The 57,671-nt window shown below is 73.6% G+C and carries 44 protein-coding genes (2 of these 44 only partly in view); 25 read left to right on the forward strand and 19 right to left on the reverse strand.

Annotated elements, in window-relative coordinates:
* Together pepN (AVW11_RS06415) and AVW11_RS06420 are read left to right on the forward strand one after the other, a co-directional pair.
* Positions 1-2,085: the 3' portion of an aminopeptidase N gene (pepN, locus tag AVW11_RS06415; RefSeq protein WP_076043481.1), read on the forward strand. Its footprint begins 474 nt before the window's first position; only the last 2,085 of its 2,559 coding nucleotides appear in the window; its start codon lies beyond the left edge, outside the window; the stop codon is at positions 2,083-2,085.
* Positions 2,086-2,329: 244 nt separating this feature from the next.
* Complete coding sequence (locus AVW11_RS06420; protein ID WP_030840706.1) at positions 2,330-3,292, forward strand: hypothetical protein; 963 nt, start codon at positions 2,330-2,332, stop codon at positions 3,290-3,292.
* On the opposite strand, the gene AVW11_RS06425 is transcribed toward AVW11_RS06420, so the two are convergent.
* Positions 3,268-4,155 (reverse strand): pyridoxamine 5'-phosphate oxidase family protein, encoded by an 888-nt coding sequence (locus tag AVW11_RS06425; RefSeq protein ID WP_030840703.1) that lies wholly within the window; start codon positions 4,153-4,155, stop codon positions 3,268-3,270. The two genes, AVW11_RS06420 and AVW11_RS06425, sit on opposite strands and share 25 nt — an antisense overlap.
* The gene (locus tag AVW11_RS06430) at positions 4,155-4,613 is read right to left on the reverse strand and encodes a VOC family protein (protein ID WP_030840702.1); all 459 of its coding nucleotides are present in this window, start codon (positions 4,611-4,613) and stop codon (positions 4,155-4,157) included. The genes AVW11_RS06425 and AVW11_RS06430 overlap by 1 nt, the downstream gene beginning before the upstream one ends.
* Positions 4,614-4,735: 122 nt before the next feature.
* On the opposite strand from AVW11_RS06430, the gene AVW11_RS06435 reads away from it, so the two are divergent.
* The 3 genes from AVW11_RS06435 (at position 4,736) to AVW11_RS06445 (ending at position 10,317) form a co-directional block, all read left to right on the forward strand.
* Complete coding sequence (locus AVW11_RS06435; RefSeq protein ID WP_060177973.1) at positions 4,736-5,296, forward strand: CGNR zinc finger domain-containing protein; 561 nt, start codon at positions 4,736-4,738, stop codon at positions 5,294-5,296.
* Positions 5,297-5,569: 273 nt separating this feature from the next.
* On the forward strand, positions 5,570-8,893 hold the full coding sequence (locus AVW11_RS06440; RefSeq protein WP_060178126.1) for a S8 family serine peptidase: 3,324 nt from the start codon (positions 5,570-5,572) through the stop codon (positions 8,891-8,893).
* Between the two features lie 395 nt (positions 8,894-9,288).
* Positions 9,289-10,317: an aspartate-semialdehyde dehydrogenase gene (locus tag AVW11_RS06445; RefSeq protein WP_030840693.1), complete on the forward strand. Its 1,029-nt coding sequence runs from the start codon at positions 9,289-9,291 to the stop codon at positions 10,315-10,317.
* Between the two features lie 57 nt (positions 10,318-10,374).
* Here the strand turns inward: AVW11_RS06445 and AVW11_RS06450 are convergent, their stop codons facing one another.
* Positions 10,375-10,875: a DUF1203 domain-containing protein gene (locus AVW11_RS06450; RefSeq protein WP_060177972.1), complete on the reverse strand. Its 501-nt coding sequence runs from the start codon at positions 10,873-10,875 to the stop codon at positions 10,375-10,377.
* Between the two features lie 140 nt (positions 10,876-11,015).
* Here AVW11_RS06450 and pepN (AVW11_RS06455) point away from each other — a divergent pair, with 140 nt between their 5' ends.
* Positions 11,016-13,604, forward strand: coding sequence for an aminopeptidase N (pepN, locus tag AVW11_RS06455; protein WP_030840686.1), 2,589 nt, complete (start codon positions 11,016-11,018; stop codon positions 13,602-13,604).
* Positions 13,605-13,756: 152 nt separating this feature from the next.
* Here the strand turns inward: pepN (AVW11_RS06455) and AVW11_RS06460 are convergent, their stop codons facing one another.
* From AVW11_RS06460 to AVW11_RS06475, 4 genes are read right to left on the reverse strand one after another with little or no spacing between them, the layout of a single operon-like run.
* Positions 13,757-14,656, reverse strand: coding sequence for a LysR family transcriptional regulator (locus tag AVW11_RS06460; protein WP_030840683.1), 900 nt, complete (start codon positions 14,654-14,656; stop codon positions 13,757-13,759).
* A 10-nt stretch (positions 14,657-14,666) separates the two neighbouring features.
* Positions 14,667-15,587, reverse strand: a complete 921-nt coding sequence (locus AVW11_RS06465; RefSeq protein ID WP_060178125.1) for a DMT family transporter — start codon at positions 15,585-15,587, stop codon at positions 14,667-14,669.
* A 49-nt stretch (positions 15,588-15,636) separates the two neighbouring features.
* On the reverse strand, positions 15,637-16,569 hold the full coding sequence (locus AVW11_RS06470) for an EamA family transporter (protein ID WP_076043482.1): 933 nt from the start codon (positions 16,567-16,569) through the stop codon (positions 15,637-15,639).
* A 48-nt stretch (positions 16,570-16,617) separates the two neighbouring features.
* Positions 16,618-17,973, reverse strand: coding sequence for an MFS transporter (locus AVW11_RS06475; protein WP_076043483.1), 1,356 nt, complete (start codon positions 17,971-17,973; stop codon positions 16,618-16,620).
* Between the two features lie 108 nt (positions 17,974-18,081).
* Here AVW11_RS06475 and AVW11_RS06480 point away from each other — a divergent pair, with 108 nt between their 5' ends.
* Positions 18,082-18,573, forward strand: a complete 492-nt coding sequence (locus AVW11_RS06480; protein WP_030840670.1) for a MarR family winged helix-turn-helix transcriptional regulator — start codon at positions 18,082-18,084, stop codon at positions 18,571-18,573.
* A gap of 110 nt (positions 18,574-18,683) precedes the next feature.
* Here the strand turns inward: AVW11_RS06480 and AVW11_RS06485 are convergent, their stop codons facing one another.
* Both AVW11_RS06485 and AVW11_RS06490 read right to left on the reverse strand, forming a co-directional pair.
* Positions 18,684-18,926: a hypothetical protein gene (locus tag AVW11_RS06485; protein WP_030650150.1), complete on the reverse strand. Its 243-nt coding sequence runs from the start codon at positions 18,924-18,926 to the stop codon at positions 18,684-18,686.
* A gap of 20 nt (positions 18,927-18,946) precedes the next feature.
* Positions 18,947-20,941, reverse strand: coding sequence for a 4-alpha-glucanotransferase (locus AVW11_RS06490; RefSeq protein ID WP_060177969.1), 1,995 nt, complete (start codon positions 20,939-20,941; stop codon positions 18,947-18,949).
* 231 nt (positions 20,942-21,172) lie between these two features.
* Here AVW11_RS06490 and AVW11_RS06495 point away from each other — a divergent pair, with 231 nt between their 5' ends.
* The gene (locus tag AVW11_RS06495) at positions 21,173-24,190 is read left to right on the forward strand and encodes a glycoside hydrolase family 84 protein (RefSeq protein ID WP_060177968.1); all 3,018 of its coding nucleotides are present in this window, start codon (positions 21,173-21,175) and stop codon (positions 24,188-24,190) included.
* A 146-nt stretch (positions 24,191-24,336) separates the two neighbouring features.
* Here AVW11_RS06495 and AVW11_RS06500 read toward each other — a convergent pair whose 3' ends face one another.
* Positions 24,337-24,879, reverse strand: coding sequence for an HNH endonuclease (locus AVW11_RS06500; RefSeq protein WP_030840658.1), 543 nt, complete (start codon positions 24,877-24,879; stop codon positions 24,337-24,339).
* A 287-nt stretch (positions 24,880-25,166) separates the two neighbouring features.
* On the opposite strand from AVW11_RS06500, the gene AVW11_RS06505 reads away from it, so the two are divergent.
* The 14 genes from AVW11_RS06505 (at position 25,167) to AVW11_RS06570 (ending at position 44,472) form a co-directional block, all read left to right on the forward strand.
* Complete coding sequence (locus AVW11_RS06505; protein WP_225884757.1) at positions 25,167-26,249, forward strand: mechanosensitive ion channel family protein; 1,083 nt, start codon at positions 25,167-25,169, stop codon at positions 26,247-26,249.
* A 136-nt stretch (positions 26,250-26,385) separates the two neighbouring features.
* Positions 26,386-27,624, forward strand: coding sequence for an ROK family transcriptional regulator (locus tag AVW11_RS06510; RefSeq protein ID WP_030840651.1), 1,239 nt, complete (start codon positions 26,386-26,388; stop codon positions 27,622-27,624).
* 115 nt (positions 27,625-27,739) lie between these two features.
* Positions 27,740-29,080, forward strand: a complete 1,341-nt coding sequence (locus AVW11_RS06515) for an ABC transporter substrate-binding protein (protein WP_076043484.1) — start codon at positions 27,740-27,742, stop codon at positions 29,078-29,080.
* A gap of 3 nt (positions 29,081-29,083) precedes the next feature.
* Positions 29,084-30,028, forward strand: a complete 945-nt coding sequence (locus AVW11_RS06520) for a carbohydrate ABC transporter permease (protein ID WP_076043485.1) — start codon at positions 29,084-29,086, stop codon at positions 30,026-30,028.
* Positions 30,025-30,951: a carbohydrate ABC transporter permease gene (locus AVW11_RS06525; protein WP_060177965.1), complete on the forward strand. Its 927-nt coding sequence runs from the start codon at positions 30,025-30,027 to the stop codon at positions 30,949-30,951. The genes AVW11_RS06520 and AVW11_RS06525 overlap by 4 nt, the downstream gene beginning before the upstream one ends.
* A 13-nt stretch (positions 30,952-30,964) precedes the next feature.
* Positions 30,965-32,239 carry a 6-phospho-beta-glucosidase gene (locus tag AVW11_RS06530; RefSeq protein WP_030840643.1) on the forward strand — a complete coding sequence of 425 codons (1,275 nt, stop codon included), beginning with the start codon at positions 30,965-30,967 and terminating at the stop codon, positions 32,237-32,239.
* Entirely contained in the window at positions 32,230-33,228 is a 999-nt protein-coding gene (locus AVW11_RS06535; protein ID WP_030840639.1) for an N-acetylglucosamine kinase, read from the forward strand. Before AVW11_RS06530 ends, AVW11_RS06535 begins: the two co-directional genes overlap by 10 nt.
* A gap of 209 nt (positions 33,229-33,437) precedes the next feature.
* Positions 33,438-34,847: a hypothetical protein gene (locus AVW11_RS06540; protein ID WP_381785027.1), complete on the forward strand. Its 1,410-nt coding sequence runs from the start codon at positions 33,438-33,440 to the stop codon at positions 34,845-34,847.
* 152 nt (positions 34,848-34,999) lie between these two features.
* Complete coding sequence (locus AVW11_RS06545) at positions 35,000-35,947, forward strand: glutamate ABC transporter substrate-binding protein (protein WP_225885108.1); 948 nt, start codon at positions 35,000-35,002, stop codon at positions 35,945-35,947.
* A gap of 134 nt (positions 35,948-36,081) precedes the next feature.
* Positions 36,082-37,365 carry a hypothetical protein gene (locus AVW11_RS06550; RefSeq protein ID WP_037832490.1) on the forward strand — a complete coding sequence of 428 codons (1,284 nt, stop codon included), beginning with the start codon at positions 36,082-36,084 and terminating at the stop codon, positions 37,363-37,365.
* Positions 37,362-40,457 (forward strand): serine/threonine-protein kinase, encoded by a 3,096-nt coding sequence (locus tag AVW11_RS06555; protein WP_076043486.1) that lies wholly within the window; start codon positions 37,362-37,364, stop codon positions 40,455-40,457. The genes AVW11_RS06550 and AVW11_RS06555 overlap by 4 nt, the downstream gene beginning before the upstream one ends.
* 3 nt (positions 40,458-40,460) lie before the next feature.
* Complete coding sequence (locus AVW11_RS06560) at positions 40,461-42,083, forward strand: PP2C family protein-serine/threonine phosphatase (protein ID WP_076043501.1); 1,623 nt, start codon at positions 40,461-40,463, stop codon at positions 42,081-42,083.
* A 34-nt stretch (positions 42,084-42,117) separates the two neighbouring features.
* The gene (locus AVW11_RS06565; RefSeq protein ID WP_060180349.1) at positions 42,118-43,443 is read left to right on the forward strand and encodes a VWA domain-containing protein; all 1,326 of its coding nucleotides are present in this window, start codon (positions 42,118-42,120) and stop codon (positions 43,441-43,443) included.
* A 45-nt stretch (positions 43,444-43,488) separates the two neighbouring features.
* The gene (locus AVW11_RS06570; RefSeq protein WP_076043487.1) at positions 43,489-44,472 is read left to right on the forward strand and encodes an FHA domain-containing protein; all 984 of its coding nucleotides are present in this window, start codon (positions 43,489-43,491) and stop codon (positions 44,470-44,472) included.
* Here AVW11_RS06570 and AVW11_RS06575 read toward each other — a convergent pair whose 3' ends face one another.
* Positions 44,473-45,462: a methyltransferase domain-containing protein gene (locus AVW11_RS06575; RefSeq protein WP_076043488.1), complete on the reverse strand. Its 990-nt coding sequence runs from the start codon at positions 45,460-45,462 to the stop codon at positions 44,473-44,475.
* Positions 45,463-45,545: 83 nt separating this feature from the next.
* Between AVW11_RS06575 and AVW11_RS06580 the strand changes: the two genes are divergently transcribed.
* Positions 45,546-45,950 (forward strand): globin, encoded by a 405-nt coding sequence (locus AVW11_RS06580; RefSeq protein WP_030840599.1) that lies wholly within the window; start codon positions 45,546-45,548, stop codon positions 45,948-45,950.
* A gap of 65 nt (positions 45,951-46,015) precedes the next feature.
* Here AVW11_RS06580 and AVW11_RS06585 read toward each other — a convergent pair whose 3' ends face one another.
* Genes AVW11_RS06585 through ettA form a run of 3 tightly spaced genes read right to left on the reverse strand, consistent with a single transcriptional unit; the run spans position 46,016 to position 48,874 of the window.
* Entirely contained in the window at positions 46,016-46,741 is a 726-nt protein-coding gene (locus AVW11_RS06585; protein ID WP_076043489.1) for a DUF8010 domain-containing protein, read from the reverse strand.
* Positions 46,738-47,187 (reverse strand): acyl-CoA thioesterase, encoded by a 450-nt coding sequence (locus tag AVW11_RS06590; protein WP_030840593.1) that lies wholly within the window; start codon positions 47,185-47,187, stop codon positions 46,738-46,740. The genes AVW11_RS06585 and AVW11_RS06590 overlap by 4 nt, the downstream gene beginning before the upstream one ends.
* A 22-nt stretch (positions 47,188-47,209) precedes the next feature.
* Positions 47,210-48,874: an energy-dependent translational throttle protein EttA gene (gene ettA / locus AVW11_RS06595; RefSeq protein ID WP_030840590.1), complete on the reverse strand. Its 1,665-nt coding sequence runs from the start codon at positions 48,872-48,874 to the stop codon at positions 47,210-47,212.
* A gap of 390 nt (positions 48,875-49,264) precedes the next feature.
* Between ettA and AVW11_RS06600 the strand changes: the two genes are divergently transcribed.
* Positions 49,265-50,407: a hypothetical protein gene (locus AVW11_RS06600; RefSeq protein WP_143568815.1), complete on the forward strand. Its 1,143-nt coding sequence runs from the start codon at positions 49,265-49,267 to the stop codon at positions 50,405-50,407.
* 105 nt (positions 50,408-50,512) lie between these two features.
* Entirely contained in the window at positions 50,513-50,740 is a 228-nt protein-coding gene (locus AVW11_RS06605; RefSeq protein ID WP_060180354.1) for a hypothetical protein, read from the forward strand.
* Positions 50,741-50,803: 63 nt separating this feature from the next.
* On the opposite strand, the gene AVW11_RS06610 is transcribed toward AVW11_RS06605, so the two are convergent.
* The 5 genes from AVW11_RS06610 to AVW11_RS06630 form a co-directional block, all read right to left on the reverse strand.
* Positions 50,804-52,282: a bifunctional phosphatase PAP2/diacylglycerol kinase family protein gene (locus AVW11_RS06610; RefSeq protein ID WP_076043490.1), complete on the reverse strand. Its 1,479-nt coding sequence runs from the start codon at positions 52,280-52,282 to the stop codon at positions 50,804-50,806.
* Positions 52,283-52,365: 83 nt separating this feature from the next.
* Entirely contained in the window at positions 52,366-53,697 is a 1,332-nt protein-coding gene (locus AVW11_RS06615; RefSeq protein WP_420856368.1) for a TQXA domain-containing protein, read from the reverse strand.
* 68 nt (positions 53,698-53,765) lie between these two features.
* A complete protein-coding gene (locus tag AVW11_RS06620; RefSeq protein ID WP_381785009.1) occupies positions 53,766-54,233 on the reverse strand; it encodes a single-stranded DNA-binding protein in 468 nt (155 codons plus the stop codon).
* A 39-nt stretch (positions 54,234-54,272) separates the two neighbouring features.
* Positions 54,273-56,117 carry a GTPase gene (locus AVW11_RS06625; protein ID WP_060180356.1) on the reverse strand — a complete coding sequence of 615 codons (1,845 nt, stop codon included), beginning with the start codon at positions 56,115-56,117 and terminating at the stop codon, positions 54,273-54,275.
* Positions 56,118-56,121: 4 nt separating this feature from the next.
* A protein-coding gene (locus tag AVW11_RS06630; RefSeq protein WP_060180357.1) for a dynamin family protein crosses the window boundary here: on the reverse strand, positions 56,122-57,671 show its 3' portion. The gene runs 76 nt beyond the window's last position; only the last 1,550 of its 1,626 coding nucleotides appear in the window; its start codon lies beyond the right edge, outside the window; it ends in the stop codon at positions 56,122-56,124.

The raw sequence follows: 57,671 nt of genomic DNA on the forward strand, positions 1-57,671 counted from the left end.
GAGGTGACCGCGCCCGAGGGCTGGCAGGTGTGGAGCAACGGCGCCGAGGAGTCCCGCGAGGGGCAGACCCGCCGCTTCGCGCAGACCGCGCCGATCTCCACGTACATCACCTGCGTGGTGGCCGGTCCGTACCACTATGTGACGGACACCTACACCCGCGGGGACCTGACCATCCCGCTGGGCGCGATGTGCCGCAAGGGGCTCGCCAAGCACTTCGACGCGGACGACGTCTTCCTCGTCACCAAGCAGGGCTTCGACCTCTTCCACGAGATCTTCGACTACCCCTACCCCTTCGGGAAGTACGACCAGGCCTTCGTGCCGGAGTACAACCTGGGCGCCATGGAGAACCCGGGGATGGTGACCTTCCGGGAGGAGTACATCTTCCGCGGCAAGGTCACGCAGGCCTCGTACGAGCGGCGCGCGAACGTGATCCTCCACGAGATGGCGCACATGTGGTTCGGTGACCTGGTCACCATGAAGTGGTGGGACGACCTGTGGTTGAAGGAGTCCTTCGCGGACTTCATGGGCTCCTTCGGGCTCGTCGAGGCCACCCGCTTCGACCAGGCGTGGGTGACCTTCGCCAACAACCGCAAGGCGTGGGCCTACCGCGCCGACCAGCTGCCGTCCACGCACCCGATCACGGCCGACATCCGTGACCTGGAGGACGCGAAGCTGAACTTCGACGGCATCACCTACGCCAAGGGCGCGGCGGTGCTCAAGCAGCTGGTCGCCTACGTCGGCCGGGAGGCGTTCCTGGAGGGCGCCCGCCGCTACTTCAAGGCCAACGCGTACGGGAACACCACCCTCGACGACCTGCTGTCGGTGCTCGGCGAGGTGTCCGGACGGGACATGACCGAGTGGTCGCGGGCCTGGCTGCAGACGGCGGGCGTGAACGCGCTGACCCCGCTGGTGACCTACGACGCCGCGGGCCGGATCACCGAGCTCGCGGTCCTCCAGGAGGGCGACGAACTGCGCCCGCACCGGGTCGGCGTCGGCCTGTACCGGCTGGAGCCGGACGGCGCGCTGGTCCGCTACGCCCGGGCCGAGGCGGACGTCTCCGGCTCCCGCTCGGTGGTCGCGGAGCTGGCCGGGCAGGACCGGCCCGACCTGGTCCTGGTCAACGACGAGGACCTCACCTACTGCAAGATCCGCTTCGACGAGGGTTCGCTGGCCACGCTGCGCGCGCACCTGGGCGACCTGACGGATCCGCTGGCGCGGGCGCTGAGCTGGTCGGCGCTGTGGAACCTGACGCGGGACGGCCTGATGCCGGCGCGCGACTTCCTCTCGCTGGTGCTGGCGCACGCGGGCCGGGAGACGGACGTCGGCGTCCTGCAGCAGCTGCACGCGCAGGCGCAGGCCGCGGTCACCCACTACGCGGCGCCGGAGCGGCGCGAGCAGAGCGGCCGGGACCTGGCGGCGGGCGCGCTGCACGAACTGCGGGCGGCGCAGCCGGGGTCGGAGCACCAGCTGACCTGGGCGCGGTTCTTCGCGGCGTGCGCGGCGAGCGAGGGCGACTTCCAGCTGCTGCTGGGGCTGCTGGAGGGGTCGGCGCGGATCGACGGCCTGGACGTGGACCAGGAGCTGCGGTGGGACCTCCTGCTGCCGCTGGCCGCGCACGGGGCGGTGGACGAGGCCGTCCTCACCGCCGAACTGGCCCGCGACGACACGGCGTCGGGCAAGCGGCACCAGGTGCGGTGCCTGGCGGCGCGGCCCTCACAGGCGGTGAAGGACCAGGCGTGGGCGGCGGTCGTCGAGTCGGACGCGCTGTCGAACGCGCTGGTGGAGGCGACGATCGCGGGCATGCAGCAGTCCTCGCAGCGGGGCCTGCTGGCGGCCCACGCGGGGCGCTACTTCGAGGTGATCGAGCGGGTGTGGTCGGACCGGTCGATCCAGATCGCGATGGACATCGTCAAGGGCCTCTACCCCTCGCTCCAGGGTGACGCCGCGACGCTGGACGCCACCGACGCCTGGCTGGCCGGGCACGAGGACGCCGCCCCTGCGCTGCGCCGCCTGGTGCTTGAGTCCCGCGACGACCTGGCCCGGGCCCTGCGCGCGCAGGCCTGCGACGCCGCGGCGGGCAGCTGACCGGCGGCGCCGCTGCCGGGGGCCTCGGCCCCGGGCCCCGCGCCGCGAACGCCGGCGAGGCTGGATCTGCCGGCCCGTCCGGCGTTCGAGGACCGGTCCGGGGCCGAGGCCCCGGACCGGTCCCCCGTACGGGCGCACCCCATCGGCAGTCGAACGCCCGTACTTTAGCCCCAGCTTGTCCGGATTTGCCGACGGGCGTGTAACAGGGGTTAGCAAGGCCATGGCCTGAGGGAATCACCGCGTCATGAACCACAACGCACCCCTCCCCCTCGCCCACCTCACCGGCAACCGTCCCCGCGTGCTGACCCTCGCACAGCTGCGCGAGCACGGCGTGAGCGCCTCCGAGGCCGCCGAGCGGCCCTGGCAGCAGATCCTGCCCGGCGTGTTCCTGCTGCACGCCGGACCGGCGACCAGCGAGGAGCGACTGCACGCCGCGCTGCTGTACGCGGGACGGCGCGGCGCGGGCGAGGCCATGATCACCGGGCTGGCGGCGCTGGCCCTGTACCGCTTCGCCTCCGCGCCCCCGCTGCTCGCCCTCTCGCACATCGACGTCCTGGTGCCGGGCACCCGGCGGCTGCGGTCCACCGGCGACGTGCGGATCGTGCGCGCACACACCGCGCCCCGGTCCCAGGAGGTCACCGGGCTGCCCGTGGCGCCCGTCGCGCGGGCCGTCGCCGACGCCGTCGCCCAGCTCTCCGACGCCGGCACCGTGCGCCGGCTGCTGAGCGAGGCCGTCCGCAGCGGGCACTGCGAACCGGCCGCCGTCGTACGGGAGCTGACGGTGGCCCGGCTGCTGAACCGGGCGCACGTGGTGGACGCCGTCGAGTCCCTCCTCGCGGAGGGCCGGGCCATCGCCGAGGACCGGCTCTACCAGGTCGTACGCGGCTACGAACTCCCCGACCCCGTCTGGAACGCGGACCTGCGGATCCCCGGCGGCCCGCACCTCGGCGGGGTCGACGCGTACTGGCCCGAGCACGCCGTGGCCGTGGAGATCGACACGCGCGCCCCGCGCCAGGGGGAGGACGAGGAGTGGTCCGAGTGCGTGCGCAAGCGCGAGACCCTGGAGCGGCTCGGGGTGACCGTCGTCCACATCACCCCGCGCAAGCTCCGCGACTGGCCCGAGCAGCAGGCCGCGGTCATCCGGACCGCCCTGACGGCTTCCGGCGACCGCGAGCCCGCCGCCTACCTGGTGGTGCTCCCGAGGTGAGGGGAGAACTCCGGGGTGCTCCACAGCAGCCGCCCCGGATGCACGGCTTCCACCACCGACTCCACCCGGAAGAGGGTGCGGCGGCCGCCGTCGGGAGCGAACTCCGTCCGGGCCCGGCCGCTGAGCTGGAGGACGGACCCGTTCTCCCAGTCCGGGAAGAGCAGCCCGGCCCGCGGGTCGGCCGTCAGGTTCCCCAGGGTCAGGAACATCGCGTTCCCCGCATAGTCGGGCCAGGCCAGTTCGACCGGGGAGAGCACCTCCACGAAGCCGGGCAGGCCGCCGCGGTGGCTGGCGTCGACCCCGTCCGCCTCCGCCGTGGTGGCGATGAAGAAGGTGTCGGCGCCGCGTACGGCGCGCACCTGGCCGGGGGTGAGCGCGTCCCCGCGGCGCACCACACCGGCCCCCTCCGCGACCACCTCCAGCGGCTGCCGCTTCTGCAGGTACTTCGGGCAGTTGGCGAAGACCTGCTCGGCCTCGACGGCGAAGCCCCGCGCGGTCGCGGCGAGGGTTCCGTTCAGCCGCATCCGGCGCCGGGTGCGCGGGTCGAGCGCGATGGTCCCGACCCGGGTCCCGGCCGTGGCCAGTGCCTCGGCGAGCGGATCGCCCGCGGGCGGACCGCCGGCGACGGAGATCCGGCGCGGGCCGGTGGCCCGCACGAAGCCGGGCGGCCCGGTGAGCCACGAGGCCCACATCCGGCCGGCGCCGTCGGCGGCCCCGACGACCAGGTGCGGCTGGAGCTCCAGGAAGGCCGCGGCGACGTCGCGGATGCCCGTGCCGATCGAGCGGCCGACGTGCTCGGCAGGCCCACGCACGCCGACCCGTTCCTGCACCGCCAGCGACCCCCAGTGGTAGACGCTGCTCATTAGAAGAACCCGCAGGTCGGCGCCCCTGTGGTGGGGGCGGGGGCATCCTCGGCACCGGTCGGTACGGAGATCTCCAGGCGGGTGCCGTCGGGGTCGTGGAAGAAGATGCCGCCGGAGGCCGCGCCCTCGCCGTGCGCGACGACGCCCTCGTAGGCGAACGCGACGCCCAGGCCGCGCAGCCGCTCCTCGTAGGCGCGCACCTCCTCGACGGCGCCGGCCGAGAACGCCAGGTGGTGCAGCCCGGCCGCGGCCGGGGCGAAGGCGCCGTCCGCCTGCTGCCAGAGCGTGAGCACGAGCTCGCCGTCCCGGCCGAGGAAGGCGAAGCGGCGGTCCTCCTCCTTGCCCTCCCCCAGCACCTGGAAGTCGAGGGCGTCCCGGTAGAAGGCGAGCGAGCGCTCCAGGTCGGTGACGTTCAGGCCGACGTGCCCGGTGCGGAGCTTGCTGACGACGGTGGTCATGACGGGTCCTTCCCCAGTGGCCGATCAAGGATTTCTAACCTTCTAAATTCACTTTAAGGGTTAGGGCGGGGAGCGTCAACCGCTCACGTACTCTTGAGGGGTTAGCGAGCGAGGAGACAGACATGACGACGGCGGACCCACGGCCCCTGACCGGGGAGCCGATCGCCCTCGACCTGCTGAACACCCGCTGGGTACAGGAGGGCGAGCCCGTCGACCTCTTCGCCGGCGCGTTCGGCCTGAGCCGGGTCGAAGGGCTCGCGGTCTGGCTGGAGTCCACCGGGCTGGCGGACCGGTTCCGGGCCGACGCCCCGACCCTGGTCCACCTGATGACCGCGCGCGAGGCGCTGGCCCGCGCGGTGGCGGACCCGGCCGACGAGAGCGCCCGGGCACTGGTCGACGCCGTGCTGGAGCACGGCCGCATCCGCGCCACGCTGACCGCCGAAGGGCCGGGCGAGCGCGCCGAGTTCGCCGACCCGGCCTGGGGGCCGGCCTGGACCGCCGCCCGCGACTACCTGGACCTGCTGGGCTCCGCGCCCGACCGGATCCGCAAGTGCGCCTCGGAGACCTGCGTCCTGCACTTCCACGACACCTCGCGCAACGGGACGCGGCGCTGGTGCTCGATGTCCGCCTGCGGAAACCGGGCGAAAGCCTCCCGCCACTACGCGCGCACGCGCGAGCGCTGATCGCTCGAAATCTGTCACACCCGAACCGGCGGATACCCCCGCCCCGGTATCGACTTGGGGCCACCAAGTCGATAAATCAACTCTTCAGCCCCTGTGGTTCGCACCACTGTGCCCTGATACGGCCTCACTGGCGGAAACACCGCACTGGCGAGTGTCCGCCACGGTAGGTCTCGGTCGATGACATCCCTCCCCAAAGAGCGGTCGGTTGCGCAAAGCTGACCGGTCATCCGGCACCGAAATCCGGACCGTATCTTTCACTTACCAGGGATGCTGATGACCCTCGAATCCCCCAGCTCCATACCCGGGGCCAGACGCGCCGTGCGCGTCGCGGCCGCGGCAGGCCTGGTCGCCGCCCTTGTGGCGGGCGGCGCCGTGCCCGCGTTCGCGGCGACCGGCGCCGACACCCCGGGCACCTCGCCGGCGGTCAAGTCCGCCGACCAGAAGCTCGGTTCGGCCGACGTCGAGCTCCTCCAGGAGGCCAAGGCCAAGGGTGACGCGAACGTCACCGTCATGGTCGCGACCGCCCCCGGCCAGACCAAGCAGGTCGCCGACCAGCTGGACTCCGTCCAGGGCGCCTCGGTCGGCCGGACCTACGACAACCTCGGCTACGTGCGCGCCACGCTGCCGACCGGTCAGGCGGAGGCCGCGCTGAAGGCGGCCGCCAAGCTGTCCTCGGTCCACGGCATCGACCTGCGCCACGAGATCCAGCTGCCGGACCCGCGGCCGGACGCCGGCCGGGAGACCGGCACGGTCAAGAAGACCGCGGCCGAGACGTACGCCGCGCCGGACAAGAACACCCCGGCGAAGAACCCGTACAACCCCTCCTTCGAGACGGGCGCGGTCGACTTCGTCGCGCAGAACCCGCAGGCCGACGGCCGCGGCGTGACCATCGGCATCATGGACTCGGGTGTCGACCTCGGCCACCCGGCCCTGCAGAAGACCACCACCGGCGAGCGCAAGATCGTCGACTGGGTGACGGCCACCGACCCGATCACCGACAACGACGGGACCTGGCGCGCCCAGATCACCCCGGTCACCTCCGCCGGCGGCTCCTTCACCGCCGGCGGCCAGAGCTGGAAGGCGCCCGAGGGCAGCTTCCAGTGGAGCCGGTTCAGCGAGTCGATCACCGCCACCGGCGACATGGCGGGCGACGTCAACCGGGACGGGGACACCACCGACCGGTTCGGCATGCTGTACGACGCCGCCGCCGGCACCGTCCGCGTGGACACCGACCAGGACGGCGACTTCACGAACAACGAGCCGATGAAGCCGTACAAGGACGGCTACCAGATCGGCTACTTCGGCACGGACAACCCGGCGACCGAGGTCGCCGAGCGCATCCCGTTCGTGATCGAGATCCGCAAGGACGTCCCGATGGACCCGCTCGGCGGGGACTGGGTCGGCAAGAAGGCCGACTTCGTCAACATCGGCATCATCGAGTCCGAGCACGGCACGCACGTCGCCGGCATCACCGCCGCCAACAGCCTCTTCGGCGGCCAGATGAACGGCGAGGCGCCCGGCGCCAAGCTCGTCTCCTCGCGTGCCTGCTCCTGGTCCGGCGGCTGCACCAACATCGCGCTGACCGAGGGCATGATCGACCTCGTCGTCAACCGCGGCGTGGACATCGTCAACATGTCGATCGGCGGCCTGCCGGCCCTCAACGACGGCAACAACGCGCGCGCCGAGCTCTACCGCAACCTCGTCGACACCTACGGCGTCCAGCTGGTCATCTCGGCCGGCAACTCCGGCCCGGGTGTGAACACGATCGGCGACCCGGCCCTCGCGGACAAGGTCATCTCCGTGGGCGCCTCGGTCTCCAAGGAGACGTGGGCCGCCAACTACGGCTCCGGCGTGAGCACGAAGTACAACATGTTCCCCTTCTCCTCGCGCGGCCCGCGTGAGGACGGCGGCTTCACGCCGACCATCAGCGCCCCCGGCGCGGCCATCAACACCATCCAGACCTGGCTGCCCGGCGCGCCGGTGAAGGAGGCCGGCTACAGCCTGCCGGCCGGCTACGGCATGCTCCAGGGCACCTCGATGGCCTCGCCGCAGGCGGCGGGCGCGAGCGCCCTGCTGATCTCGGCCGCGAAGCAGCAGAACATCAAGCTGACCCCGGCCTCCCTGCGGGTCGCGCTCACCAGCTCCGCCAAGAAGATCGACAACGTCCCCGCGCACGCGCAGGGCTCGGGTCTGATCGACGTGAACGGCGCCTGGGAGTCCATCCAGCGTGACGCGAAGGCCAACGAGTTCACCGTCAAGGCGCCGGTCGACACCGCGATCGACCAGTTCCTGAAGACCCCGGGCTTCGGCACCGGCCTGTACGACCGCGAGGGCGGCCTCAAGGTCGGCCAGAAGAAGGTCTACAACGTCGTCGTCACCCGCACCACGGGCGTCAAGTACGGCACGCGGCACGACCTGAGCTGGCGCAACAACGACGGCACCTTCAAGGTCGTCGGCGGCTACGACTACGTCACCCTGCCGCTGAACAAGCCCGTCACCATCAAGGTCGAGGCCAACGCCAAGACGGCCGGCGTCCACAGCGGCATCCTGCAGCTGGACGACGAGACGACCGAGGGCATCGACAAGCAGATCCTGACGACCGTCGTGGCTTCCGCCCCCCTGGCCGCGCCGGCGTTCTCCCTGTCGCAGTCCTCCACCGTGCAGCGCAACTCGCACAAGTCGTACTTCGTGACCGTGCCGCCGGGCGCCAAGAGCCTGGAGGTCGCGCTCAGCGGTCTCGCGGCGGGCGCCCAGACGCGCTTCATCGCGATCCACCCCTACGGCGTGCCGGTCGACCCGACGGCCACGACCAACTGCTACCCGAACTACGACAACCCGGCCAACACCTGCCGCCCCGACCTGCGCTCGTACCCCGAGCCGACGCCGGGCGTCTGGGAGATCGAGGTCGAGGCCCGCCGTACGTCTGCGGTCCTGGACAACCCGTTCAAGCTGGACGTCTCCGTGCTCGGCGCGACCTTCGACCCCGCGGTCAAGGTCCTGCCCGAGGTGAAGCAGGGCACCCCGGCCCCGGTCCAGTGGAGCGTCAAGAACGCCGGCGCGGCCATCACCGGCGGCAAGCTCAAGGGCGGCCCGCTCGGCTCCGCGAAGGTCGCCAAGCCGACCATCGCCGACGGTGAGACCCACACCACCGAGATCGCGGTGCCCGCGGGCACCTCCCGCCTCGACGTCGCGATCGGCAAGGTGTCCGACACCGCCGCCGACCTCGACCTCGAGGTCTACAAGGACGGCATCAAGGTCGGCTCCGCCGCCGACGGCGACTCCGAGGAGGCCGTGAGCCTGAAGAACCCGGCCGCGGGCACCTACACCGTCAAGGTGATCGGCTACGCGGTCCCGTCCGGCTCCACCACGTACGACTACCGCGACGTGTTCTTCTCGGCCGCCCTGGGCTCCGTCCAGGTCGACGAGGCCGCCGCGGTGGACCTCGCCACCGGCGCCACCGCGCAGGTCTCGGCGAACGTCCTGGTCACCAGCGCGGCCCCCGAGGGCCGCCAGTTCTTCGGCCAGGTCGAGCTGCTCAACGCCCGCGGCACCGCCGCCGGCACCGGCAGCGTGCAGATCGAGAAGGTCCTCCCGTAGCACCTTCCGCAGGAAGACCCGAGGGGGCGGCGCTCTGACGAGCACCGCCCCCTCGGGCCGTTCCCCGGCCGGCGCCACCGGCCGCGCGAGCGGCGGGGACCGGCTCCGACGGCTGTTGCGGCGAATGGCGCACACAGTGGATCTTCCCGGGGTATGTTGCGATCAGCAGTCGATCATGTCCGCACAGCGGACACGGCAGACCGGACGCCAACCGGCCCCGACCAGGCAAAACGGTCGTTCCGGAGCCGTGAGGCACGGCCGCCATGCACTCGTCATGGGTGTTCGCATTCAGAACACCGTCCGTTCCTCGGACAATAAATTGGACAAGGCGCGTGGGGTCGAACGCATGATGGCTCCACGCGCGCCCGCGTCGTATCGGAGCAGAAGGAGTCACCGTGAGGGTCGGAATCGTCGGAGCCACCGGACAGGTCGGCGCAGTCATGCGCAGCATCCTCGCCGAGCGCAAGTTCCCGGTGGACGAGCTGCGCCTGTTCGCCTCGGCCCGGTCCGCCGGCTCGACGATCGAGTGGGAGGGCCGCGAGATCACCATCGAGGACGCCTCTGCCGCCGACTACTCCGGCCTGGACATCGTGCTCTTCTCCGCGGGCGGCGCCACCTCGAAGGCCCTCGCCGAGAAGGTCGCCTCGCAGGGCGCCGTCGTCATCGACAACTCCTCCGCCTGGCGCAAGGACCCCGAGGTCCCCCTCGTCGTCTCCGAGGTCAACCCGCACGCGATCAAGAACCGCCCCAAGGGCATCATCGCGAACCCGAACTGCACCACCATGGCCGCGATGCCGGTGCTGCGCCCGCTCCACGACGAGGCCGGCCTGACCTCGCTCGTCGCCACCACCTACCAGGCCGTCTCCGGCTCCGGCCTGGCCGGTGTCGCCGAGCTCGACGGCCAGGTCAAGGCCGTCTCCGAGGGCGCGACCGCGCTGGTCCACGACGGCGGCGCCGTCGACTTCCCCGAGCCGGGCGTCTACAAGCGTCCGATCGCCTTCAACGTGCTCCCGCTCGCGGGCTCGATCGTCGACGACGGCTCCTTCGAGACCGACGAGGAGCAGAAGCTCCGCAACGAGTCCCGCAAGATCCTCGAGATCCCGGAGCTCAAGGTCTCCGGCACCTGCGTGCGCGTGCCGGTCTTCTCCGGGCACTCCCTCCAGATCAACGCCCGCTTCGACCGCCCGATCAGCGTGGAGCGCGCCTACGAGCTGCTGAAGGACGCCGCGGGCGTGGAGCTCTCCGAGATCCCGACCCCGCTCCAGGCCGCCGGCAAGGACGCCTCGTACGTGGGCCGCATCCGCGTCGACGAGACGGTGGACAACGGCCTGGCGCTGTTCGTGTCGAACGACAACCTCCGCAAGGGCGCCGCGCTGAACGCGGTCCAGATCGCGGAGCTCGTGGCCGAGGAACTGCGCGGCTGACCCGCACCGGGCACGGAGGAAGGGCGGGCGCCGTGCGGCGCCCGCCCTTCCTCCGTGTCAGGGCCGGCGCACCTCGAACTGGAAGCAGCCGTACTCGACGAAGCGCAGGTGCACGAGGGCCACCCCAGGATCGGCGAAGGCCTCGGCCAGGGCCCCGTCGATCACCCCCTCGGGATCCTCCCCGAGGTCCAGGACCCGCCCGCCGAGGATGTGCCCGCGGGCGTCGTAGCGCCGGGCGGTGCGCTGCACCCCGGCCCGGGCGAACGGGTACCCGCCGCCCTCCGCGGGCCCCCCGCACGCCTCGGCGTGGACGAAGACGGGCCCCTGCTCGTCGTAGGCGCCCGGATCGGCTCCGGTCGACGCCGCCCAGCGGCGCAGCGGCGCGTACGAGACGAGCGCGATCCGCTCCCCCGCCGTACTGGTGCGCAGGCAGCACCGCAGCGGTGCCCCGCCCTCCCCGTCGGTGTACGGGACGGGGGCCCGTCCCGCGTCGTCGCGCACGCGGAGCTCCTCGAGCACCGCCTCCTCGATGGGCCTCGCCCGGTATCTGGTGGTCATGCCCGTCAGCGTGCCGGGGCGGGGCTTGCCTGTCCGGCAGGTTTGCGACCTCGCGTTCGCCCGTGGGTTACTCCGAGGCGGTGCCCGTCGCCCCCATGGAAGGATGTCGGGGCAACGTCACCATCGAAGGAGATGACCGCGTGCCAGGCACGAACCTCACCCGTGAAGAGGCGCAGCAGCGTGCGAAGCTGCTCACCGTCGACTCCTACGAGATCGAACTCGATCTCAGCGGTGCGCAGGAGGGCGGTACCTACCCGTCCGTGACCACCGTGCGCTTCCAGTCGGCCGAGGCCGGGGCGGAGACCTTCATCGACCTGGTCGCCCCGGCGGTGCACGAGGTCGTCCTCAACGGCAAGTCGCTCGACGTGGCGGCTGTCTTCCGCGACTCGCGGATCGCCCTGGCGCACCTCGCGGCCGGGGCCAACGAGCTGCGGGTCGTCGCGGACTGCGCGTACACCAACACCGGTGAGGGCCTCCACCGCTTCGTCGACCCGGTCGACCAGCAGGCCTACCTCTACACCCAGTTCGAGGTGCCGGACGCGCGGCGGGTCTTCGCCAGCTTCGAGCAGCCCGACCTGAAGGCCACGTTCCAGTTCACCGTGACGGCCCCCGAGGGCTGGACGGTCATCTCGAACTCCCCGACGCCGGCGCCCGCGGACGTCAAGGACAACGTCTGGCGTTTCGAGCCGACCCCGCGCATCTCCTCGTACATCACGGCGCTGATCGTCGGCCCGTACCACGCGGTGCACAGCTCCTACGAGGGCAAGGACGGCCAGTCCGTGCCGCTCGGCATCTACTGCCGTCCCTCGCTCGCCGAGTTCCTCGACGCGGACGCGATCTTCGACGTGACCCGGCAGGGCTTCGACTGGTTCCAGGAGAAGTTCGCCTACGACTACCCGTTCGCCAAGTACGACCAGCTCTTCGTGCCGGAGTTCAACGCGGGCGCGATGGAGAACGCGGGTGCGGTCACCATCCGCGACCAGTACGTCTTCCGCTCGAAGGTGACGGACGCGGCGTACGAGGTGCGCGCGGAGACCATCCTCCACGAGCTCGCCCACATGTGGTTCGGCGACCTCGTCACCATGGAGTGGTGGAACGACCTGTGGCTGAACGAGTCGTTCGCCACCTACACCTCGATCGCGTGCCAGGCGTACGCGGAGGGCTCGAAGTGGCCGCACGCGTGGACCACCTTCGCCAACTCCATGAAGACGTGGGCCTACCGGCAGGACCAGCTGCCGTCGACGCACCCGATCATGGCGGACATCCGCGACCTCGACGACGTCATGGTCAACTTCGACGGCATCACGTACGCCAAGGGCGCCTCGGTGCTCAAGCAGCTCGTCGCCTACGTCGGCATGGACGCCTTCTTCAAGGGCGTACAGGCCTACTTCAAGGCGCACGCCTTCGGCAACACGCGCCTGTCGGACCTGCTGGGCGCGCTGGAGGAGACCTCGGGCCGCGACCTGACCGCCTGGTCGAAGGCGTGGCTGGAGACGGCCGGCATCAACGTCCTGCGCCCGGAGGTCAGCACCGACGCGAACGGTGTGATCACCGCCTTCGGCATCCGCCAGGAGGCGCCCGCGCTGCCCGCCGGCGCCAAGGGCGAGTCCACACTGCGCCCGCACCGCATCGCGGTGGGCCTGTACGAGCTGCAGGACGGCGCGCTCGTGCGCACCGACCGGATCGAGCTGGACATCGACGGCGCGCTGACCACGGTGCCGGAGCTGGTGGGCCGCACCCGCCCGGCGGTCTTCCTGCTGAACGACGACGACCTGTCGTACGCGAAGGTCCGCCTGGACGAGGAGTCCCTCGCCGCGGTCACCGCGCACATCGGCGACTTCGCGGAGTCCCTGCCGCGCGCCCTGTGCTGGGCCTCGGCCTGGGACATGACGCGTGACGGGGAGCTCGCCACCCGCGACTACCTCTCGCTGGTGCTCTCGGGCATCGGCAAGGAGTCCGACATCGGCGTCGTCCAGTCGCTGCACCGGCAGGTGAAGCTGGCCATCGACCTGTACGCCGACCCGGCGTGGCGGGAGGAGGGCCTGGCGGCCTGGACCGAGGCCACCCTGGAGCACCTGCGTGCGGCGGAGCCGGCCGGCGACCACCAGCTGGCGTGGGCGCGGGCCTTCGCGGCCACCGCCCGCACGGAAGGGCAGCTGACCTACCTGTCGGCGCTGCTGGACGGGTCGGCGCAGATCGAGGGCCTGGCCGTGGACACCGAGCTGCGGTGGGCGTTCCTGGAGCGGCTCGCCGCGACGGGCGTGGCCGACGAGGCGGCCATCGCGGCGGAGCTGGAGCGGGACGCGACGGCGGCCGGCGAGCGCCACGCGGCGACGGCGCGGGCGGCCCGCCCGACGGCGGAGGCCAAGGCCGCGGCGTGGGCGTCGGTGGTGGAGTCCGGCGATCTGCCGAACGCGGTGCAGGAGGCCGTGATCGGCGGCTTCGTCCAGACCGACCAGCGCGAGCTGCTGGCCCCGTACACCGCGAAGTTCTTCGCGGCGGTCAAGGAGGTCTGGGAGACCCGCAGCCACGAGATCGCCCAGCAGATCGCGGTGGGCCTGTACCCGGCGCTCCAGGTCTCGCAGGAGACCCTGGACGCGACGGACGCCTGGCTGGCATCGGCCCAGCCGAACGCCGCGCTGCGGCGTCTGGTGTCGGAGTCCCGGGCGGGCGTCGAGCGCGCCCTGAAGGCCCAGGCGGCCGACGCCGCCGCTGCCGCTCAGGCCTGACGGCTCGCGCCGTAGCCGGGGCTCCGCCCCGGACCTCGCGCCTCAAACGCCGAGGGGCTGAATTTCAGCCCGCCCGGCGTTTGAGGGCAGGGGCGCGGAGCGCACGTACGGGGTCTCCGGGGCGGAGCCCGGGAGGCCCCGGGAGCGTACCGTCAGGGCCCGGCGGCGACGGTCCGCAAGGCCGTCAGGACGTGCGCCACCGCGGGAGCGGACTCGGCTCCGCGGCGGACCGCCGCGATCACGTGCCGGGTCGGCCGGTCCCGCGCCAGCACCCGTACCGCCACGCCGGAGGCCCGGCTCGACACCATCCGCGGGACCAGGGCCACGCCCATGCCCGCCTCGACCATGGCCAGGATCGCGGTCCACCCCGACGCCGAGTGGGCCTGTTCGGGCACGAAGCCGGCCGCCTCGCACGCGCCCCGGGCGATCTGCGACCACGGGCCGCTGCCTCCGTAGATCCACGGGTCGCCGGACAGGTCCGCCAGCCGCAGGTCCGCCGCGTCCCGCAGGGGGTGCGCCGGCGGGAGCGCCACGTCCAGCGGGTCCTCCATCAGCGTGACCCGGGTGAACCTGCGGTCCCGCGCGGTCGGCGCGTGGGCCGCCAGCGACAGCGCGAGGTCCACGCCCGCGGCCGCCAGGAGTTCGTACGACTCCGCGGCCTCGGTCTCCCGGACCCGGACCTCCACCCCGGGGTGGGTCGTGCGCAGCGCGGCCACCGCCGGGACCACCAGTGCGGGTACCGCGGTGGAGAACGCGCCGACCCGTACCTTCCCCGCGTCCCCGGCGAGGTAGCCCGCCAACTCCGCGTCGGCGCGCTCCAGCTGCGCGAAGACCTCCTCCGCGTGCCGCAGGACGAGGTGGGCGGCGTCGGTGAGGCGGACCCGGCGGCCCTGTGCCTCCAGCAGGACCACGCCGAGCTGCCGGGCGAGGTTCGTCAGCTGCTGTGACACGGCGGAGGGCGTCATGTGGAGCGCCTCGGCCGCCCGGGTCACGGTCCCCTGTTCCGCGAGGGTCCGCAGGATCCGCAGCTTCTTGATGTCCCACTCGGTCATGGGGCCGAACCTACCGCCGGGCACTTCCCAGCCCGACCCCGCCGAGGATCAGCGCCATGCAGAGCAGCTGGGCGGGTCCGGTCGGCTCACCCAGCAGCAGGAGGCCGAGCCCCGCCACGCACACCGGCTGGAGGTAGTAGACGACTCCCGCGCGGGCCGCCCCGATGACCGAGACGGCCTTGTTCCAGGCGAAGAAGGCGACGGCGGAGGAGAACACCCCGACGTAGAGCAGCGGTCCGACCGTGCCGGCCGTCGTCTCGAAGCCGCCTTGGACGTGGAGGGAGACGGCGTAGGCCGGGGCCAGCATCAGCGCGCCGAGCACGAAGGTGGTGATCAGGAAGGCGAGCCCGCCGAGTTCGGCGGGCTTGCGCTTGAGCAGGGCGCTGTACGTGGCGAAGGAGAGGGCCGCGGCGAACATCCACAGGTCTCCGGCTGCGAAGTCGAAGCCGATCGAGCCGTCCCCGACGAGCAGCAGCACACCGAAGGCGGCGAGCAGCATCCCGAAGGTGCGGCGGGCGCCCAGGCGTTCGCCGCCGAGGCGGGCGTACAGCGCCATGACGACGGGCGAGGCGGCCATGATCATGCCCATGTTGGAGGCCGTTGTGGTCAGTCCGGCCTGGTGCACGAGCGTGTTGTAGAGGGTGACGCCGAACAGCGAGGCGAGGGCGGTGAAGCCCAGGTGGCGGCGGATCAGGGTGCGCTGCCGCCAGGCCTGGCGGGCGGCGAAGGGGGCGACGGCGAGCAGGGCGATGATCCAGCGCCAGAAGACCGCCTGGACGGGCGGGACGGTCTCGGCCATGCCGCGGGTGGCGACGAAGCTGCCGGACCAGACGACCGTCGCGAGCAGGGCGAGGAGGACGCCGAGCCCGGCGGCGCCCTTCTTGCCGGTGCTGCCGGGTTCGGCGTGCGAAACGGTACGGGCGCGGTCCATGACGGCCACTGTGCGTCTCCCCCTCGGGGTCGGTCGGATGTCGAGGGACCTACCGTCGCACCCGCCCATCGGTCAGGTCCATCGAAAAGTTCCGATCATTCTTTTCATCAGAACTGAACGGTTGGGGGGTGCGGGCGGCTGCCAGCTGTCCGGCGACGGTGGCTGCGAAGGCGATGGCCATGCCCGCGAGCTGTACGGGGGTGAGGGCCTGGCCGAGGGCCGCCCAGCCGATGGCGGCGGCGGTGAGCGGGGAGAGCGGTCCGAGGAGGGTGACCGAGGTCGCGCCGAGCTGCCCGATGCCGCGGAACCAGAGCCAGTAGGCGATGCCGGTGTTGATCAGCATCATGTAGCCGTAGCCGAGGAGGGCCTTGCCGTCGAGGGCGGGCGGTGCGCCCTCGACGAAGGCGGCCACCGGGATGATGACGAGGCCGCCGGCGGTCAGCTGCCAGCCGGTCATGGCCAGCGGTCCGACGCCCTCGGGCCGGCCCCAGCGCTTGGTCATCACGGTGCCCGCCGCCATGGAGGCGGAGGAGACCACCCCGGCGACGACACCGGTCAGGTCCAGTGCCGCCTCGGCCCTGAGGACGACCATGCTCACGCCGAACGCCCCCACGACGGCGGCCAGCACGGTACGCAGGCTCGCGCGCTCCCCGAGGACGAGTGCGGCGAGGCCCACGACGAACAGGGGGCCGGCGGAGCCGAGTACGGCCGCGACCCCGCCGGGCAGCCGGTAGGCGGAGAGGAACAGCAGCGGGAAGAAGGCGCCGATGTTGAGGGTGCCGAGGACGGCGGACTTCCACCACCACGCGCCCTTGGGCAGGGTGCGGGCCAGCGCGGTGAGCAGCAGGCCCGCGGGCAGGGCCCGCATGACGCCGGTGAAGAGCGGCCGGTCGGGCGGCAGCAGTTCGGAGGCGACGGCGTAGGTCGAGCCCCAGGAGATGGGGGCGAGGGCGGTCAGGGCGACGGTGGCGAGACGCTTCATGGCGGGTGGCTCCTCGTACGGGTGAGGAAGGCGGGACCGGGGTGTGGGTCAGGCGGCCGCGGTGGCCGGCCGGCGGTCGGCTGCGTCCCCGGCCGGGGCGGCTCCGGCGGCTTCGGCCGGGGGCTCGGCGCGCACGGCCTCGGCCGGGGGCTCCGCGTGCACGGCCTCGGCCGGCAGGTGCCGCTCCAGCCGCAGCAGCGCCAGGGCGGCGCCGAGCGCGGCGGCGGTCAGGACGGCCCAGGGCAGCCGGCCGTCCACGGCGAGCAGGGCGGTGAAGAGCGAGGGGGCGAGGGCCGTGGCCAGCGAGTGGGACAGCTGGTAGGTGGCCAGGTAGCGGCCGCGGACCGGCTCGGGGGCGGCGGAGACCGACAGGGCGCCGCCGGAGGGGCTGTGCACCAGCTCGCCGAGGGTGTAGACGACCACGATGGCGAGCAGGGCGGCCAGGGTCGCGCCCTGGCCGGGCCGCAGCGTGCCGAGCACGATCTGTCCGGCGAAGGCGGCGGCGAAGAGCACCGCGCCGAGGGCGGCGGAGCGGGTGCGGCGGGCGCCGGAGCGGCGGACGCGGCCCGCGACCAGCACGCCGATCCCGGCGCACAGGGCGGTGTTGAGGGTGAAGGCCGCGCCGGTGAGGGAGTCGGGGGCCTTCAGCCAGGTGGAGAGGTAGAGCGGGAAGAGGACGGAGAGGGCGCAGTAGCCCAGCGCGGTGAGGAAGTTGGCGGCGGTGAGCCCGAGGAAGGGGCGGTCGCGCAGGACCGTCCGGTAGCCGGCGTCGGGCCGCCCGGCGGTGGCGGCGGTGGTCTCGCCGGCCGGGGCCGGGCGGACCCGGCCGACGAGCAGTCCGGCGAGCGCGAAGGCGGCGGAGTTGGCCCAGGCGGTGTGGGTGAACGCGCCGGTGCCCCACAGCGCCAGGACCCCGGAGACGAGGAGGGCGCCCGCACCCATCCCGGCGTTCTGCAGGGCCCGGGTGGAGGCCTGGAGCCGGTCGCGGGCGGCACCCCGCGCCACCTCCCCGATCAGGGACTGCTGCACGACGGAGAAGGAGCGGTCGGCGAGCGCGGTGAGGAGGGCGACGGCCGCGAAGGCGGCCGGAGAGCTCGCGAAGGGGTAGAGGGCGAAGCCGAGCGCCCGGATCCCGTAGAGCACCAGGTTCACCCCCTTGGCGCCGAACCGGTCCACGGCCGAGCCGGCCAGGGGCACGAAGGCCAGCCCGGCCAGACCGGTGACCGTCATGACCAGGCCGACGAGGGTGAAGGAGAGGCCGGTGACGTGATGGAAGAAGACGAGCGAGAAGGGGACGTACATGCCGATCCCGATCGCGCTGATTCCGATGCCGAGGAGCAGCGACCGCTCCCCCGCGACCTTCGCCTCCCCGGCCTTGGACGCCCTGCCCCTGAACACCGCCATGACGGCCTCTCCCCCCGATTCGGTTGCTGCTAAGTAGCTTACCGCTAAGCTACTTATCGTCAAGCAACTTTCTTGCGAACGATCCGAGGGAGCCGGAATACTGCGCTCATGAGTGAGGACAAGGACGCGGTCGACGCGATCACGGCCCAGTGGTTCGCCGTGCGCCCCGAGCTGGACACGGCCCCCATGGCCGTCTTCGGACGCATCTACCGGATCGCCAAGGCCATGGGCGATGCCATGGAGGAGCGCTACCAGCGCTTCGGCATCTCGCGCGGGGAGTTCGACGTCGTCGGCACGCTGCGCCGTTCGGGCGCCCCGTACACGCTCTCGCCCCGCCAGCTCTCGGCGACGCTCATGCTCACCACGGGCGGCATGACGGGGCGGCTGGACAAGCTGGAGAAGGCCGGGCTGCTGTGCCGCAAGCCCGATCCGCACGACCGGCGGGGGCTCCAGGTGACGATCACCGACCGCGGCCTCGCGCTCGTCGACGAGGCCGTCACCGCCGGTCTGGAGGTGCAGCGCGCCGCGCTCACCGGGCTGACCGACGAGGAGGTCGCGCAGCTCACCGGCCTGCTGCGCAAAGTGCTGGCCGGCGTCTGAGGACATGCCGAGGCGCCGGGGGTCGACGCACGGCCGATGCGGATCGGCGGTGCGGACCCCCGGCGCCCGGGAAGGTCACACGGCTGCGGCCCCCAGGGGGGCGGACCGGGTCAGGCCTGCTTCTTCTTCGGCCTGTCCGACTTGTCGAGGGCCATGACGAGACCCACGATGACCAGGAAGATGACGATCGGCAGGGCCACGTACAGGCCGAGCGTCTCGCCGATGCTCAGGCCCGGACCCGGGTCGTCGCCGTCGTCGCGGGTCAGCGCGAGAGCGGGAGACGTCATCAGCAGCATCATCAGCGTCGTTCCGGCCGAGACGGCGCCGGCGCGCAGAGCGTTCTTCTTGTCCACGGTGCAAACGTAGCGAACACCTAAACGCCGCGCGCGCCCGGGGGTGCCGTACGAGGAACCGCCCCCTCCCGCACCGCGCTGAGCAGCGCGTTCGCCCGGGGTGAGGCCATCAGCTCCTCCAGCGTCAGCGGCCTGCCCGAGGCGTCGGCGACCGGCAGCCGCCAGTTGGGGTACTGGTCCCACGTGCCCGGCAGGTTCTGCGGCCGCCGGTCCCCCACCGCGTCCGGCAGCCATACGCCCACCAGGCGCGCGGGGGTGCGCAGCAGGAAGGCGTACAGGGCCCGCACGGCGGCCTCCTCGCCCTTGGTGTCGAGGCCGAGCCCGTCCAACAGGGCCAGCCACTCGGCGGTGTCGGCGGCGTCCTCGGCCCGCTCCAGCTCGGCCGGACGGGTCAGCAGGCCGAGCCGGTCGCGCAGTTCGACGTGGCCGCCGGCGAGCTTGGCGGCGGTGGGCGGCAGGTCGTGGGTGGTGACGGTGGCCAGGCAGTCCGCCCTCCAGGCCTGCGGGGCGAGCGGGCTGCCGTCCCCCGACCAGTCGCGTTCGAACCACAGCACCGATGTGCCGAGCACCCCGCGCCGGGCCAGCTCCCGGCGCACGTGCGGCTCCACCGTCCCCAGGTCCTCGCCGATGACCGGGGCGCCGGCCCGATGCGCCTCCAGCACCAGGACCGCCAGCATGGCCTCGCCGTCGTAGCCGACGTACGTGCCCTCGGCGGGCGGGGTCCCCTCCGGGATCCACCACAGCCGGAACAGGCCCATGACGTGGTCGATGCGCAGCCCGCCCGCGTACCGGAACACCCCGCGCAGCAGCGACCGGAAGGCGGCGTAGCCGGTGCCGGCCAGCACGTCCGGGCGCCAGGGCGGCAGCCCCCAGTCCTGGCCGCGCGCGTTGAAGGCGTCGGGCGGGGCCCCGACCGAGATGTGGCGGGCGTGGAGCGCCGGCTCGGAGGCGTCCGAACCGCCTGGGTGCACCCCGACCGCCAGGTCGTGCACGATGCCGACGGCCATCCCGGCCTCGCGGGCGGCCCGCTGGGCGGCGGCGAGCTGGCCGTCCGTCAGCCAGACCGTCCAGCGGTGGAAGTCCGTGCGCGCCCTCGGGTCCTCGCCCATGCGCGAGGCCTGCCGGCCCGCGTGGAGGTCCAGCGAGGCGCCTGCCTCTGCGCAGAACGCCCGGTAGTCCGCTTCCCGTTCGGGGCTCCGCGGGACGGCGTACAGCAGCTCCAGAGCCTGCCGCTTGAGCGCCCAGACGGCGTCCCGGTCGATCAACGCGCCCTTCTCCAGCACCTCGCGGCGCAGGGCGGCGCCGCCGCAGGCCAGTTCGGCCAGGGCCGCGCGCTCGGTGCAGTCGGCGTACTCGGGGACGTCCTCGATCCGCAGGTGGACGGGGTCGGGGAAGCGGCGCGAGGACGGCCGGTACGGCGAGGGGTCGGTCGGTGTCCCCGGCAGGGAGGCGTGCAGCGGGTTGACCTGGATGAAGTCCGCGCCGTGGGTCCGGCCCGCCCAGCGGGCGAGTTCGGCGAGGTCCCCGAGGTCGCCCATGCCCCAGGAGTGCTCGGACAGGAGCGAGTAGAGCTGGACGAGCAGCCCGTGGGCGCGTCCGGGTGCGGCGGGGGCCCGCTCGGGGGCCACGACCAGGGTGGCCTCGTCGGTCCGCCCGTCGGGTGCCGCGGCGGTGATCCGGTGGACCCCGAGGGGAAGCCCGGGTCCCCACGCGCACTCCCGGCCGGACTCCTCCGCGACCACCGCGACCCGGCTGCCGGGCGGTAGCCCGGCGGGGAGCGGCGGTACGGGCTCCCCCTGCCAGAGCACCACGGTGGGCGGCAGCAGCCGGCGGGCGGCCCGCTCTGCGGCCGACTCGGCGGACCCCCGGACGCTCTCGGCGTCGTCGGTGGCGACCCCCAGCGTGCCGAGGACGGTTCTGATGGTGGCCTCGGAGACCTGGACGGTGACGTCGGGGGCGGGCTGGTAGGCGGTGGCGATGCCGTGCAGGGCGGCGAGCCGGGCCAGGTCGTCCATGGACGGGCGCTCCTTCGTGCGTGCGGGCAGGCGGGGATGAGGGTGGGTCAGAAGCGTGGAGCACAAAAGCGGGACGCCGCCGGGGAACAACGCAGCCATACCCACTCGGAGGGGTCGCATTCCTGGCAGATCCGGGGCAGATCACCCACGCGCATTGACACTCCAGCCGCACGGGTGGTGGGCTCGGGCTCATTCGTACGAGTGGGGGACGTCTCGCGACGAGGAGGCTCTGTGCAGCTCAGGGGCAGGAAACGGTCGACGGCCGCCGCCATCGCGGTGATCGGGTCGCTGCTCGGCGGAGCCGTGGCCTCCGCCCCGCTCGGGTTCCTCGCGAGTCCCGTCCTTCCGGACGGGCAGGCCGCCGCCCCGGGCTCCGCGGGAGCGGCCGGCGCCTCCGGTGTCGGGGCCAACGGCACCGTCGGCCCCGTGCTCGACCCCGGCGCGGACACTCCCCGGAGCGCCGCCGAAGGGCCCGCCGTGTGGCCCCGGCCGCAGTCGATGGCCGCCGACCCGGCGCGCGAGGTGCCCCTCGGCCGGGAGGCGGTGCTGGTGGCGCCGGCCGACGCCGATCCGCACGCCGTCCGGGTGGTGCGCGAGGCGCTGCGCAAGGCGGGCGTGAAGACCCTGCACGAACCGGAGCCCGGGGAGCGGGTGCCCGAGCGGGGCACCGTCGTACGGCTCCAGGACGCGGGCGCGCAGGAGGCGCTGCTGGCGATGGGCGCGACCGCCCCCACGGACCTGCCGAACGGCGGGTACCGGCTGGCCGTGGGGCGGCCCGGCGGGCGCGACACGGTCGCACTGGCCGGCGTCGGGGAGGAAGGCCTCTTCCACGCGGCGCAGACGCTGCGCCAACTGCTCGCCGCAGGCGGCGGGAAGGTACCCGGCGTCCTGGTGCGCGACTGGCCGGCCGCGCCGGTGCGCGGGATCACGGAGGGCTTCTACGGGCAGCCGTGGACCGAGGAGCAGCGCCTGGCCCAGCTGGACTTCATGGGCCGCACCAAGCAGAACCGGCTGCTGATCGCGTCCGGCGACGACCCGTACCGCACGACGAGCTGGCGCGAGGACTACCCGAAGGAGCTGCGGGAGGAGTTCCGCACGCTGGCCGAACGGGCCGCCGCCAACCGGGTCGTGCTGGCCTGGGCCGTCACCCCGGGGCAGTCCATGTGCCTGTCGTCGTCGGCCGACCGGGCGGCTCTGGCACGCAAGCTGGACGCGATGTGGGATCTGGGGTTCCGCGCCTTCCAGGTGCAGTTCCAGGACGTCAGCTACACCGAGTGGGGCTGCCGTGCGGACCGGCAGCAGTACGGCAGGGGCCCGGAGGCCGCCGCGAAGGCCCACGCGGAGGTGGCGAACGAGCTGGCCGCGCACCTGGCCTCCCGGTATCCGGGGTCGCCCGCGCTGTCGCTGCTGCCGACCGAGTACTACCAGGAGGGCGCCACCGCCTACCGGACGGCCCTGGCCCGCGGGCTGGACGCGCGGGTGGAGGTGGCCTGGACGGGCGTCGGTGTCGTGCCGCGCACCATCACGGGCCGGGAACTGGCCGGGGCGCGCTCCGCCCTGGGGCAGCAGCCCCTGATCACGATGGACAACTACCCGGTCAACGACTGGGATCCGGGCCGTATCTTCCTCGGCCCCTACGCGGGCCGCGAACCGGCGGTGGCGGGCGGCTCGGCGGCGCTGCTGTCGAACGCGATGCAGCAGCCCATCCTGTCGCGCATCCCGCTCTTCACGGCGGCCGACTTCGCCTGGAACCCGCGCGGCTACCGGGCCGGCGAGTCCTGGCAGGCCGCGGTGCGCGACCTGGCGGGCTCGGACCCGCGGGAGCGCGAGGCGGTGGCGGCGCTGGCCGGGAACACCACCTCCTCCGGGCTCAAGCAGGAGGAGTCGGCGTATCTGAAGCCGCTGGTCGAGCAGTTCTGGAAGGCCCGGGCCGCCGGGGACCCGGCGGCCGGGGCCGAGCTGCGCAAGGCGTTCACGGTGCTGCGCGAGGCCCCGGCACGGCTGACCGCCCTGTCGGACGAGGCGGGCCCCTGGCTGGAGCGGCTCTCGCGCTACGGAACGGCCGGCGAACTGGCCGTGGACGTCCTGCAGGCCCAGGCGCGCGGGGACGGTGCGGCCGCCTGGCAGGCCTCCCGGGCCCTCGCCGAGGCGCGCAGGGCGCTGGCCGAGCCGGGACCCGCCCAGGTGGACAAGGCCGTTCTGGACCCCTTCCTGGAGAAGGCGGCTGCGGAAGCGGACGCCTGGACCGGGGTCGCCCGCACCACCGGGACGGTGGCGAAGGACGCCCAGGCCTGGACGGTGCGGCTGGACTCCGTACGCCCGGTGTCGGCGGTGACGGTGATGACGGACCCGCTGCCGGCGGGCTCGCGGGGCGCCGTGGTGGAGGTCCACGTGCCGGGCGAGGGCTGGCGCAAGGTCGGCGACGCCGCGGCGTCGGGCTGGACCCAGATCGACACGGCGGGACTGCGCGCGGACGCGGTGCGCCTGGCCTGGGCCGGGGCCGCACCCGTGGTACACCAGGTGGTCCCGTGGTTCGGGGACGGCCCCCGGGCCCGCTTCGAGCTGGCGGACGGCGGCAGGACCGACGCCGAGATCGGCGGCGCCCCGCAGCGGGTCACCGCCGAGCTCTCCGCCCTGGGCCCCGGCGAGGTCCGCGGGCCGCTGTCGGCGCGTCCGCCGGCCGGGATCGAAGTCCGCCTGCCGCAGGCCGCCGTGGTCCCGCGCGGCGGCCGGGCCTCGATACCGCTGGAGGTCGCCGTCGCCGCCAACACCCCGCCGGGCACCTATCAGGTCCCGGTGGCCTTCGACGGGGAGTCCCGCACCCTGACGGTGCGGGCGGTACCCCGCACCGGCGGACCGGATCTGCTGCGCACCGCGCGGGCGACGTCGTCCGCGAACGAGACACCCGCCTTCCCGGCCTCCGCGGCCGCCGACGGCTCCCCCAGCACCCGCTGGTCCTCGCCGGCGGTGGACGGCGCGTGGTGGCAGGCGGAGCTGACGGCCCCGGCCCGGGTCGGCCGGCTGGAGCTGCACTGGCAGGACGCGTACCCCTCGGCCTACCGGGTGGAGACCTCGGCCGACGGGGTGACCTGGCGGCCGGCCGCGGCCGTCACCTCCTCCAGGGGCGGGCGCGAGTCGCTCCGCCTGGACGCGCCGGACACCCGGTTCCTGAGGGTGACGTGCGAGCGCCGCGCCACGCGCTACGGCTGCTCGCTCTGGTCCGCGGAGGCCTACGCGGTCACGCCGTAGCCGGCGGTCCTGCCCCACCGGGAGCAGCACCGCCGGTGGCCGGGGGAGTTCGACGGGGGCCGGGGCAGCGCCGGCGGAGCCGGGCCGCAGGCCTGACGGCGACCTGCGACCCGGCGGGCCCGGCGGAGCCCCCGGCAGGGACTCCGTCAGGAGGCCGCGACGCCGATCCCGATCCGCTCCAGCGCGTCCTCGGCCCCGTACGGCTGGAGGTACGGCATCCAGCGGGGATCCCGGTGGCCGGTGCCGATGATCCGCCAGGCCAGGCCCGAGGGAGGGGCCGGCTGGTGGCGCAGGCGCCAGCCCAGTTCCAGCAGGTGCCGGTCGGCCTTGACGTGGTTGCAGCGCCGGCACGCCGCGACGACGTTGTCCCAGACGTGCTGTCCGCCCCGGCTGCGCGGAATGACGTGGTCGACGCTGGTGGCGACGGCACCGCAGTACATGCAGCGTCCGCCGTCCCGCGCGAACAGGGCGCGCCGGGTGAGTGGAACGGGCCCCCGGTAGGGGACCCGCACGAAGCGCTTGAGCCGTACCACGCTGGGCGCGGGGACGACCCTTGTCGCGCTGTGCAGATAGGCGCCGGATTCCTCCAGGGAGACCGCTTTGTTCTCCAGGACGAGGACGAGCGCGCGGCGGAGCGGTACGACGCCGAGGGGCTCGTACGACGCGTTGAGGACCAGGACGTGCGGCACGGACTGCCTCCTTGTACGTCGGCGGCGCGTGGCTCGCGCCGGGACGATCTGCTCTCCAGTCTCTCCTTATGGCTGGTCGAAGCGCCACCACTCGCCGGTAACGGGTCCGAGGTGTTTTCAACCACAGTCAGTCATCCCCAGGTGAGTCTGGTCTCTCCCTCGAACACGGCGCCAAGGTGAAGGGATTGCCCCGTTAGTGTGGTTGGTCTGCCCGCGCACCCGCCCCCGGACCCCGTCCGGGGGGACACCCCCGGACGGGCAGGCCGCTACATCTGGAGGTTCCTGTCGTGCCCTGGCCCGCCGCTCTGCTGCCGCTGGCAGCCGATGTCCCGGACACGCCCGCTTCGGTCAAGGAGGCGCAGGAGAGCGTCACCGAGGCCGCGAGCTTCATCGAGCAGAACTGGGCCACCTGGCTGAGCATCGGTCTGCGGATCCTGCTGATCGTCGTGATAGCGGCCGTGATCCGCTCGGCGGTCCGCAAGGCGCTGACCAAGCTCATAAACCGGATGAACACCAGCGCCGAAGCGGTCGAGGGCACCGCGCTCGGCGGGCTGCTGGTCAACGCCGAGCGGCGGCGCCAGCGGTCGGAGGCGATCGGTTCCGTGCTGCGGTCGGTGGCGTCCTTCCTGATCCTCGGCACGGCCGCACTGATGGTCCTCGCCGCCCTGAAGATCGACCTGGCGCCGCTGCTGGCCAGTGCCGGTGTGGCCGGTGTCGCCATCGGTTTCGGCGCCCGCAACCTGGTCACGGACTTCCTCTCGGGCGTCTTCATGATCATGGAGGACCAGTACGGAGTGGGCGACAAGATCGACGCCGGGGTCGCCTCGGGCGAGGTCATAGAGGTCGGTCTGCGCGTGACCAAGCTGCGCGGCGACAACGGCGAGATCTGGTACGTGCGCAACGGCGAGATCAAGCGGATCGGCAACCTCAGCCAGGGCTGGGCGACCGCGACCGTGGACGTGCAGGTCAAGCCCACGGAGAGCCTGTCGCGGATCCGCGAGGTGGTCCAGCAGGTCGCCGACGCGATGGCGAAGGAGTCCCCCTGGGACGAGCGCCTGTGGGGCCCGGTGGAGGTCCTGGGCCTGGACGAGGTGCTGCTCGCCTCGATGACCGTGAAGGTCTCCGCGAAGACGATGCCGGGCCAGCAGTTCGCCGTGGAGCGGGAGGTGCGCTGGCGGATCAAGGAGGCCTTCGACGCCGCGGGCATCCGGATCATCGGCGGCGTGCCGGCCGCGGACGAGGAGGAGCAGGCGCCGGCCGACCCGACGGCCTCCGTCGCCGCGCCGTCCGCGCTGGCGAACCCCGCCTCCCCGCAGTCCCTGGCCACCGCCCCGATCCCGCCGCCGGCCGGCCCGCGGATCACCAAGTAGCGGCCCGGTCCGCCCGCACTCCCGCTGCCCCGCAGGCCGTCCTCACGGACCGCCGGCGGGGCAGCGGCATTGACACGGCTCGAACAGTGATAGGAAACTTACCTAACAGATCACCTCGGTGAGGGAGAGCCGCCGCATGCCCGCCGCCACGCCCGGAACGCCCAGCCTGCTGCGCGCCATGAACGACCGGGCCGCCCTCGACCTCCTGCTGGCACACGGCCCGCTGTCCCGGACCCGCATCGGGCACCTGACCGGGCTGTCGAAGCCCACCGCCTCCCAACTCCTGGCCCGCCTGGAGGCCGCCGGACTCGTCGTGGCCACCGGAACCGACGGCGGCCGCCCCGGCCCCAGCGCCCAGCTGTACGCCATCAACCCGCGGGCCGCGTACGTCGGCGGGCTCGACGTCACCCCGGGGCGCGTCCTGGCCGCCGTCGCGGACCTGACCGGCACCGTGATCGCCTCCCACGAGGTCCCCTACACGGAGGGCGCGGCGGCGGTCGACCAGGTGACCGAGGCACTCGGCGGGGCCGTCAAGGCCGCCGGCCTGCACCGCAGCGACCTGCACCGGGTGGTCGTCGGCACGCCCGGCGCCTTCGACCCGCAGACCGGCCGGCTGCGCTACGCCAGCCACCTCCCCGGCTGGCACTCCCCCACCCTCCTCGAGGACCTGGCCGCAGCCCTGCCGATGCCCGTCGAGTACGAGAACGACGTCAACCTCGCCGCCGTCGCCGAGCAGCGCCTCGGCGCCGCCCGCGGACACGAGGACTTCGTCCTGCTGTGGAACGAGGAGGGGCTCGGCGCCGCGCTGGTCTTCGGCGGCCGGCTGCACCGCGGCTGGACCGGCGGCGCGGGCGAGGTCGGCTTCCTGCCCGTGCCGGGCCGCCCGCTGGTCCGGCAGGTCACCCGGGCGAACTCCGGCGGCTACCAGGACCTGGCCGGCGTGGAGGGGCTGCCCCGCCTCGCCGCGGAACTGGGCGTCGAGACGGCCCCCGGCCCACCCGCGTACGCGTCGGACGGCCCGGACGCAGGCCCGCACGGGCCGGAGGTCGCCGCCGCCGTCGCGCTGCTCGCCCGGGCCGCCGCCGCGCCCGAGGGGGCGCACCTGCGCTTCCTCCAGGAGTACGCCACCGCCCTGGCGACCGGCCTCGCCTCGCTGGTCGCCGTACTGGACCCGGAGATCGTGGTCCTGGCGGGGGCGGCGATCGGCGCGGGCGGCGAACCGCTGCGCGAGCTGCTGGAGGCCGAGCTCGCCGAACTGGCCCCCTCCCGCCCCCGGCTGGTCCCGGGCGAGGTCCTCGTGCGGCCCGTCCTGCACGGCGCGCTGGAGAGCGCGCTGGCCGCCACCCGGGACGAGGTCTTCGACACCTCCCGCTGACCCCGCGTCACCCCCGCACCCCCATCCCTCCCCCGCATCCGACACCCCCGCGCGCCACCGGCACTCCACAGGCACCCCCACCGGAAGTTCCCTCCCGCAGAGAGCGAGCCCCGCCATGCCCAGAACCGGACGCCTGACCACCGCAGCCGCCCTCCTCGCGGCGATATCCGCGCTCGCCACGGCCTGTACGGGCCGGACGGCCGACTCCGCCACCGACGACCCGAAGGCGCAGGTCACGCTCTCCTTCTGGCACGGCTGGTCCGCCCCGGGCGAGGTGAAGGCGATCGAGGACGGCATCGCCCGCTTCGAGAAGGCCCACCCGAACATCACGGTCGAGGTCACCGGCAACATGACCGACGACAAGATCAAGCAGGCGTTGCGGGCGGGCGGGGCCAAGGCCCCCGACGTGGTCTCCTCCTTCACCACGGACAGCGTCGGCACATTCTGCAACTCCCGCGCCTTCGCCGACCTGAACCCCTTCCTGCAGAAGTCCGGCATCGACAAGGCGAAGGTCTTCCCCAAGACCCTGCTGGAATACACGCAGTTCAAGGGCAACCAGTGCACCCTGCCGCTGCTGAACGACGCCTACGGCCTCGTCTACAACAAGACCGCCTTCGCGGCCGCCGGCATCACCGAACCCCCGAAGACCTGGAGCCGCTTCGTCGAGGTCGCGCAGAAGCTGACCCGGGCGGACGCGTCGGGCGACTCCTACGAGCAGGTCGGCCTGATGCCCACCTTCCACGGATACGAGACCACCCCCATGCGGCTCGCCGCGCAGTGGAGCCCCACCTACTTCGACGCGGACGGCAGGTCCAACCTCTCCCGGGACCCGGCCTTCGCGAAGATGCTGACCGCGCAGAAGGACATGGTGGCGGCCCTCGGCGGGTACGAGAAGCTGGAGCGATTCCGCAGCACCTTCGGCGACGAGTGGAGCGCCGAGCACCCCTTCCACACCGGCAAGGTCGCCATGCAGATCGACGGCGAGTGGCGGGCGCCCATGGCCGAGGAGGCGGGTGTCGGCTTCGAGATCGGCACAGCTCCGCTGCCCGTGCCGGACGACCAGGCCGCCGACTACGGCAAGGGCTACCTCTCCGGCACGGTCGTCGGCATCGCCTCCGGCAGCAGGAAGCAGAACGCGGCCTGGGAACTGGTCAAGTACATGACCACCGACACCGAGGCGGTGGTGGCCTTCGCCAACGCCATCCACAACGTGCCGTCCACGCTCGCCGCCCTGGAATCCCCGGACCTTCAGGTCACCCCGCAGCTGCGGACCTTCCTCGACATCGCCCGGCACCCGAAGTCCAACACCACCCCGGCCCGGGCCGACGGCGGCACCTACCAGCTGACCTTCCAGAACTTCGCGTACGCGGTCGAGAAGGGCGCGGTCGCCGACATCGCGGCCGGTCTCGCCAAGGTCGACCAGCAGATCGACACGGACATCGCGAAGGCGGAGTAGCCGATGTCCGCCACCCGCGCCCCGCGGTCGAAGCGCCTGCGGTCCGCCCTGCGGACCGCGGCCTTCCTCTCCCCCTGGCTGATCGGATTCTCGGTCTTCTTCGCCTACCCCCTGCTGTCCACCGTGTACTTCTCCTTCACCCGGTACGACGGCTTCCGCCCGCCCGCCTTCAACGGCACGGACAACTGGAGCTATGTCCTCACCGACTATCCGCTGTTCTGGCCGGCGATGCGCAACACCCTGTGGCTGGTGGTGGTGATGGTGAGCTGCCGCGTGGTCTTCGGCCTGGGCGTCGGCCTGCTCGCCACGAGGATCAAGACCGGGGTCGGGGTCTTCCGAACCCTCTTCCACCTGCCCTACCTGGCGCCACCGGTCGCCGCGACCCTGGCCTTCGTCTTCCTGCTCAACCCCGGCACCGGCCCGGCGAACACCCTGCTGGACGCGGTGGGACTGCCCACCCCGGGGTGGTTCACCGACGCCGACTGGTCCAAGCCCGCGCTGACCGCCCTGGCGCTGTGGGGGGTGGGCGACCTGATGGTCGTCTTCATGGCCGCGCTGCTCGACGTACCGAAGGAGCAGTACGAGGCCGCCGAGCTGGACGGCGCCGGGGCCTGGGCGCGGCTGCGCCACATCACCCTGCCCAACATCTCGCCGATCATCTTGTTCGCCGTGGTCACCGGGGTCATCCAGGCCATGCAGTACTACACCCAGCCGCTGGTGGCGGGGAAGGTCGCCTCCGGGGTGATCGGCGGATCCGGCCAGCAGTTCGAGCCGGGCTACCCGGACCGGTCCACGCTGACCCTGCCCCAGCTCGTCCACAACCTGGGCTTCCAGCGCTTCGACTACGGCGCCGCGTGCGTCGTGGCGCTCGTCCTGTTCGCCCTCTCCATGGCCTTCACCGCACTCCTGATGCGGCGCCGTGGCGCACTGATCGGAGCAGGCCGATGAGCACGCACCGGACCGCGGGCACCCGCCGGCCCGCCCGGACGCACCGCACGGGCACCCGCCGGCCCGCCCGCACGCACCGGACCGCGGGCGCCCACCGGCGCAAGGCGGTGCTGCACTGGATCGCGGTGCACTCGCTCGCTGTGGCCGCCGCCCTCTTCTTCACCCTCCCCTTCGTCTTCCTCCTGCTCACCTCCCTGATGGGCGACCGGCAGGCGCTGACCCGCGACCTGTGGCCGGACACCTGGGAGTGGGGCAACTTCGCCCAGGTGTGGCACACCCCCGGATTCCTGACCTGGTGGCGCAACACGCTCCTGTACGCGGGACTGGGCACCCTGTTGACCGTGGTCTCCTCCGTGCCCGTCGCGTACGCCCTCGCCAAGTTCCGCTTCCGCGGGCGCGACCTGTCGCTGATGCTGGTGGTCGCGATGATGATGCTGCCGCCGCAGGTGGTGGTCATCCCGATGTACCTCTTCTGGGCCAGGCAGCTCGACCTGTCCGGGAGCCTGTGGCCGTTGATCGTCCCGATGGCCTTCGGCGACGCCTTCTCCATCTTCCTGCTGCGCCAGTTCCTGCTGACCATCCCGGACGCGTACCTGGACGCGGCGCGCGTGGACGGCTGCGGCGAGGTGCGCACCCTGCTGCGCGTGGTCGTGCCGATGGCCAGGCCCGGCATCGCGGCCGTCGCGCTGTTCCAGTTCTTCTACGCCTGGAACGACTACTTCGGGCCGCAGATCTACACCTCCGACAACCCCGCCGCCTGGACGCTCAGCTACGGACTGGAGTCCTTCAAGGGGGCGCACCACACCAACTGGAACCTGACCATGGCCGCGACCGTGCTGGTCATGGCCCCGGTGATCGTCCTCTTCTTCTTCGCCCAGAAGGCGTTCGTCGAGGGAGTCACCCTGACCGGCGTGAAAGCGTGAAAGGCTGACGACGTTGAAACTCGCAGTGGTGGGCGGCGGTTCCACCTACACCCCCGAACTCATCGACGGCTTCGCGCGACTGCGCGACACCCTGCCCGTCGAGGAGCTGGTACTGATCGACCCGGCCACCGAGCGGCTGGAGCTGGTCGGCGCCCTGGCCCGCCGGATCTTCGCCCGGCAGGACCACGCCGGCCTGGTCACCACGACCACCGACCTCGACGCGGGCGTCGCCGGGGCCGACGCGGTCCTGCTCCAGCTGCGCGTCGGCGGACAGGCCGCCCGGCTCCAGGACGAGACCTGGCCCCTGGAGTGCGGCTGCGTGGGGCAGGAGACCACCGGCGCCGGCGGGCTCGCCAAGGCCCTGCGCACGGTCCCGGTGGTCCTCGACATCGCCGAACGGGTCCGCCGGGCCAGCCCCGACGCCTGGATCATCGACTTCACCAACCCGGTCGGGATCGTCACCCGGGCCCTGCTGCGGGCCGGGCACAAGGCCGTCGGGCTGTGCAACGTCGCCATCGGCCTGCAGCGGAAGTTCGCCGCCCTGCTGGACCTGGCCCCCGCCGACGTCCACCTGGACCACGTCGGCCTCAACCACCTCACCTGGGAGCTCGGCGTGCGCCGGGGCGGCCCGGACGGCGAGGACCTGCTGCCCGGCCTGCTCGCCGCGCACGGGGAGGCCGTCGCCGCGGACCTGCGGCTGCCGCGGGCCGTGCTGGACCGGCTCGGCGTCGTCCCCTCGTACTACCTGCGCTACTTCTACTCCCACGACGAGGTCGTACGGGAGCTGGGCGGCAAACCCTCGCGGGCCGCCGAGGTCGCCGCGATGGAGCGCGAACTGCTCGCCCTGTACGCGGATCCGGCGCTCGACGAGAAGCCGGCGCTGCTGGCGAAGCGGGGCGGCGCCTTCTACTCGGAGGCGGCCGTGGACCTGGCGGCCGCGCTGCTGGGCGGCGGCGGCACGGACGTGCAGGTGGTCAACACGTACAACAACGGCACGCTGCCCTTCCTGCCCGACGACGCCGTCGTGGAGGTCCAGGCGCGGGTGCGCGCCACCGGCGGATGCGGCCCCGTGCCGCTCCCGGTGCCGCGCCTGGACCCGCTGTTCGCGGGGCTGGTCTCGCACGTGACGGCGTACGAGGACCTCGCGCTGGACGCGGCCCTGCGCGGCGGCCGCGAGCGGGTGTTCAAGGCGCTGCTGGCGCACCCGCTGGTCGGCCAGTACGACCTGGCCGAAGGGCTGACCGACCGGCTCCTCGCCCACAACAAGGAGCACCTGCCATGGGCGTGACCCGCGTGCCCCTGCCTGCGGTCCTCGCGATCGACGCGGGCAACAGCAAGACGGACGTCGCGCTCCTCGGTCCCGACGGGTCGGTGCTGGCCACCGGGCAGGCCGGGGGCTTCCAGCCGCCCCGCACCGGGGTCGCCGCGGCCGTGGACGTCCTGGCCGAGGCGCTGGCCTCGGCGGGGGTGCCCGCGGGCGGCGGGGCGGGACCCGTCGCCGAGCACGTGTCGGCCTGCCTGGCCAACGCCGACTTCCCGGTGGAGGAGCGGCGGCTGGCGGACGAGATCGGGCGCCGCGGCTGGGGGCGCGCCACCGCGGTGCACAACGACACCTTCGCGCTGCTGCGCGCCGGCCTCCCCCCGGGCGCCGAGCCGCGGGGTGTCGCGGTGGTGTGCGGGGCGGGCATCAACTGCGTCGGGATGACGCCGGACGGGCGGACCGCGCGCTTCCCCGCGGTCGGGCGGATCTCCGGCGACTGGGGCGGCGGGGGCGGACTGGCCGAGGAGGCCCTGTGGTTCGCGGCGCGCGCGGAGGACGGCCGGGGCGCGGCGACCGAGCTGGCCCGGGCGCTGCCCGCCCGCCTCGGCCACCACTCGATGGCCTCCCTGATCGAGGCGATGCACCTGGGCGGCGTGCCGGCCGCCCGGCGGCACGAACTGGCGCCGGTGCTGTTCGAGGTGGCCGCCGCCGGGGACCCGGTGGCGCTCTCGCTGGTGCACCGTCAGGCCGACGAGGTCGTGGCCATGGCGGTGGTGGCGCTGGGCCGCCTCGGACTTCTGGACGAGGAGGTGCCGGTGGTGCTGGGCGGCGGGGTGCTGGCGGCCCGGCACCCCGGCCTCGACGACCGGATCGCAGCGGGTCTCGCCGAACGGGCCCCGCACGCCCGGGTCACGGTCGTCACGGCGCCCCCGGTGCTGGGCGCCGGACTGCTGGGCCTGGACGCGCTCGGGGCCCCGGCGGAGGCCCACGGAAAACTCCGTGCCCATTTCGGTTGAACCCGCCCCGGAAAGCGCCCGGTCTGGAACCGTTGCGGCGGTAAGGACGTATTGACGGTGAAGGGGTGGCGAAAGGCACCCGCGGGGGCGGATCGCCCCGGATCCGGCACCGGGTGCTGTGGTCCACCGGCACTACGGCCATACTGCTGCTGCGCAGGGGGACCCCCCGGCGCCGGCTGGGGGACGACAGGACCGAGGGGGAGGTCACGGTGGCGATCACTTCACGCGCGCCCGCGCCCGGGGGCGGTGTCACCGTGCCGTCCGCCGGCGCGCCGGCGTCGCCGCCCGACGGGCCGCCCGGACGGCGCACCGCCTGGTCCGAGGGAGTGCAGCGGCTGCGCGAGGCGGCCACCACCGAGCCGGGCCGGCTGCGGATCATCGGCGCGGTCCTGGCCGCCCTGATCGTGCTGTTCGGCACGGTGAGCGTGTGGGAGATCTCCGCGCGGGCCACCGCCGCGGACGACGTGGTGGGGCGCAGCCAGCCGCTGAGCGCGGACGCGGCCAGCATCTACCGCTCCCTCGCCGATGCCGACACCACCTCCTCCAGCGGGTTCCTCCTCGGCGCGCAGGAGCCGCGCGAGGTCCGCCGGCGCTACGAGAAGGACATCGCCCAGGCCTCCCGCCTGCTGGTGAGCGCCGCCGCCAACACCGGCGGCAGCAAGGAGTCCCGCGAGCAGATCACCCTGCTGAGTGAACAGCTGCCGCGCTACACGGGCCTGATCGAGCAGGCCCGGGCCACCAACCGGCAGGGCCTGCCGCTGGGCGGCGCGTACCTGCGCCACGCCAACGAACAGATGACCACCCAGCTGCTGCCCGCCGCCCAGCGGCTGTACGAGGCGGAGACCCGTCGGCTGCACACCGACGACGACGACGCCCGGTCCTGGCCGCTGGGTTCGCTGGGGCTCGGCGTGCTCGCCGTGGCCGCACTGGTGTGGGCGCAGCGGCGCAACTACCGGCACACGAACCGGGTCTTCAACCACGGGCTGGTGGCCGCGACCGCCGCCTCCGTCGTGGTGCTGCTCTGGCTGTCCGTCGGCCACACGGTGGCGCGTTCTTCGCTGAGTGAAGCCCGCACGGACGGGCAGGAGTCGATGAAGGTGCTCAACGACGCGCGGATCGCCTCCCTCCAGGCCCGGGCGAGTGAGAACCTGACACTGATCGCGCGGGGCGCCGTACTGGCCGAGGACAAGAAGTCCGACAAGTACGACGTGGACTTCACCAACAACATGAAGCAGCTGGACGCGGGGCTCGCGACCGCGCTGCGGCTGGCCGACGACGACGACGGCCGGTCGCCCGTGAGCCGGGCCGTGGACGGCGTCGAGCAGTGGAAGCAGCGGCACACGGCGGCCCGGGAGGCGGACTTGAAGGGCGACTACGAAGCCGCACTGTCCCAGGTCGTCGGGGACGCGCAGCACAAGGAGAGCAGCGGAGCCGCCTTCGACACGGTGGACGCCTCCCTGGAACAGGCCGTCGCCCACGAGCAGCGGGAGTTCACCCGCGCCGCCCAGGACGGGCTCGGCGCGCTGTCCGGCCTGGTGACGGGCGCGGCGGTACTGGTGGTCATCGGCGCGGCAGCGGCCCTGCTCGGTATCGGGCGCAGGCTTTCGGAGTACAGGTGAGAGCGATGCGGATACGGGCGAGGCGGGCCGCCGAGGGCCATGGGGAGTACGAGGGGCACGAGCAGCAGGAGGTCCGCGGCCGTGCCCCGGGCCCGGCGTCCGGGGTCCGGCGGGCCGCACGCCGACTGCGCGGCTGGGGCGGCGTGAGCGCGATGGCCGTCGCCTGCGCGATGACGGCCGCGGTGGTGCTGCTGCCGCTGGCCCACGCGACTCCCGAGGCCGCCTCCGGGGTGCCCGCCCACGGGCCCGTCCCGGCGGCCCCGGCGGCGCCCTGGGTCCTCTCGGACACCTGCCAGGACCCCGAGGCGAGCCTGCGCCCGTCCGACGTGGACGGGGCCGCCATCGCACGGATCAAGGCGGCGGGCAAGCTCGTCGCGGGCGTGGACCAGAACAGTTTCCGCTGGGGGTACCGCAACCAGACCGCGGAGGGCGGCCGCCTCGACGGCTTCGACATCGACCTGGTCAAGGCCATCGCCAAGGACATCCTGGGCGACGAGAACGCGGTCATCTACCGGGCGATCCCGACGAGCCAGCGCATCCCCGCCCTCCAGGAGGGCCGCGTCGACATCGTCGTGCGGACCATGACCATCAACTGCAAGCGGCTGGAGGACGTCGCCTTCTCGACGGCCTACTTCGAGGCCGGGCAGCAGGTGCTGGCACCGAAGGGCTCGCCGATCACCGGGTACGACGCCTCGCTGAAGGACAAGCGGATCTGCGTCGCGGCCGGTTCCACGGCCGAGAGCGCGCTCAAGGCGCAGTCCTACGGCGCGGCGCCGGTCACCGTGGCCAACCAGCTCGACTGCCTCGTCCGGCTCCAGCTGGCCGAGGTCGACGGCATCATCACGGACAACGCCCTCGCCGCCGGCCAGGCGGCGCAGGACCCCTCGGTGCGGCTGGTGGGCTCGCCCTTCACCCGCGAGTTCTACGGGGTCGCGATGAACAAGGACGCGCCCGACCTGGTCCGCCGGGTCAACAAGGTGCTGGAGAACTACCGCGCGGGCGGCAACGACAGCCCGTGGATGAAGGCGTACCTCAAGCACCTCCAGCCCGTGCTGCCCGGCGTCACCGGGCCGCCCGCGCCCAAGTACCGGAACGGCTGAGGCCGGTGGCGATTTCGGGCACGGGACCGGGCACGAGGTCGGACGCGGAGGGGAACACAGGAGCGCACACGGAAGCGCACACGGAGGCGGCGGCGGAAGCGGAGGCACAGTCGGTGGAGTTGGGGTCTGCAGTGATGGACCGGGACGGCGTCGACCGCGCCCTGACCAGGCTGGGCGCCGAGCACGAGGCCGTCGAGACCTCGCTGCTCGCCCTCCAGGACCACGCCGGACGCCGGCTGCTGGAGGGCGCCGAGCTGACCGGGCTCACCAAGGAGCGGTGGGCGGCCGCCGACGCGGACATCACCCGGCTGTGGACGTACTTCGACGCCTACAGCGGGGCGCTGACCGCCGCCCGGGAGGTCCGTGAGCGGCGCCGCTGGCCGGGCCGCGACGACCTCGTCGAGCTGACCGAGCGGCTGCGCGGGCCCGGGGTCCTGATCGCCGGGGCGGCCACCGGGGGCGGCGCGCTGGCGGAGCGGCTCTCCCTCGCCGAGCTCGTGACCCGGATGAACGACCTCTACGCGCGTTCGCTGGACGTGGTGGTCGCGGCCGACGCCGTCTGGTCGGCGCTGCCCGCCCGGATCGACCTGCTCGCCGCCGAGCTGCACCGCACCCGTTCGCTGGCCCACTCGGTGGGCGTGCGCCCGGGCGAGCACCCCGCGGGCGACGACCTGGAGTGCATCACCGCCGAGCTCACCGAACTGCGCGCCCAGGTGATCGCTGACCCGCTGGCCTTCTGGCGGCCCGCCGCCGGCAGTTCCGCTCCCGGCGGCGGCCGTCCCGACACCGGGCGCTACGACCGGGCCGCCCTCGCGCTGGAGGACGTACGCCGCGAGGTCGAGGCGGTGCTGACCGTACGGCAGGACGCCGAGCAGCGGCTGATCAGCCTGCGCGACGTGCTGTCGCGCGCCGACCGGACCCTGGCGGAGGCGCGGACGGCGCGCGGCGAGGTGCTGGCGAAGATCGCCGCCTCCGAGGTGCCCGTGGTCAGCGGCCCGCCGACCGTGCTCCAGGAACAGCTCGCGGCGGCGGCCGACCACCGGCGCCACGCGCGCTGGCACCGGCTCTCGCCCCTGCTGGAATCCCTGGAGGAGCGGGCCGAGGAGGAACTGCGCAGGGCCCGGGAATCGTTGACCGCGGTGACGGCCCCGCTGGCCGTGCGGGCCGAGCTGCGCGGGCGGCTGGACGCCTACAAGGCGAAGGTGGCCCGCCACGGCCTGGCGGAGGACCCCCTGCTGATCGAGAGGTACGACACGGCACGGCGGATGCTGTGGAGCGCGCCGTGCGACCTGCGGGCCGCCGAACAGGCCGTCCTGCGCTACCAGCAGGCGGCGGCGGAGGCGCTGGTGCCGCAGCACCGGCCCGAGCCGCAGCACACGGACGAGCGGCCCGACGGGCCGGGGACGGAGGACGCATGAGCCTGAACGGAGCAGCGTGCGTCCGCCCCGGCTGCCCGGGGACGTACGAGGACATGGGCGGCGGCGGGCTGTACTGCGACACCTGCGGCCTGGCCCCGGTCGGCTCGGTCGCGGCGGGCGCGGAGGAGCTGGTGTCGCCGCCGACGGGGATGACGAGCGCGGCCCGCGGCTCCCTGGGCTCCGGCGGGTCCCATGCTTCCCACGGCTCACAGGGCTCCCAGGGGTCACAGGGGTCCCACGGTTCGGCGCGTTCCTCGGCCTCGGCCCGGTCCTCCCGGTCCTCATCCTCCCGCCGCTCGGTGTCGGGGCGGCTGTCGCGGTCCCTGACGGGTCAGGCGTCCACCCGCTCGGTCTCGGTGCGCAGTTCGGGCTCGGCCGCCTCCTCCTCGGGGCGCAGCCGGCTGGGCGCCGGCCTGGTCAGCGTTCCGGAGGTACCGCGCCCGGATCCCTCGACGGCGGTCCTGGAGAACCCGGAGGTGCCCGAGCGCAAGCGGTTCTGCTCGCGTTCGGACTGCGGCGCCCCGGTGGGCCGCGCCCGCGGGGACCGGCCGGGCCGGACCGAGGGCTTCTGCACCAAGTGCGGGCACCCGTACTCCTTCGTGCCCAAGCTGCGCGCCGGTGAAGTGGTGCGCGGCCAGTACGAGGTGGCGGGCTGCCTCGCGCACGGCGGCCTCGGCTGGGTGTACCTGGCGGTGGACCGGGCGGTCGCGGACCGGTGGGTGGTCCTCAAGGGCCTCCTCGACACCGGCGACCAGGACGCGATGGAGGCCGCGATCTCGGAGCGGCGCTTCCTCGCGGAGATCGAGCACTCCAACATCGTGCGGATCTACAACTTCGTGGAGCACCTGGACCAGCGGACCGGTTCGCTGGACGGGTACATCGTCATGGAGTACGTCGGCGGCAAATCGCTGAAGGAGATCGCGAACGAGCGGCGCCGGCCGGACGGGCGGCGCGACCCGCTGCCGGTGGAACAGGCCTGCGCCTACGGCATCGAGGCGCTGGAGGCGCTGGGCCACCTGCACAGCCGCAACCTGCTGTACTGCGACTTCAAGGTCGACAACGCGATCCAGCAGCAGGACCAGTTGAAGCTGATCGACATGGGCGCGGTGCGGCGGATGGACGACGAGGAGTCGGCCATCTACGGCACGGTGGGCTACCAGGCCCCGGAAGTCGCGGAGCTGGGGCCGTCGGTCGCCTCCGACCTGTACACGGTGGCGCGCACGCTGGCCGTCCTGACCTTCGACTTCCAGGGCTACACCAATGTGTTCGCGGATTCGCTGCCGGACCCGGAGCACATCGAGGTGTTCCGGCGGTACGAGTCCTTCTACCGGCTGCTCGTCCGGGCGACCGACCCGGACCCGGGGCGGCGGTTCGCCTCCGCGCAGGAGATGGCCGACCAGCTGACCGGTGTGCTGCGGGAGGTGGTCGCGCTGCAGACGGGCATGCCGCGGCCGCAGCTGTCGACCCTCTTCGGCCCGGAGCTGCGGGTGCCGGACACCCGGCTGTTCGCCGGTACGGACACCGCGGACACGGTCGTCTCCCGCCTGGGCGACCGCCCGATCGCCGCCCGCCGGGGCGGGGGCTTGCGGAGCCGCTGGGGCCGCGCCCTGCCGACGGCTTCGGCGCCGGGCAGAACCGGGACGCCGGCCGCGGCCACGACCGCCGGCGCCTCTGGCCCGCAGGGCGGCACCCACACCCCGCCGGGCGGCACCCCCGCGCCCGGCACGGCCCCCGGCGGTGCGGGCACCCCGCCGGGTGCGACGAACCCGCCCGGTACGGCCCCCGGCGGCGCAGCCGCGCACGCCCTGGGCTCAGGCGCCCCGCCGGGCACCTCCGGCACGGCCGGCCCGCCCGGCAGCGCGGGGTTCGGCGGGGGCGGAGCGCACGGTGCGGCCCCCGGCGCGCCGGGGCCTCGGCACGCCGCGCCCGGCGGCGCAGCCGCACCGGCACGTCCGACCCCGCTCGGCGCCGGCACGCCGTCCGGCGGCGCCGGCCTGCCCGGGGCGGGGCCCGCCGCGCCCGGCGGAGCCGCCGGCAGGGGCGGGCTCGGGACCACTGCCACGCGGGTGGCGGGGGCGGCCGTGCCGCGGGCCCGGCAGGCTCCCCCGACCGCGACGGGCCCCGCGCCCGCCCCCGTGGCCGTGCCGCCCGCACGGGCCGGGCGCCCCGCCACGACCCTCGACGCCCGCGACACGGCGCTGGCACTGCCCGTGCCGCTGGTGGACGCCGCCGATCCCAACGCCGGTTTCCTGACCGGTCTGCTGGCCTCCGCGCCCGGCGATCTGCTGGGCGCGCTGGCCTCGGCACCCGCCGAGTCGGCCGAGCTGCGGCTGCGGGAGCTGCGCGCCCGGCTGGAGCTCGGCGAACTGTCCGCGGCCGGGGACACGCTGGCCGAGCTGGAGGCCCGGCACCCGGACGACTGGCGGGTGGTGTGGGCCCGCGGCATCGCCTCGCTGGCCACCGGCGACGACGAGACGGCGGCCCTGTCCTTCGACGCGATCTACGACGCCTTCCCGGGCGAGCCCGCGCCGAAGCTGGCCCTCGGGCTGTGCGCCGAGGTGCTGGGCCAGTTGGACAACGCCGCCGAGTACTACCGCCTGGTCTGGATCACCGACCCCGGGTTCGTCAGCGCGGCCTTCGGCCTCGCCCGGGTCCAGCTGGCCGCCGGCGACCGGGACGCAGCCGTGCGCACCCTGGAGTCCGTGCCGGAGGCGTCCATCCACTACACCGCCGCGCGGGTGGCGGCCGTACGCGCACGTCTGCGCGACCGGTCACCGGACGAGCCGCTGCTGGCCGATCTCTCGGCCGCCGCCGACCAGGTGGAGGCGCTGCGGAGGTTCGGGCTGGACCCGGAACGCCAGGAGTTGCTGGCGACGGAGGTTCTGGGCTCGGCCCTGGACTGGGTACTGTCGGGTAGCCGGGGTGCCGACCCCGGCCGGACCTCGCTGCTCGGCAGTCAACTGGACGAGCGGGGCCTGCGCTTCGGACTGGAGCGCTCGTACCGCGTCCTCGCCCGGCTGGCACGGCGTGGCGAGGAGAGGATCGAACTGGTGGAACGGGCCAACCGTTTCCGTCCCCGGACGTGGGTGTGATTGATGTCGATGCATCGGCTGTCGGGCTGCCCCAGCTGCGCGGAACCCCTCGAAGAGGGTGACCGTTTCTGCGGTCTCTGCGGCTACGCCCTGACCCCTTCTCCCGCGGCGGCGTCCACGGACCACCCGACCGTTCCCATCCCACCGGCGCCATCGGCGCCACCCGCACCGGCCGCCCCCGCGCCCCCGGCCGCCGTCGCCGCGCGGGCCCAGGCCGCTCCCGCGGGCGGTTACGGGATCCCGTCCCCGGCCGGCTCCCAAAGCTCCCCCGGCGCGGGCGAACCCGCCCCCGGCTGGGGCAGCGTGGCCGCGGCCGCGCCGACCCTGGTGGGGGACCCGGCCGACTGGGCCACCGCCCCGGCGCAGCACCAGCCGGAACCGGAACCGGATCCTCGCCCGAGCCCGGCCGAACCCTCGTACCCGGGCGCGCCCCGGGAGAACCCGTACGGCACCGGCACACCCCCCGAGGGGGCCTCCTCCTGGGGCGCGGCCGACCCCGCCGGCCGGGGCGCGCCGGACCCGGCGGACGGCCCCGAGACGCGCCACGACCGCCCCGGCGGGGACGCCGGCGCGTCCCCCGACGGGACGCCCTGGGGCGCGGAGAACCCGTACGGGAACGCCTACGACAGCGCGCCCCAGGCCGGGGCCGCGCCGGGCGCCGCGCCGGGCGGGAAGACCTGCGTGGCCTGCCGGGCCGGGCACGTCGACACCGACGGGTACTGCGAGCACTGCGGGCACGCGCAGCCCCGGGAGCGCGACCACGTCGAGGAGGAGCTGGGCAGCGTCGCCGCCGTCAGCGACCGGGGGCTGCGCCACCACCGCAACGAGGACTCGTTCGCGGTGTCGGCCACCGCCCTGCCCGACGGTTCGGCCGCCACCGTGGCCATCGTGTGCGACGGGGTCTCCTCCGCGAGCCGCCCCGACGAGGCGTCGGCCGCCGCGGCGGGCGCCGCGAACGAGGCCCTGCTGGAGGCGCTCCCCCGCGGCGCGCACCCCCAGGAGGCCATGCACGAGGCGATCCTGGCCGCGGCCGCGGCGGTCGACGCCCTGGCCCCGGAGGTCCCCGGCGCCCAGAACGCGCCCGCCTGCACCCTGGTCGGCGCCGTCGTCAGCGGCGGCCTGCTGACCATCGGCTGGGTGGGCGACAGCCGCGCGTACTGGGTGCCCGACGACCGTGCCGCGCTGCCCCGCCGCCTCACCGAGGACGACTCGTGGGCCGCCCAGATGGTCGCCGCCGGCCTGATGGGCGAGGCGGAGGCCTACGCGGACGTCCGCGCGCACGCCATCACCGGCTGGCTGGGCGCCGACGCCTACGACCTCGAACCGCACACCGCGATCTTCAAGCCGGACCACCCGGGCGTGGTGGTGGTCTGCACCGACGGACTGTGGAACTACGCGGAGTCCGCGCGGGAGATGGCCCAGGTGCTGCCCGCGGACGCCGCCGTCCGCCCGCTGCACAGCGCACAGGTGCTCGTGGGGCACGCCCTCGACGGCGGCGGCCACGACAACATCACCGTGGCCGTCGTGCCGTTCGCCACGCAGCCCGAACGGGAACCGGGTGCGGCCGCGGGAGCCGGCCCGGCAGCACCACCGGAACCGGAAGTGGAAGCGCGCCCGCAGGTCTGACCCGCCTGCCCGAGCCCTCTGAGGAGTCCAGCCGATGGCGAATTTCGCCAAGCCGAGCGCACCGCGCTTCACCGTGGACGTGTACCAGAACGAGTTCCTTCCCGAAGGCGGGCGGGACGTCCACGCCATCGTCACCGTCACCGCCACCGGCGGTGGCAGCGTCACCCGCGGCAAGCCCGCCGACGGCACGGCAGCCGTCGTGATCATGGTCGACTGCTCCGGTTCCATGGAGTACCCGGCGGAGAAGATGCGCGGTGCCCGCGAGGCCACCGCGGCGGCCGTGGACACGCTGCGCGACGGCACCGCCTTCGCGGTGATCGCCGGCACGCACGTGGCCAAGGAGGTCTATCCCGGCCGGGGCCGCCTCGCCGTCGCCGACCCGGCCACCCGGGCCCAGGCCAAGGAGGCCCTGCGCGGCCTCAGCGCCGGCGGCGGCACCGCCATCGGCACCTGGCTGCGCCTGGCCGACGGCCTGCTGCGCGGCTCCACCGCTGCCATCCGCCACGGCATCCTGCTCACCGACGGGCGCAACGAGCACGAGGAGCCGGCCGTCCTGCGCGCCACCCTCGACGCCTGCGCGGGCCGGTTCACCTGCGACGCGCGGGGTGTGGGCACCGACTGGGAGGTGAAGGAGGTCACCGGCATCGCGAGCGCCCTGCTCGGCTCCGCCGACATCGTGGCCGATCCGGCGCACCTCACCGAGGACTTCACCCGCATGATGGAGAACGTCATGGGCAAGGAGGTCGCGGACGTCTCACTGCGCCTGTGGACCCCGGTCGGCGCGGAGATCCAGTACGTCAAGCAGGTCGCGCCGAGCGTGCGGGACCTGACCGACCGCCGGACCGACACGGGTCCGCGCGCCGGCGACTACCCGACCGGGTCGTGGGGCGACGAGTCCCGCGAGTACCACGTGTGCGTGCGCGTCCCCGGTGCGGCCGTCGGCCAGGAGATGCTCGCCTCCCGGGCCACGATGGTGCGGCCCGCGGCGAACGGCGAGCCCGAGGCCGTCCTGGCCCAGGGCCTGGTGCGGGCGGTGTGGACGAACGACGTGGCCGCGTCCACCGCCATCAACCCGCAGGTCGCCCACTACACCGGGCAGGCGGAGCTGGCGCAGGCTATCCAGCAGGGCCTCGAAGCCCGCAAAATGGGCGATGTCGATGGTGCTACGGCCAAACTCGGGCGGGCCGTACAACTGGCGAGCGTCTCCGGGAACGCCGACACAGCACGACTCCTGTCGAAGGTGGTGGATGTGGTGGACGCGGTGGCAGGTACTGTGCGGCTGAAAGCGAAGGTTGCCGACGCCGACGAGATGACTCTCGAAACACGTTCGACGCAGACCGTCCGAGTGAAGAAGTCCTGAGAGCCTGCCGCGATGACGCAGGGAGAAGAAGGGGGAAGAGCCGCCATGCCGACCTGCCCGAACGGGCACCAGTCCGCCTCCGACGACTGGTGCGAGGTCTGCGGCCACCGCATGGGTACCCCGGAGGGACCCCCCGCGGCGCCTTCCTACGGCTACGGCTTCCCCCCGACCGCCGGTGAACCGACCGCCCAGGCCGAGCTCTGCCCGCAGTGCCGGACCCCGCGCGAGGCCATGGCCCCGTTCTGCGAGGAGTGCCGGTACAACTACCTGACCCGCTCGGCGACGTCGTACGCGCCGCCGGCCGCGGACCCGGCTGGGCCGGCGCCCGGCGCGGGCGCCGGGCCCCGTCCCCACAGCACGCCTCCGCCGCCCGTACCCGCGGCGGGGACGTACGCGCAGGACCACTTCGAGTACCAGGGCTCGCGGCCGTCCCGGGTCAACCGCCCGGCCGAACCGCTGCAGCGCGAGGACGACTGGCTGCTGTCGCCGCCCTCGCACGAGCCGCCGCAGGCCTACCAGCAGGCCCCGCAGCCCCAGTACCAGCAGCAGCCCCCGCCGCAGCACCAGCGGGAGTACCGGCAGCAGCCCCAGACGCCGCCGTACCAGCCCCTCCCGCCCCAGGGCGGCTCCTGGTCCGCGACGATCGGCCCCGACCGCTCGTACTTCATGGCGATGATGCAGCGCAGCGGACCGGAGGCGACCGGGCTCAACCTGCCCGCGTACTCCCCGGAGCAGCACCTCCCGCTGTCCGGCGGCCAGATCACCATCGGCCGCCGCCGTGCCTCCACGGGCGAATCCCCCGACATCGACCTGTCGGTGCCCCCGGAGGACCCGGGCGTCTCCCACCAGCACGCGGTGCTGGTGCAGCAGCCCGACATGAGCTGGGCCGTGGTGGACCAGAACTCCACCAACGGCACCACCATCAACGGCGGCGAGGACCCGATCCAGCCCTACGTCCCGGTCCCGCTCGCCGACGGCGACCGCGTCCACGTCGGCGCCTGGACCACCATCACCATCCGCCGCGGCTGATCACGCCTCCCCCAGGGGCCATACGTAGGGTCCCTGGGGGTCGTCCAGCCATGACCACTGGCCTTCCGGGCCGACCGAGACCCCGAAGCGTTCGCGGGCCGGGCGGCCTTCGCTGCGCCACAGGTCCAGGGCCTCGCGGGGGGTCAGCACCCCGGCGGTCAGGACCAGCATGAACTGGAAGCGCTCGTTCTCCACCAGCTCGTACGGGAGCCCGCGCACCATCGCCATCCGGTCGGGCGGCGGTACGGCCGTGGCCCCGCGCAGGGGGACGAAGTAGGCCGGGGTGTGCAGGAAGCGGCCCTCCGCGGCATCGGCGTCCCGGACCGTGAGCGCGATCAGCCCGGTCGACAGCGGGGCCAGGATGCGCGCCCCCGGCCGGCACTGGCCCAGCCAGGCGTGCGGGACCAGCGGGAGGGTGCAGGTGACCAGGATCCGGTCGAAGGGGGCCCGGGCGGGGCAGCCGCGGGCGCCGTCGCCGGTGACCACGGCCGGGTGGTACCCGAGGTGGGCCAGGTGGGACCGGGCGGACTCGGTGATCTCCTCGTCCAGGTCCACGGTGGTGACGTGCTCGTCGCCGAGGCGGTGGCAGAGCAGCGCCGCGTTGTAGCCGGTGCCCGCGCCGATCTCCAGGACGTCGTCGCCGTCACGGACGTCGAGGGCGTCCAGCATCTTCGCCATCAGGGAGGGCTGGCTGCTGGAGGAGACCAGCCGGCCGTCGCGCAGCCGGGTCGCCAGCGGGGCGTCGGCGTACACGCCGCGCAGCCAGCGGGCCCGGACCTCCGGGTCGGGGTCCTCGGCCCACAGGCGTTCCTGGCCGGCGCCGCGCTCGGTCCAGAAGTAGGGGACGAAGACGTGCCGGGGCACGGCCGCGTACGCCGCCCGCCAGCGCGGGTCGTCCAGTACGCCGGCGGCGGCCAGCTCCCGCACCTGGGCGGCGTGCGCGGTCTCCCGCAGATCCCGGCCCCCGGTGCGTGCGGTGTGTGCGCCCATGCCTCCACTGTCCTGCGCCCGGCCGCCGCGTGCGAGCGCGAAGGCGCCCCCGGGCGGTACCGGGCGTCTGAGACGATGGTCGGGTGAATGAGATTCCGCAGGGTGGCCTTCAGGAGCAGACCTTCTACGAGCAGGTGGGCGGCGAGGACACCTTCCGTCGCCTCGTGCGGCGCTTCTACCAGGGGGTCGCGGAGGACCCGCTGCTGCGCCCGATGTACCCGGAGGAGGATCTCGGCCCGGCCGAGGAGCGGTTCGCGCTGTTCCTGATGCAGTACTGGGGCGGTCCGACCACCTACAGCCGGCACCGCGGCCACCCGCGCCTGCGGATGCGGCACGCGCCGTTCCAGGTGGACTCGGCGGCGCATGACGCCTGGCTGAAGCACATGCGGGTGGCGCTCGACGAGCTGGGCCTGGCGCCGGAGCACGAGGCGCAGCTGTGGAAGTACCTCACGTACGCCGCCGCGTCGATGATCAACACGGCGGGCTAGGAACCACACCGGCAGGCGGGCCTCGGCGGGGCGGACCGCGGGTCGGAGCCGGTGCGGACCGGGTCTCAGACCGGGCGGACCTGGAAGGCGCCGAGGCCGCCGGCGGCGCCGGGGCGGCGGGTGGCGACGGAGCCGTACGGGGTGCGCAGCCGCAGCCAGCTCCCGGAGGCGAGCAGCGCCACGGGGCCGGGCCCGGGGGCGGCGGAGGCGGACGCGGTCGACGGCGCGGAGACGGTGGCCCGTACCGGCCGAAGGAAGCCGAGGGACTGCGCGGCGTGCGCGACGCGCAGCGGGAGCTCGGTGTCGCCCAGGGTGCGGGACCAGATCTCGCGGCCGATGCGGTCGCGCTCGGACCGGGTCCGGTGCTGCGCGGGCAGGGCCTCGTCACGGGCTCGGAACTCGGCGACGGAGGCCGCCAGGACCTGCGTGATCGCCTCGGGTCCGGGCAGCCCCGGCACCTGCCGCCAGCCGCCGCGGGGCGGGAGCACCCCGGTCCAGGGCGGTCCGGTGACCGGCCCGGGCACGGTGGCCTCGGCCGAGGCCTCGTCGACGGATTCCAGGAGCTCTCCGGCGGACACGGTCACGTCCAGCGGCGTCGCCACGGGGACGGCGAGCCGCACGGTGCGGATGGCCAGGACCTCGAAGGAGGGCGGCCGCCCGAACACGCCGAGCGCGCCGCCGAGCGCCTGGAGGCGGACGGCGGCGGCCCGGTCGTAGTGCACCAGCCGGCCCAGGAAGGCGGCGAGGTCCGCCGCCTCCCCGGAGTCGGCGAAGCGCAGCTGCCCGCTCATGCCGCGACGGCCTCGGAACGCGGCTCGTCGAGGTACTCCTCCAGGAAGTGCCTCTCCTCGGCCGTGATGCGGCGCGGCCGTCCCGCGGCGAGGTTGTAGGGCACGACCACGGTCTCCGCGCGTACGTAGACGGTCTCGGGCCGGTCCTCGGTCGCCTCGTCCTTGACCTCGTAGCGGATGGTCAGGGAGGCCGCGCCTATCCGGGTCACCCAGGATTCGATGAGGACCGGCTCGTGACGGTGCACGAGGGGCAGCTTGTAGTCGATCTCGTGGCGGGCCACGACGGAGCCGCCCGTGAAGGACTCGCTGCCCTCCCCCGGCGCGAGGCGGAACATGAAGTCGATCCGCGCCTCCTCCAGATAGCGGAGGAAGACGACGTTGTTGACGTGCCCGAAGGCATCCATGTCCGCCCAGCGCAGGGGGCAACGGTATTGGTGTCTGGCCATGGCCGTGACCTCAGCTCTCCCCTCAGCCTCGGGTGAGCTTCTTGTAGGTGGCGCGGTGCGGACGGGTCGCGTCCGGGCCGAGCCGCTCGACCTTGTTCTTCTCGTAGGACTCGAAGTTGCCCTCGAACCAGAACCACTTCGAGTCGCCCTCGTACGCCAGGATGTGCGTGGCGACCCGGTCCAGGAACCAGCGGTCGTGGGAGACGACCACGGCCGCACCGGGGAACTCCAGCAGCGCGTTCTCCAGCGAGCCCAGGGTCTCGACGTCGAGGTCGTTGGTGGGCTCGTCGAGGAGCAGCAGGTTGCCGCCCTGCTTGAGAGTGAGCGCGAGGTTCAGGCGGTTGCGCTCACCGCCGGAGAGCACACCCGCCGGCTTCTGCTGGTCCGGGCCCTTGAAGCCGAAGGCGCTGACGTACGCGCGGGACGGCATCTCGACCTGGCCGACGTTGATGTAGTCCAGCTCGTCCGACACGACCGCCCAGAGGGTCTTCTTGGGGTCGATGTTGGCGCGGCCCTGGTCCACGTACGAGATCTTGACGGTCTCGCCGACCTTGATCTCGCCGGAGTCCGGCTTCTCCAGGCCCTGGATCATCTTGAAGAGCGTGGTCTTGCCGGCGCCGTTCGGGCCGATGATGCCGACGATGCCGTTGCGCGGCAGGGTGAACGACAGGTCGTCGATGAGGACCTTGTCGCCGAAGGCCTTCGAGAGGTTGTTGACCTCGACCACGATGGAGCCCAGACGCGGGCCCGGCGGGATCTGGATCTCTTCGAAGTCGAGCTTGCGCATCTTGTCGGCCTCGGCCGCCATCTCCTCGTAGCGAGCGAGACGGGCCTTGGACTTCGCCTGGCGGCCCTTGGCGTTGGAGCGGACCCACTCCAGCTCTTCCTTGAGGCGCTTGGCGCGCTTCTCGTCCTTCTTGCCCTCGACCTTGAGGCGCTCGGCCTTCTTCTCCAGGTAGGTGGAGTAGTTGCCCTCGTAGGGGTGGGCGCGGCCGCGGTCGAGCTCGAGGATCCACTCGGCGACGTTGTCGAGGAAGTAGCGGTCGTGGGTGACGGCCACGACGGCGCCCTTGTACTGGGCCAGGTGCTGCTCCAGCCAGTTCACGGACTCGGCGTCGAGGTGGTTGGTGGGCTCGTCGAGGAGCAGCAGGTCGGGGGCCTCCAGCAGCAGCTTGCAGAGGGCCACGCGGCGCTTCTCACCACCGGAGAGGTTGGTGACGGGCCAGTCGCCGGGCGGGCAGCCCAGGGCGTCCATGGCCTGCTCCAGCTGGGCGTCGAGGTCCCAGGCGTTGGCGTGGTCCAGGTCGTCCTGGAGCTTGCCCATCTCCTCCATCAGCTCGTCGGTGTAGTTCGTCGCCATTTCCTCGGCGATCGCGTTGAACCGGTTGAGCTTCTGCTTGATCGGGCCGACGCCGTCCTCGACGTTCTCCAGGACCGTCTTGGACTCGTCGAGCTTGGGCTCCTGCATGAGGATGCCGACCGAGTAGCCGGGCGAGAGGAAGGCGTCGCCGTTGGACGGCTGCTCGATGCCCGCCATGATCTTCAGAACGGTGGACTTACCGGCACCGTTCGGACCCACCACACCGATCTTCGCGCCGGGCAGGAAGTTCAGGAAGACGTCGTCAAGGATCACCTTGTCGCCGTGTGCCTTGCGCGTCTTGCGCATGGTGTAGATGAACTCAGCCAAGAGAAACCGTCCGGCAGATCGATGGTGGGCAGATACACCCCATCTTGCCGTACGTCCATACCCGCGGGCGAATGGGTAGGTCAGAGCCCCCGAGCCGGAGCGTGTCCCGAGGAGCGGCTCGGCCTCTGGCGAGTGAGGCGCGGTGCCCCTGCCGTGCCATGCCCGTGAAGACGCCGCTGCCGGTGTCGTCGCGTCCGAACCCCGGGCGCGGTCGCTCAGGCGCGCTCCCGAGGCCTGCGCCCCGGGCCGAGCAGTGCCGGTCACTCGATCGGGGGTGGGGCGATCGTTTCTGCGGTGAACATCATGATCTGACTGGGCCAGCCACCATCAGGGCCTGCCCCACTGGAGCCGATTCTTCGAATCCCGACGCGACTGAGAGCGGAGTCGGCAATGGTGAACGAAAAAGAACCGGAGCAACAGAAGCAGCCCAGCCCGGAACACAAGCACCTGGGCAGCTACATTCCATTCTGGGCATCTCGCGGAGAATTGGGTCCGTGGGAGCAGAAGGAAAGCCTTTTGGCGCGCATCGCTGAACTTGATCCCATCCTCAAGGCAGCAGAGACGTGCGCAGTGGACGACCCCGCGCATAACGGGCTGGCTGCGGCCTACGCAAGCGAGGCCCGCTCGGAGCTGGACGAGGCCAAGAAGGCCCTTGCCCACGAAGCGCACCCCATGATGCGCCGGGCGGCGCACCTGGGTGTCGCCCAGTCTCATGTCGATGCCGCCCTGAACCTGCTGGTCTGGATGGCCCCGAGCGACGACATCAAGGCATTCCTGCCGCAGATGGTGGCACTGGCCGAAGAGCATTTCGACAACAGCGACCCCCGGCGCATCCGGGTCGTGCAGCTCGCCCAGGAACTCCACCAATCGACGTCACGTGAAATCAACCCCAGCGAGCGCGCTTTCCTCGCAGAGACCGTCAGCCTGGCCCGGCGCCTTCTGCAGAAAGAGACGCTCCGCGTCCGCAGTTTCGTACGGATCGTCGCACTGGTGACGGTGGGGCTGTTTGTCGCCGCGGTCGGAGTCGCGCTCGTCACGATCAAATGGGACGACATGGTCCCCTTGTGCTTCACCCCGGAGACCCCGCCCACGTACAAGGTGGTCTGCCCAACGAACAGCATGGACGTCGATTTCCCGCCGACCATCTCTGAAATCAGGCAGACCACACGCCCCCAGGACTACCTGGTCGTCGAGATCGTCGGCGCTGTAGCTGCCGCAATTGCCTCTGCAGCTGCTCTGAAACGAATCAGGGGTACAGCGCTGCCCTACAACGTGCCTGTCGTTCTCGCGCTGCTGAAGCTTCCCACCGGGGCGCTGACAGCCCCGCTCGGACTGCTTCTGATGCGTGGCGGCTTCGTCCCAGGCCTCAGCGCCCTCGACTCCACGGCTCAGATCATCGGGTGGGCCATCGTCTTCGGCTACTCCCAGCAGCTGTTCACGAAGTTGGTCGACGATCGCGGACAGGCCCTGGTGGACGCAGTTCGCGGTCCGACCAGCCCCCCGGCAGCGCCGAGGACGGAGTCGAGGCCGTAGCGGAAAGGCGCGGGACGGTGCTCGCGACGACTGCATCCTTCGGCCTACCGCGGTCTCGGCCGTGCGGAGGACGATCTCGCGGCACCGCCGCGAGAAGGTTGGTCCGTGCGAACAGCCATCGGATACACCGTCGAGAGCATCGGTTACGTCGTAGGGGTCCAGGGGCTCCTCGGCTTCGCCTCCCGAACCTTCTTCGGCACGGAGTGGGGGTGGCTGCACAAGGTCGTGGACCTTCCGCCCGCCGCCCACCTCGGCATCGCCGCCGTGGGGCTGGCGCTCGTCGTCGTCGGCGTGAGGACGCGGAAGGCGGCCGGGCTCGGGGAAGCCGCCTGAACGGCGGATCCCGGGGGCTGCCGCGGCCCCACGGGCCGGCCGGGGCCGTGGGGCGGGGCGGGGTCAGAGGGGGCGGTAGACCGTGAGGGCTCCGGGGAGGGTGTCGAGGACGAGTTCGCTCGGGGCCTTGGCGTATTCGCCGTCGTAGGCGAGCGGGGTGCCCTTCGGGACGGATCCGACGCGCAGGCTGCGCAGGTGGGTGGCCGCGTGGACCGGGGACCGGCTCAGCGGGCCGGCGAAGGCGGCGGCCAGCAGGCGGGGGCCGGGCCGTCCGCCGCCGTAGACGACCCGCAGGTCGAGCAGGCCCTCGCCGACGCTGTCGCGGCGGCCTGGGGTGGGGCCGGTGCCGTGGTAGGTGCCGTTGCCGGCGAAGAGCAGCCAGACGCTCCGGGGCCGCCCGGCCAGTCGCAGCCGTACGGGCCGCTCGGCGCGCAGGACCTTCCAGGCGGCCAGCAGCGCGGCCGGTCCGCCGCCGATGCGCGGGCCCCAGCGCAGCCGGTGGCGCAGCAGTTCCGGGTAGGCGCCGATGCTGAAGTTGTTCAGGAAGTAGCCGGGCTCGCCGTCGGGGCCGGGCCCCGGGGAGAAGCGGCCCACGCCGATGTGGACGGCCTCCCCGTGCTCCAGGGCCTCGCAGGTGCTCTCGGGTCCGATGAGGCCGAGGTCGAGCGCGAAGTGGTTGAGGGTGCCGCCCGGGAACACGGCCAGGGGTACCCCGGCCCGCAGGGCTGCGGTGGCGGCCGCGTTGACGGTGCCGTCGCCGCCGCACACCCCGAGGACGGTGGCCCGCGAGGCCGCGTCCGCGAGTGCGGGAAGCAGGTCCGCGCCCGTGCACTCGACCACCTCGGCCTTGGGCAGCCGGGCGCGCAGTACGTCTTGCACGGCCGCGGCCGTGCCCGACCCGGTGTTGACCACCACCGTCAGCCCGGCCCCGTCGGGCAGCGCCGGGACCCCGATCGCCCTCGGTTCGTCGCCCGGCACGGCCCGGGCCTCCTGCACGTCCCGTGCGAGCCGGCGTACGACGAAGGCGGCGGCGACGCCCAGCGCCGCGCCCGCGACCACGTCGGAGGGGTAGTGCACGCCGGTGTAGACGCGGGAGAACGCCACCGACGCGGCGACCGGGGCGAGCGCGGCGCCCAGGGCGGGGGCTTCGAGCGCCAGCCCGGCGGTGAAGGCGAACGCGGACGCCGAGTGCCCGGACGGGAAGGAGGTGGTCTGCGGCTGCACGGCCAGCTGCCGCACCACGGGCACCCCCTCCAGCAGCGGCCGGGGGCGGCGTACGGACCACTTGCCGACGGTGTTGATGGTGGAGGAGGCCAGTGCCAGTGACGCCGCCCCGCGCAGGGCGGCCTTGCGCGCCCCGGCGGATCCGAAGACGGCGATGGCCGCGGCGGCCCCGCCCCACAGCACGCCGTGGTTCGCGGCGCGCCCCAGGCGCGGCAGCACGCGGTCGGCGCCGGGCCAGTGCCTGCGGGCCACGGCGTCGAAGAGCCGGCGGTCCCATCGCGCGAAGGCGCCGGTCCAGGTCAGTTCTTGATCAACCATTTTCTGCCTCTACCCCGGATCCCGTGGCGGAACCGGCATGGCGCTCCACGCCGGCCGGCCTTCCCTCTCCTGCCACTGCTGTCCTACTCCTCCTCGTCGAGCGGGCGCTTGCGCAGCAGCAGGACGACCATGCCGCCCAGCACGACCAGGCCCACCGCGAGCGAGGCGATGACGGGCGTGGCGGCAGAGCTGCCGCTGGTCGCCAGCCGCTCCTCGTCCGGGGAGGCCGTGGCGAGCGACGCGGACTGCGCGCCCAGCGCGACCGCCTCCGAACCGGTGGCCGCGTCCGAGGCGGGCCTCGCCCCCGTCTCGGGGTCCGGGGCCGGCTGCCAGGCCGCCCGCGCCGTGGCGGCCGCCACGGACTCGCTGGAACCGGCCACGATCTGTGCCTGGGCGGGGACACCGCTGGTGAAGACCCGGCCGACGGGCACCCTGGTCGCCCCCTGGACGGTGACCGAGGCCGTCCCGTCGGGGGTGCCCGCGGGCACCTCGAAGTAGATCCGGCTCCCGTTGACCGCCGTGGTCAGCGGCTGCCCGTCGGCGTCCACCACACGCACCCCCATGGCGACGGCCGCCGCGTCCGGGACGACCGACACGCTGCGCGCGCCGGTGCGCACGGTCACCGGGCCGAGACGCGCGCCGACCGGCCCCGAGACGTCGCCGGGGTCGAGGCCCAGCGAGGCGGGCGGCTCCGGCAGCTGTCCCGCCGCCCGCTGGAGGTAGTCGGCGAGCTTCTCCGCGGACGGGTCCGCCGCCTCGACGCGCACTCCGTCCGCGAGCCGCCAGATCGCCACCTGGGTGCCGGCCGCGGCGCTCTCCGCCGTGAGCGACACGGCCCCGGCCGCCTTGGCGAGCCCGGCCAGGTCGTTCAGCTGGGGGTAGGAGTGCTCCAGCACCCAGCGGATCCGCCCGGCCTGCCCGTTGCCCGCCAGCGGGCTGCCGCTCCAGCCGCTCTCCGTGTACCGGGCCTGCGGCTGGGCGTTGCCCGCCACCCCGACCCCGTACGTCTGGAGCATCCCGCCGCCGTCGACCCGCATCTCGTACAGGCCGGCGGGGATGTGCCGCACCGATCCGTCGCCGGCGTGGAGGACCGCCTGCCCGAACGTCTTCAGCCCGTCCAGCACGGCGCTCGCGCCCTCCGGTGCGCGGGGCGCCGGCGGGCCGGAGTCGGCGGCGGCCCGGGCGCCGGGCGCGGCGGCGAGGGCCGCGGCCAGCAGGGCGGCCGCGAGCGGCCGGCGCGCGGAGCCCCGTACCGCCGAGGCGGGTTCGAGCGGGGCGGGAGCGGGTGCGGGTGCGGCAGCCGCGTGTGCGGTAACCGCGGGAGCGGGTGCAGGAGCAGGAGCGGGTACAGGATCGGGAGCGGGAGGAGCGGGAGCAGGAGCAGGAGCGGAGGATGCGGGAACGGCAATCGACACAGTCTTCCCCTTCGGGCCAAAGACCCAGGTGCCCGTGAGTACCGGGGAATCCTAACCGCCTCGAACACTCAACCCACCGCCGCCTTCTGAGTGTCCATCAGCGGATGATCGGTTCTCACCACTCGCCTGAAGGCCGCCGTGCCGCGGTTCAGGTCGTGTCCGATGGCGGTCGCGTCGATCTCCGCGCTGACCCGCCGGTTGCCCTCCCCGTCGGGCGGGTCGTCCCGCACGCGCAGCCGCCCGTGCACCACCAGCGGCTCGCCCACCGAGACGGAACCGGCCAGGTTCACCGCGAGGGTGCGCCGCGCCCACACCGTGTAGAAGCTCGTGGTCCCGTCCGTCCAGACGTCCTTGCGCCGGTCGAAGTAGCGGGGCGTGACCGCGAAACGGAACCGCGCCGACGGGCCGTTCACCGTCTCCTTGTAGTCGATCTGCGTCGCCACGTGTCCCACCAGCGTCACCTGGGTGTCGTACATCCCGGCCGCCTCCCCCGTCGTCCAGGCCCGCACGGACCATCCGTACGGGCTACGAGCCATGGTGCGACCGGCGGCCGGTCCCCCGCTCCGGCCTGTGGACTACTGGCGGGTTGTGGACAACCGGCTCCCCCCTGCGGCGACCGCGGCGTACTGCTCGCGCACCTCCCGGTAGCGCAGCAGCTCCGCCGCGACCGGTTCCAGCACCCGGGCCCGTCCGCACCCGGCCGCCGCCTGCCGCAGCCTGCGCTCCGCGTCCTGCCCGTACCGCCGCGCCGGGCCCCGTGCCGCGATGGAGCAGGCCCATTCCACGAGCGGGCCGCCGACGATGCCGGCCACCATGCACAGCACCGGCGGCATCAGCTGCGGTTCCAGGACCCCGACGATCTGCCCGACGAGCCACAGCCCGCCGAAGATCTGGAGCAGGGTCATGGCCGCCTGCGCCAGCACCGCCACCGGCCACCACGCGGGCCGCGGCGGTTTGGCGTTCGGCGCCGCGGCGGCGGGCCCGAGCGTCACCGCGATCTCGTCGAGTGCCTCCGGAAGCCGGTCGGCGCCCCGCACGGCCGTCTCCCGGACGGCCTGCGCCCACGGCTCGGGCAGGCCCGCGACGGCCTCGTCGGCGACGGCCCGTACGGCCTGCTCCACCCGCTGACGTGCGGTCACCTCCTCCTCGACCGGGGCCTGCGCGACCGTCTGGCCGCGGCCGCCGATCGCCGCGAGGGCGGCCAGGCCCGCGAGGGTGCGCGGCGCGCGCCGGTTCTCGTACCAGCGCCACAGCCGCAGCCAGGGGGTCCCGCACGCCTTGCCCGCGTTGCGCCGCCAGGCCCGTTCGGCGGCGAGCCCGGCCGCGCAGGCCCCGACCGCCTCGGCGAGCCGGTCCTCGAACTCGGCGCGCGCCGCCTCCCCGATCTCGGGTCCGGCGTGCCCGTCGGCGACGTAGAGGGGCCGCAGCCGGACGGCCGCCCGGTCCACGTCCGCCGAGATCCGCCGGGTTGCGGCGCCCTTCTCCTGGGTGAACTGTCCGAGGAGTTCGCGCAGCTCCCCGACGCCGTCACCGGTCAGGGCGGACAGCCCGAGGACGGTGGCGCCGGGCTCGCCGTGCTCGCCGAGCGCGATGCCGTCGTCGTCGAGCAGTCGGCGCAGGTCGTCCAGGACGAGGTCGGCGGCCTCGCCGGGCAGCCGGTCCACCTGGTTGAGCACGACGAAGGTGACCTCGGCGTGTCCGGCCAGCGGGCGCAGGTACCGCTCGTGCAGCACCGCGTCGGCGTACTTCTCCGGGTCCACCACCCACACCACGGCGTCGACCAGCGCCAGTACGCGGTCCACGTGCTCGCGGTGCGCGCCCAGCGCCGAGTCCAGGTCCGGCAGGTCCACGAGGACCATCCCGCGCAGGGCCTCGGCCTCGGAGGTCTCGCGGGGCCGGCGCCGCAGCCGTCCGGGGATCTCCAGCCGGTCCAGCAGGCCGGCGGCCCCGTCGGACCAGCTGCACGCGATGGGCGCGGCGGTGGTCGGGCGGCGCAGCCCGGTCTCGGAGATCTGTACCCCGGCGAGTGAGTTGAAGAGCGTGGACTTGCCGCTTCCGGTCGCTCCGGCGATCGCGACGACCGTGTGCTGGGGGGAGAGCCCGCGGCGCGCGGCGGCCTCGTCGAGCACCCGTCCGGCCTCGGCGAGGGTCTTGCCGTCGAGCCGGGTCCGGGAGAGTCCGACCAGCTGGCGCAGTGCGTCGAGGCGCTGGCGCAGGGCCTGTGCCTCGGGGCTGAGCGGGGGCGCCGAGGACTTGCCGCCGTCGCTGCCCGCGCCGGAGACGGCCCGTACGAGCGCTTCGTCGCCCTCGTCGCCCGCGTCGGCGGCGTCCTCCTCGCCCGCTTCGACGGGGCGGGGGCGGGAACGCGCGATGAACCCGTCGTCCCAGCGGTCGTCGGTGCGGTCGGTCAGGGCGGTCACGGCGTCACCTCTCCTTCTGCAGTACGGACAAGGCGGCGATCAGCTCGGCCTGCGGTTCCGGGGTCACTTCGAGGGCCTCCAGCGGGGCGAGGCGCCGGTCGCGTTCGCAGCGCAGCACCTCGTCGAGGTGGTCGCCGAGGAGTTCCCCGCCCTTGTCGCGCAGCCGGAGGGCGGCCTGGGCGCCGATCCGCTCGGCGAGCTTCTCCCCGGCGGGCCGGGACCGTTTGCCGCCGAGCAGTGCGGCGGCGAGGAGGGCCGCGACGGCGTCGGGGTCGGGTGCGGGCTGCTTGTCGAGCCGGGACACCTCCTCCTCGGCGAGTTCCTGCAGCACGCGCCGCCAGCGGCGTACGGCCATGCCGATACGGTCCCCCGCCTCCCGGTCGGGCGTGGGCAGGGCCAGCGCGCCGGATGCCGGTTCGCGTCTCCAGGCTTCGGCGATCCGCTCGTCGGCGGCGGCGACGGCGCACTGGAGCAGGGCGGCGAGGGACTCGGCGAGGGAGTCCAGCAGTTCGTCGGCGCTGGTGTCGAGGGGGTAGCCGCGCCACCGGGTCAGCGCGTCGCCGGCCAGTACGGCGCCGCGGTCGAGGCGGCCCCGGACCCTTTTGCCCTCGCGCCGGTAGGCGTCCTCGACGGCCGAGGTCAGCCGTACGGCGGCGGCGTGCTGGGCGGCGACGGCGGAGGCGAGTTCGGGCATCCGGCGCCCCAGGGAGTCCAGCGCGCCGAGGGCGGTGCGCCCGACGGCGTACTGGCGGGCGGCCGGGTCCTGCGCGTGGTGGGCGAGCCAGGCGAACAGCGGGGCGACGGCGCTGGCGGGCAGCAGTCCGCCGCCGCCGGTCGACTCGGGGAGTTCGGGGACGGTGAAGCGCGGTACGTCGCCCAGGCCGGCCTTGGTGAGCAGGGCCCCGTACTGGCGGGAGACCTCGGCGAGGACCTGGTGCGGTACGCGGTCCAGGACGGTGACGAGGGTGGCCCGGTACTGCTTGGCGGTGCGCAGGAGGTGCCAGGGGACGGCGTCGGCGTAGCGCGAGGCGGTGGTGACCATCACCCAGACGTCGGCGGCGCAGATGAGCTCGGCGGCGAGTGTCCGGTTGTCGACCACGAGGGAGTCGATGTCGGGGGCGTCGAGGATGGCGAGGCCGCGCGGCAGGCTGGTGACGGTCTCGATGCGCATCTCGCGGGTCTCGTGGCCGCCCTGTGCGCCGGGGTGGCCGCGGCCGGGGCGCCGGGAGTACGGCTTGGGGGGCATGTCGTCGTCCTCGTGCGGCACCCAGACCCGCATCAGGTCGGGCAGGACGCGCATCCCGGCGAACCAGTGGTGGTCGTCGGGGTGGCAGACGAGCACCGGTGTGCGGGTGGTCGGGCGCAGCACGCCGGCTTCGCTGACCTGGCGCCCTACGAGGGAGTTGACGAGGGTGGACTTACCGGCCCCGGTGGACCCGCCGACCACGGCGAGCAGGGGCGCCTCGGGCGCCTTCAGGCGCGGTACGAGGTAGTCGTCGAGCTGTGCGAGCAGCTCGGCTCTGGTCTGACGGGCCCGTGGGGCGCCGGGCAGGG

Source organism: Streptomyces amritsarensis (genome assembly GCF_001953875.1).
GTDB lineage: Bacteria > Actinomycetota > Actinomycetes > Streptomycetales > Streptomycetaceae > Streptomyces > Streptomyces amritsarensis.

Excerpts from the sequence above, each read along its gene's own strand:
- AVW11_RS06555 (WP_076043486.1), top strand. The coding sequence starts at position 37,362 with ATGAGCCTGAACGGAGCAGCGTGCGTCCGCCCCGGCTGCCCGGGGACG.
- AVW11_RS06480 (WP_030840670.1), top strand. The coding sequence starts at position 18,082 with ATGAGTGAGGACAAGGACGCGGTCGACGCGATCACGGCCCAGTGGTTC.
- AVW11_RS06610 (WP_076043490.1), bottom strand. The coding sequence starts at position 52,282 with ATGGTTGATCAAGAACTGACCTGGACCGGCGCCTTCGCGCGATGGGAC.
- AVW11_RS06475 (WP_076043483.1), bottom strand. The coding sequence starts at position 17,973 with ATGGCGGTGTTCAGGGGCAGGGCGTCCAAGGCCGGGGAGGCGAAGGTC.
- AVW11_RS06450 (WP_060177972.1), bottom strand. The coding sequence starts at position 10,875 with ATGACCACCAGATACCGGGCGAGGCCCATCGAGGAGGCGGTGCTCGAG.
- AVW11_RS06425 (WP_030840703.1), bottom strand. The coding sequence starts at position 4,155 with ATGAGCAGCGTCTACCACTGGGGGTCGCTGGCGGTGCAGGAACGGGTC.
- AVW11_RS06620 (WP_381785009.1), bottom strand. The coding sequence starts at position 54,233 with ATGGCTCGTAGCCCGTACGGATGGTCCGTGCGGGCCTGGACGACGGGG.
- AVW11_RS06435 (WP_060177973.1), top strand. The coding sequence starts at position 4,736 with ATGACGACGGCGGACCCACGGCCCCTGACCGGGGAGCCGATCGCCCTC.
- AVW11_RS06460 (WP_030840683.1), bottom strand. The coding sequence starts at position 14,656 with ATGACCGAGTGGGACATCAAGAAGCTGCGGATCCTGCGGACCCTCGCG.
- AVW11_RS06430 (WP_030840702.1), bottom strand. The coding sequence starts at position 4,613 with ATGACCACCGTCGTCAGCAAGCTCCGCACCGGGCACGTCGGCCTGAAC.
- AVW11_RS06525 (WP_060177965.1), top strand. The coding sequence starts at position 30,025 with ATGAGCACGCACCGGACCGCGGGCACCCGCCGGCCCGCCCGGACGCAC.
- AVW11_RS06575 (WP_076043488.1), bottom strand. The coding sequence starts at position 45,462 with ATGGGCGCACACACCGCACGCACCGGGGGCCGGGATCTGCGGGAGACC.
- AVW11_RS06515 (WP_076043484.1), top strand. The coding sequence starts at position 27,740 with ATGCCCAGAACCGGACGCCTGACCACCGCAGCCGCCCTCCTCGCGGCG.
- AVW11_RS06570 (WP_076043487.1), top strand. The coding sequence starts at position 43,489 with ATGCCGACCTGCCCGAACGGGCACCAGTCCGCCTCCGACGACTGGTGC.
- AVW11_RS06420 (WP_030840706.1), top strand. The coding sequence starts at position 2,330 with ATGAACCACAACGCACCCCTCCCCCTCGCCCACCTCACCGGCAACCGT.
- AVW11_RS06565 (WP_060180349.1), top strand. The coding sequence starts at position 42,118 with ATGGCGAATTTCGCCAAGCCGAGCGCACCGCGCTTCACCGTGGACGTG.
- AVW11_RS06510 (WP_030840651.1), top strand. The coding sequence starts at position 26,386 with ATGCCCGCCGCCACGCCCGGAACGCCCAGCCTGCTGCGCGCCATGAAC.
- AVW11_RS06600 (WP_143568815.1), top strand. The coding sequence starts at position 49,265 with ATGGTGAACGAAAAAGAACCGGAGCAACAGAAGCAGCCCAGCCCGGAA.
- AVW11_RS06470 (WP_076043482.1), bottom strand. The coding sequence starts at position 16,569 with ATGAAGCGTCTCGCCACCGTCGCCCTGACCGCCCTCGCCCCCATCTCC.
- AVW11_RS06465 (WP_060178125.1), bottom strand. The coding sequence starts at position 15,587 with ATGGACCGCGCCCGTACCGTTTCGCACGCCGAACCCGGCAGCACCGGC.
- AVW11_RS06520 (WP_076043485.1), top strand. The coding sequence starts at position 29,084 with ATGTCCGCCACCCGCGCCCCGCGGTCGAAGCGCCTGCGGTCCGCCCTG.
- AVW11_RS06490 (WP_060177969.1), bottom strand. The coding sequence starts at position 20,941 with ATGGACGACCTGGCCCGGCTCGCCGCCCTGCACGGCATCGCCACCGCC.
- AVW11_RS06545 (WP_225885108.1), top strand. The coding sequence starts at position 35,000 with ATGGCCGTCGCCTGCGCGATGACGGCCGCGGTGGTGCTGCTGCCGCTG.
- AVW11_RS06535 (WP_030840639.1), top strand. The coding sequence starts at position 32,230 with ATGGGCGTGACCCGCGTGCCCCTGCCTGCGGTCCTCGCGATCGACGCG.
- AVW11_RS06590 (WP_030840593.1), bottom strand. The coding sequence starts at position 47,187 with ATGGCCAGACACCAATACCGTTGCCCCCTGCGCTGGGCGGACATGGAT.
- AVW11_RS06440 (WP_060178126.1), top strand. The coding sequence starts at position 5,570 with ATGACCCTCGAATCCCCCAGCTCCATACCCGGGGCCAGACGCGCCGTG.
- AVW11_RS06560 (WP_076043501.1), top strand. The coding sequence starts at position 40,461 with ATGTCGATGCATCGGCTGTCGGGCTGCCCCAGCTGCGCGGAACCCCTC.
- AVW11_RS06550 (WP_037832490.1), top strand. The coding sequence starts at position 36,082 with ATGGACCGGGACGGCGTCGACCGCGCCCTGACCAGGCTGGGCGCCGAG.
- AVW11_RS06585 (WP_076043489.1), bottom strand. The coding sequence starts at position 46,741 with ATGAGCGGGCAGCTGCGCTTCGCCGACTCCGGGGAGGCGGCGGACCTC.